This is a genomic window from Butyricicoccus faecihominis (assembly GCF_024462775.1).
GTDB lineage: Bacteria > Bacillota > Clostridia > Oscillospirales > Butyricicoccaceae > Agathobaculum > Agathobaculum faecihominis_A.
In genome coordinates, this window is the sequence record NZ_JANGCE010000018.1 from 1 (window position 1) to 57671 (window position 57671).

The window sequence follows — 57671 nt, forward strand, 5'->3', positions numbered from 1 at the left end:
CCCCCCCCCCCCCCCCCCCCCCCCCCCCCGCACCGCTTACTGATTGGACGATCAAAACGGAAGGAGAAGTCACGCATGCCATTATTGACAGCAACGGGAATCAAAAAGCTGTTCGGCGGTGTTGTCGCGCTGTCAAACGGCAACCTGACCTGCGAAAAGGGCAGGATCACGGGACTGCTCGGCACCAACGGTTCGGGCAAAAGCACCATTTCCAAGATCATCACCGGCGTTTATGGAAAGGACAGCGGAACCATTGTTTACGAGGGCCGCGAGATCGCTTACAAAAACCCGAATGATGCCAAAATGGACGGCATTTCCATGGTGTTCCAAAACCTTAGCTTGATACCGGATCTGACCGTTTGGCAGAATATCGTGCTGGGAATCGAGAAGAAAAAGGGGTTGTTTTTAAACGACCGGCAGGCCATGGAGCTGGCGCGCGGCATTATCGAGGATCTCAAGCCCGGCATGGACGTGACCCGCCGCGTGGGCGAGCTGAACCCGGGCGAACAGCAGATCACGGAAATCGCCAAGGCGATCTCGGTCCGTCCCAAGCTTCTCATTTTCGACGAACCGACGGCGGCGCTCGAGCAGGAAGAAGTGAAAAGCCTGTTCCGCTATATGCGTAAGCTGGCTGACGAAGGCGTCGCCATGATCTTCACGTCCCACCGGCTGGGCGAGGTCATGGAGATCTGTGACGACATCGTCGTCTTCCGCAACGGAGAAAATGTCGGCTCAATGGACTTTGCAAAGGACGGCCGCGACCCGGAGGCGATCGTTCGGATGATCACAGGCGAAACCGAGGGGATCGAGGTCACCAAGGAGTACCGCGACATTCCGGATGAGACCGTGTTCTCCGTTGAAAACCTAAACTACGGCAAATTCCTTAGAGACGTCGGCTTCCGGCTGCGCCGCGGCGAGGTGCTCGGCATCGGCGGCCTTGCGGGGCAGGGCCAAACCGAGCTGATGCTCGCCCTCGCGGGCAACTACCGGCAGGCTCGTTCCAGCGCCACGGTGGACGGGAAGGCGGTGGCGCTCAACAAGCCGTCAAACGCGGTGCAAAACGGCGTGCTGCTTGTGCCGGGCGACCGGCAAAAGGAAGGCTCTTTCCAGCTTGGTTCAATCTATTACAACATGATCTATCCCAAGCTCGGCCTAAAAAAGCAGCCGCTTTTCACACCAAAAAAGAAATACCGCGCCGAAGCCGAGGAGATCTGCAAAGCGCTGTCGGTACGGGCCCGCGATATCGATGTGGATATGTACACCCTGTCGGGCGGCAACCAGCAAAAGGTGGTCGTCGGCAAGTGGCTGCCGTTCGATATCAAGGTGCTGCTTTTGGCCGATCCGGCCAAGGGCGTCGATGTGCGCGCCAAAAAGGATTTGTATGATTTTATCATGAATCTGGTGCGCGAGAAAAATATGTCGGTCATTCTGTATGCGTCGGACAGCGACGAGCTGATCAGCTACTGCGACCGGCTGCTCATCATGTACGAGGGCGAGATCGTGTCCGAACTCACAGGGCCCGAGATCACCGAGGATAACATTGTGGCCCAGTCCATGCGTGTTGGCTGACCGGGGGGTGGCGACGAGTGAAAGAAAAGAAAAAACGAAACTGGAAAACGCTCGCGGGACGGCCCGAGTTTTCCACACTGCTCATGCTGGCCGTCATGTTGGTGGCGATCGCGTGCCTGCAAAAGAATTTCTTTACGGCGCGCACGCTTTTAAGCTACATCAACGCCTTCACACCGCTGATTCTATTGGCGATGGGGCAGGCGGTCGTGATCATTGCGGGCGGGCTCGATATGTCCTGCGGCACCTCGATGGCGCTCATGCTGTGCGTCATGACCCGCGTGATGAATCCGGATTCGCCGGTCACCGGCGTTACCGCGCTTGCAGCTGGTCTGGCGGTCGCGGTCGGAATCGGCCTTGTCAACGGCATCGCGGTCGGCTATCTGCGGCTGCCCGCCGTCATCGCGACCTTTGCGACCTCGTATGCGTGGCTCGGCATCGCCTTGTTTGTCACGCCCACACCGGGCGGCAAGCAGGTGAAATGGTTCAAGGCCTTTTATGATATGAAGCAGGTGCCCGCGCTCGCCGGGATCGGCCGGTTCGTGCCGACGGCGCTGCTATGGATTGTGCTCGCGTGCGTCATTTGGTACTTGATCAGCCGCACGCGTACCGGGCGTTATCTGTACGCGGTTGGCAGCCACAATGAAAACGCTTATGCAAGCGGCATCAACACCGCAAAAATACAGACCGTCGCCTACATCATCAACGCGGTGTTCCTGTATTTCGCGGCGGTTTACTACGCCGGACAAAACGGCGCGGGCTCGGCTCATTTCGGCGATACGCTCACCTTGCAGGCGATCGCCGCCGCCGTGGTCGGCGGCGTGGCGATGTCGGGCGGCAAGGGCAACGTGTTCCTCGCCATCGCGGGCGCGCTGATCATGAGCTTTGTCAGCAAGATCATTTTCTTCGCCAACATTCCGAACGCTTATCAGACGCTGGTCAGCGGGCTGATCATCATAGCGGCGATCGGCGTGTCGGCCGCCTATGCGGCTTCGCAGAAGAAAGCCGCGCTGAAGGGAGGGAAATGAGCATGGACAACCGTCCCGTACAGCTGGAAAAGCATCCGCTGGCAGATTTCTACAACGGCAACAAAAAGGTCATCAACACGCTTTTGATGGTCATTCTGGTTTTTGTCGGCGGCGAGCTCGTGCTTACGTTCTTGAAGGGCGCGGCGCCGGGCACGTTTCTTTCCACGCAGCAGGTCTTTCTCACCATGCGGCTGGCTACCTTTGTCGCGTTGTTCGGCCTGTGCCAGATGCTGGTCATCTGCGTGGGCGGCGGCGGGCTCGATCTGTCGGTCGGCTACATAGCGACGCTTTCGGGCATTCTCGGCGCGAGCATCATGGACGGCGGCAACGGCGGGCTTGTGCCCGCGATTCTGGTCGCCATCGCGGTCGGCGCGGTGTTCGGCCTTGGCAACGGCGTATTGACGGCTTACGCCGGTCTGCCGCCGCTGGTCGTCACCATGGCGATGGCCAATATCGTGCAGGGCATTGTCAACGCTTACGTCGCGGCCACGCCGATCAAGGGGCAATCCGCGCCGCTGCTGCAAGCGCTGGCCGCTAAATTCACCGGCGTGTTTCCGAACATCCTGCTCGTCGTGCTGGTCGCGCTCGTGATATCGGGCGTGCTGATCGGCAAAACGAAGATTGGCGTCAAGATCCTCGGCGTGGGCGCGAATGAAACCACGGCGTATCTCAGCGGCGTCAATGTGCGCCGGGTGCGCTGCATCGCGTTTGTCGTGTCCGGCATACTGGCCGCGCTGATCGGCCTGCTGCTGGTCGGCTATCTCGGTCAGGCGGCCAAGGACATGGGTTCCAATTATGTGATGCCGTCCGTCGTGGCGGTCGTGGTCGGCGGCTGTTCGATCAACGGCGGCGAAGCAAATTACTTAAGCGTTGTGCTCGGCGCGATCGTGCTGCAAAGCCTGACCAACCTGTTCGTCGCGCTCGGCTGGGGCGACGCGGGCAAATGGCTCGGCTACGGCATTATTCTTCTCGTCATGCTGGCCGCGTATGTGCGCGGCAAGCGCAGACGGTAAACCGGATTTTAACAAGGAGGCAATCAGATGGACACCTTAATCGGCAAGGGCGAAAAACGGATCGACGCATATGATAAGGTCACCGGCAAGGGCCTGTACGCCAGTGATTTTGATAACCAGTTTCCGAATATGGCGCATATCAAGGCCAAGCGCAGCCCGTACGCGCACGCGGGCATCAAGCGGCTGGACACGACGAAGGCAAAAGCGCTGGAGGGCGTACTGTACATCCTGACCGGGAATGAGCCCGGCATCGATTGGGATCAGTATCCCAAGGCATCCGTACTCGCGACGGACCGCGCGCTTTGGGCGGGACAGACCATCGCGCTGGTCGCGGCCGAAACAGAGGAGATCGCCGAGCAGGCGGTCGAGCTGATCGAGGTCGACTACGAGGTGCTGCCGCACGTACTCAACTATGAAGAAGCGATGAAGCCTGATCCCGTCGCCGTGATCGACCCCGAATACGAGACCCGCGATCAGGGCTTTATGGACCGCCCGGCGGACCGCGCGACAAACCGCGTTTCCCCCAATGTCGTCGGCGCGTTTTATATGAACGCGGGCGATGTGGAACAAAAGCTGCAGGAAGCCGATATCACGGAAGAGGGCGAATTCTGGGTCGGCAAAAAAACCGCAAGTCCGCTCGAATGCGCCAACGCCATCTGTCGCTATGATAACGACGGCGGCATTACCATGTGGTCCAACGGCGCGGGCGTGCACGGCGTGATCAAGCAGGGCATCTGCCGTATCCTCGGCATGCCGGAATCGCGCGTGCGCGTGATCCAGCCGTATATGGGCGGCTCGTTCGGCTCGCGCCTGAACCCCTACATCGAAATACTGACCGCGCTGATGTGCCTGAAGGCCAAACGCACCGTGCGTTTCCGCTTTTCCCGCAAGGAGGTGTTCTGCTCGGCGCCCTCCAACTGGCCGTGCCAGACCAAGGTAAAGCTCGGCGCGAAAAAGGACGGCACGATCATCGCCAACGATTACTATCTCTGCGAAGAGATCGGCGCGGCGCTGAACAACACGTTTTTCTCGGGCCGCCTGTCCTCCTCCGGCGCGGCGCCCGTGTACCGCTGGGCGGAAAAGGGCCAGCCCTCGAACATCCGCATGGATACTTACGCGGTCGCCACCAACACCGTGCCCGCCGCCGAATACCGCGGCCTCGGCTGCCCCGAAGCGGAGTTCGGCATCGAGTGTCTGGTCAACAAGCTGGCGGACGACCTCGGCATGAGCCCGGTCGAGATCCGCATGAAGAACATCATCGACGCGGGCGAGCGCGACTGCTACGGCGAGCTGATCACCTCCTCCGGCCTTAAAAAGTGCCTGCAGGCGGTCGCGGACGCGGTCCGCGTGGAGGAAAAGCCCGAGCAGGATATGGGCGTTTGGAAAAAGGGCCGCGGCGTCGCGGTGGGCGGCAAACAGAATACGCCGCTTGGCCGTTCGGAAGCCGAGGTTTGGTACAATTCGGACGGCACGATCGAGCTGTTCATTTCGTGCGATGAAAACGGTATGGGCGTAACGACCGCCATGACCCAGATCGTCGCGAATGAATTCGGCGTGCCGATCACCGACGTCAAGACGACCAAGGGCGATACCGCCATCACGCCGTATGACAACTACTCCGCTTCCTCGCGCACGACCTATAACACCGGCAACGCGGTGCTCGCCGCCTGCCATGACTGCATCGATAAGCTGAAGGAAGAGATCGCGCGGCACTTTGGGCTGCATGTTTCCAAGGTGGAGATCGAGGGCAAAAAGGCGTATCTCAAGGGTTCGTATGTGCAGGAGGTCGATATCCCGTCGCTGTTCGTGCCGGTCGGCATGTTCACACAGGGCAACTGGGGGCTGCAAAAGGGCTCGCCGGTCAAGGGACACGGCCTGTATTGCCCGGCGCCGATCCACCAGTGGGACAAGAACGGCCTGTCCGACCGCGTTTGGAACTGGTTCCAATACTCGGCGGCCGCGGTCGAGGTGGCGGTCAACGAGGAGACCGGACAGGTCAAGGTACTGAAGGTCGCCTCCTCCGCCGATACGGGCAATCCGATCAACCCCAAGCTGGTCGAAGGCCAGATCGAGGGCGGCGTGCACATGGCGATCGGCTTCTCAACGATGGAAGAACACCTTTACAATGAACGCGGCGAGATCGCCAACTGCAATTTCAGCGATTACCGCCTGCCCGGCGTGCTCGACATGCCGAAGAACGATGATGTTTACGCCTTTATCAATCCCGACCCGCTGCCCGATGGACCGTTCGGCGCCAAGGGCATGGCGGAATCGATCACGATCCCGGTCGGCCCCGCGATCGCGGAAGCGATCTATCAGGCGGTCGGCGTGCGCGTCACCGGTTATCCGATGACGGCCGAGCGCATCCTCGCGCTGATACAGGAGAAGAAAGCCAAGGAGGCGAACCAGTGATGTACGAAGAGAAAATGCGGTTTGAACTTTCCGTCAACAAGAAAAAACGCGTGGTTTACGTTCATCCGTCGCTGACCCTGCTGGAAACGCTGCGCGACGAGCTGAACCTGACCGGCACCAAGCGCGGCTGCGACGATTCCAACTGCGGCGTGTGCACCGTGCTGATGGACGGCAAGGCGGTAAAAAGCTGTACGATGTTTATCCCGCAGGCCGCGGGCCATGAGATCACGACCATTGAGGGGCTGGAGGGCGAAGACGGCCTGCACCCGCTGCAGCAGGCTTTCATCGACCATTTTGCCGTGCAGTGCGGCTACTGCACGCCCGGCATGATCCTGACGGCCAAGGCCATCCTCGATGAAAACCCGAACGCCACAGAGGACGATATCCGCGAGGGCCTGCACGGCAACCTGTGCCGCTGCACGGGCTATAAAAAGATCGTGGAAGCGATTGAAGCCGTGCGCGACGGCGACTACGGCGATTACGCGGCGGAATGGAGGGAGACGAGATGAGCATGCGGTTTGAAAAATACTTTCAGCCGAAGAGCGTAGAGGAATGCTGCGCGCTGCTGGGGGAATACGGCAAGAACGCGCGGCTGCTCGCGGGCGGCACCGATGTGGTGCCGCGCATCAAAATGAAGCTGTGGCAGCCGTCGGCGGTCATCGGCCTGATGGATATCCCGGAGTTGGACGCGATTGCCGTTTCCGAAACCGGGCTGACGCTGGGCGCCCGCGCGAACCTGCGCGAACTATCGCTTTCGCCCGCGCTGGCGGAGGATTATCAGGTGGTGCGCGAGGCGTGCGGTCACGTATCCTCCATGCAGGTGCGCAATATTGCGACCATTGGCGGCAACGCGTGCAACGCGTCGCCCTCGGCGGATGCGATACACGGCCTGCTGCTGCATGACGCGGCCGTGGTCATCGCGGGCGCGGATGGCGCGCGTGAAATGCCGCTGTGCGATTTCTTCAAGGGCCCGGGCAAGACCGATCTTGGCGAAACGGAAATGGTTGTGCGGTTTCAGATCAAAAAGCCCGCGGCGCATACCGGCGCGGCCTACAAAAAATACGCGATCCGCGGCGATTCGGATATTTCGATCGTCGGCGCGGGCGCGCGGCTGACGCTCGCGGAGGACGGCACGATCGCCGATGCGCGCGTAACGCTAGCATCGGTCGCGCCAACGCCGCTTCGCTGCCGCGAGGCGGAAGCGCTGCTTACCGGGCGACAGCCGGATGAGGCGCTGTTTGCCAAGGCGGCGGAGGAATGCGCCGCCCATATCGCTCCGATCACGGATCAGCGCGCCACGCGCGAGTACCGCGTCCAAATGGTGCGCGTTTGGGTCCGCCACGCGCTGCAAGAAGCGTGCGAGCGCGCAAAAGCTCGCTGAAAACTGATTTCCGATTCGGGAGGGGCGGCAAGTAAAAACTTCCTTCCTCTCCACACTCTTTTTCTTCTTTTCTTCTTTTTTACCGCCTCTCTCGAAAGGAAATACCACTCCCTATTTGGAAATGAGGAACTGTCTATGGAAATGTTGACGCCCAATGTCTATACCGAAACCAAAATCCGCGGCTGTAACCCGTCGATCGTTTTCACGAGCGAAGGCTCGGTGTTCATCGATACGGCGCAGTGGCTGTCCACGCTGCTGGAAATGCGCGAGTTTGCCAAAAAACGCGGCCCGATCAAGTACTTAATCAATACCGAGGGCCATATCGACCACATCTTCGGCAACCACTGGTTCGCGGGAGAAAGCCTTGTGATCGGCCATGAAAAGCTAAATGAGATCTTTTGGACGGTCGCGGGCGATATCAGCGATTGCTACGATTACAGCGTCGACGTGCTGGAACGGCAGGACAAGGCGGCGCTGCCGCTCATGCCGAAGCGCGAGGAATTTATCGTCAACCGGCCGCAGATCACCTTCCGCGAGCATATGACGCTGCACCTTGGCGATACCGTGTTTGAGCTTTACCATACGCCCGGCCATTCGACCAGCCAGCTTTGCGTGCACGTACCCAAGGAGCGCGTCGCCTTTGTGGGCGACACCCTGTTTTCCGGCTGCCAGACTTGGCTGCATTCGGCAGACATCGGCGCGCTCCTTCAGACGCTTGATTTTCTGGAAACGCTCGATGTGGATTATTTCGTGCCCGGTCACGGTCCTGTCGTGGATCGCTCCTACATCGCCGAGCAGCGCGCGTTCGTTTACGAATGGCTTTCTGCTGTCGGCAGCGGGATCGCGCGCGGCTGGGATATGGATACCTGCGTGAAAAACATCAGCTTCGCAGACCGTTACCCGGTCGATATCGGACAGGAAGAAATGATGGAATACATCCAGCGCACCAACGTGATCCGCTGCTACAAATATCTGACGAATACCAAGTAAGTACGTTGGGCTGCTTCCCGCCGCGTGATGCGGCGGGAAGCAGCCGCCGGGGGGAGGCCGGGAACCAATGCTGGAAGCGCTATCTTTTGAGGGAACAACGAAGGTTTTGAACAAAGGGGTCGATGTGGCGCTCGTGATCGAGCCGCCGGACGCGGAACAGGCGCTGCGCGCGGCAAAGATCTGCGGCGTGTGCGGCGTCTCCACGGCGGTGCTCAGCGTCACGAAAACAGACCCGGTGGACAGGCGAACGATCGCGCATTTCTGCCGGACGGCGGGGCGGCTGGTCTTTGCGGACCGCGCGCTGTACGATGCGGCGGCATGCGCGCTGACAGAGCATACAAAGGTGCTGATCGCGCCCGACAAAAGCGAGAAGGCCTTTTCAGATACCGTATTTGCCGTGAAACGGCAGGGGTGAGCATATGAAACGAATCAAACAGGCGGTGCGCGAAATGTGCGCGAAAGGAGAACCCTTCGCGCTGGTCTCAATCCGCGAGGGCTCGGGTTCGATGCCGCGCCATCAGGGCGCGACCATGCTGGTGCGGGAGGACGGCGGCATCGAAGGCTCGGTGGGCGGCGGCGTGTTGGAAGCGCGGGCGATCGAGCGCGCCCGGCAGCTTATCGCCGAGGGCAAAAGCGGCGAAATGCCCTTTGACCTGTCCTCCGCCGACGCGGCGAACTCGGATATGATCTGCGGCGGTTCGGGCGTGCTGTCCATCCGGTTTTACGACGGGACGGAGCAACCGGCGCTGCAACGCGAACTGGCGGAGATAGACGACGGCAAACTGGTGATCTTCGGCGGCGGGCATATTGCAAGGCAGCTTGCCCGTATCGCGGATGTTTTGGAAATCCCTATCGTAGTCGTGGAAGATCGAAGCGAGTTCTGCTCGCCCGAACGGTTTCCGAGCGCGAAGCGCGTCATTGTCGAAACCTATGACAACATCCCGGAGGCGGCGCTGGGGGAAAAGGATATGGCGGTGATCGTCACGCGCGGCCATCTGGGCGACCGGGAGGCGCTCGTCTGGGCGCTGCGGACACGGGCGGGCTATATCGGGATGATCGGCTCCAAACGCAAGCGCGACCTGATGTATGAGAAGATGCGGGCGGATGGGATTGCCGAAAGCGCCCTTGCGCGGGTGCATTCCCCGATCGGCCTGCCGATCGGCGCGCAAACGCCGGAAGAGATCGCGGTGTCCATCGCGGCCGAGCTCGTCGCGTTTCGGAACGGTCGCGCATGACGGGGGCGGTCATACTCGCGGCGGGGCTGTCCCGCCGCATGGGGGCGTTCAAGCCCTTGCTGCCGCTGGGCGGCGGCACGCTGATCGAAAGCGCGGCGCGCCGTTTGCGAGAAGGCGGCGCCGCGCGTATCGTGGTCGTGACCGGCAGCCGGGCAAGGGATGTCGAGCGGGCGCTCGCGGGGATGGACCTGCGCTTTGCGCACAACCCCGCGTTCCGTGAAACACAGATGCTGGATTCCGCCAAGATCGGCCTGCGCGCGCTGGGGGAGTGCGACGAGGTGTTTTTGCTTCCGGCGGACATCCCCCTGTTTTGCCCCAGCCTTCTGCAAACGCTCCGGCAGGCGCGGGCGCAAACCGGGGCGGACGCGGCGCATCCCCGCATGGAAGGCAGGAACGGACACCCGCTGCTGCTTGGGCCGCGCGCGGCGCGGGCGGTGCTCGCGCACGACGGGCGGGATGGCGTCAAGGGCGCGCTTGCGCCCCTTGCCGTCGAAGCCTGCCCGGTCGGCGATCCCGGCTGTCTGCTCGATGCGGATACCAAGGCGGATTACGAGCGCCTGCTGGCGTTTCGCGCCGAAAGTGTTCCGGCGGCGTATGAGATCGAAGCGCTGCACGACCGCTTCGGTTCGACCGAGGCGATCCGGCGGCATTGCCGCGCGGTCGAACGCCGGGCGCTTGCGCTGGCCGAAAGTCCGGCGTGCGCGCACCTTAATAAACGGCTGTTGGCGGCCGCGGCGCGCGTACACGACGCGGCAAGGACAAAGCCGCAGCACGCCGCGCGGCTGGCGCAGGCCCTGTTGGATTTGGGCTATGTCCGCGCCGCCGAATGCGTGTCCGTGCATATGGAGCTGCCGCCCGCTATGTGGGGTACGGTATCCGAAGCCACGGTGCTGTATCTGGCGGATAAGCTGGTCATGGAGGACCGGGCGGCGACGCTGGACGAACGGTTTGCCCGGGCGGCGCGGCGATGCGCCGGAAACGAACAAGCGCTCTTGGCGGCGGCCTCGCGTCAGCGGGCCGCGGAGAGCATATGGAACCTGATAAGCGAGGTGCAACAATGAAAACCGTTTTGGTGGAAAACGCGGTCGGCACGGTGCTCGCGCACGACCTGACCCAAATCATCCCGGGCGAGTTCAAGGGGAGCCGCTTTCAAAAGGGCCATGTGGTAGAGGAATCGGATATTCCGGTGCTGCTCTCCATGGGCAAGAAGCACTTGTTCGTGCTCGAACTCGGCGCGGACGACGTGCACGAGGACGACGCGGCAAGGCGCATTGCGGCAGCCACGGCCGGGGCTAATATCGACCTTCTGCCAAAGGGCGAGGGCAAGGTGGAGCTGCGCGCGGCGTGCGACGGGCTGCTGAAAATCGACGTGGACAAGCTGGAAGCCCTGATCGAGGACGACGAAGTGATGTTCGCGGCCATTCACGAAAACGTCATGGTGCGAAAGGGCGAGCAGCTCGCGGGCACGCGCGTGATCCCGCTGTTTGTCAAGGAAGCGGTCGTGCGGCGGGCGGAATCGGTCGGCCCGTTCGTCGAGGTGAAACCGTTGCGACCGCTCAAGGTCGGTCTGGTGACGACCGGCAGCGAGATTTACCACCACCTGATCGAGGACAAATTCGGCGACATTTTGCGCCGCAAATTCGAGGCCCTCGGCAGCACGGTGTTTGAGCAGCTGTTCGCAGACGATGACGATCAGATGATCGCGGACTGCATCGGCAGTTTGCAAGCGCGGGGCGCGGATTTAATCGCGGTAACGGGCGGCATGTCGGTCGACCCGGACGACCGCACGCCGGCGGGCATCCGCCGCGCGGGGGTGCAAATCGAGACCTACGGCGCGCCCATCCTGCCCGGCGCCATGTTCCTGCTCGGTTATCTGGGGGAAATTCCGGTGGTCGGTCTGCCGGGCTGCGTGATGTACCACAAGGTGAGCGTGTTCGATTTGATCGTGCCCCGTCTGCTCGCGGGCGAACGGGTAACGCGGAAAGCGGTAAAAAAACTGGGCCACGGCGGCCTGTGCCGGAACTGCCAAACCTGCACGTATCCAAACTGCGGCTTTGGCAAGGGCTGAGAAAAGGAGGAAACGCGATGCTTGACCGGTTTGGGCGCGAGATCAATTATCTGCGTCTGTCGGTGACCGAGCGGTGCAATCTGCGCTGTATCTATTGCCGCGAGGGGAACGATTGCTTCACGGCGGAAAACGAGCTGACGGCGGGGGAGCTTTCCCGCATCGTTTCGCAGATGGCGGCGCTTGGCGTGCAAAAGGTGCGCGTGACGGGCGGCGAGCCGTTGGTGCGGCAGGATCTGGAACAGATCATCGCGGATATCGCGCGGCATCCCACGGTGCGCGACCTGTGTATGACCACGAACGCGCAGGGGCTGGAGGGCCGGATACGCGGCCTGCACCGCGCGGGGCTCATGCGCCTCAACATCAGTCTGGATTCACTGTGCAAGGAGCGGTACAGCAAAATGACGCGCGGCGGCCATTTGAGCGATGTGCTGGGCGGCATCGACGCGGCGCTCGCGTGCGGCATGAACCTGATCAAGGTGAACACCGTGCTGGTGCGCGGCGAGAACGACGGCGAGATCGATGATTTCATTCGGCTGGCAAAGGAATACCCGATCGATGTGCGGTTCATCGAGCTGATGCCAATCGGCAGGTTGGGCGAGGACGGCACGCGCCGCATCCCGAACGCCGAGGTGCTGGCCGCGTATCCCGCGCTGAAAAGGCTCGCGCCGCGCTGCCCCTGTCAGCCGAGCGAGGACTACGCGGGCGAGGGCTTTCGCGGGCGCGTCGGGTTTATCAGCCCGGTGTCGCATAAATTTTGCGCGGTGTGCAACCGCGTCCGCCTGACGAGCGACGGCCATCTGCGCATGTGTCTGGGCGACAACACCGAGACCGACCTGCGCCCGGCGCTGGATGGAACGGACCAAACACTGGGCGATACCATACGCGCGGCAATATGGAACAAACCGCGCGGGCACCATTTTGAAACGCTGTTTCATTCGCAGCGGGCGATGAATCGGATAGGAGGATGAGCGCTATGGCAACCGTTACGGCGGTCAATATCAGCAAGCAGAAGGGCACGGTCAAGCACCCGGTGGCAGAAGGACTGTTGAAGATCGATCACGGTATTGTGGGCGATTCGCACGCAGGCAACTGGCACCGGCAGATCAGCCTGCTCGCGCAGGAGAGCATCGATAAAATGACGGCGCTCGGCGTACCGGGGCTGACGCCGGGCAAATTCGCGGAAAACCTGACCACGGAGGGGATCGTGCTGCATACGCTGCCGGTCGGCACGCTGCTGCTGATCGGTCCTTGCCTGACCGAGGTGACGCAGATCGGCAAGCAGTGCCATCAGCACTGCGAGATCTACCAAAAGATCGGCCGGTGCATCATGCCGACCGAAGGCATCTTCGTCAAGGTGCTTTCCGAAGGCGCGGTGCGCGCGGGGGATTCCATTCGCGTGGTCACGCGCGAGGAGGCGGGCTTATGAAAATACGAACCGCCGTGCTGACGGTCAGCGACAAGGGCAGTCAGGGCCTGCGCGAGGACAAAAGCGGTCCGGCGATCGTGGAGACGCTGGGCGAGCTGGCCGAGATCGTTTGGACCGGCGTCGTGCCCGATGAACGGGAGCGGATCGCGCAAACGCTGCGAGAGCTCGCGGACGCGGGCGGCGCGGATTTGATCCTGACCACCGGCGGCACCGGCCTTGCCCCGCGCGACGTCACACCCGAAGCGACCTGCGACGCGGGTCAGCGCATGGTGCCCGGCATCGCGGAAGCGATGCGCGCCGAAAGCCTGCGCATCACGCCGCGCGGCATGCTTTCTCGCGGGGTCGCGGTCACGCGCGGGCGCACGCTGATCGTCAACCTGCCGGGCAGCCCCAAGGCGGCGCGTGAATGCCTTGCGGTGCTGCTGCCCGCGCTGCCGCACGGGATCGAGATTTTGTGCGGCAAGGCCGGCGAGTGCGGCGCGCCGGCGTAAAGGGGGCGGGCATATGGAACACGGCGGCTTGCGGTATTCCTTAAAGATCCGGCTGCGGGCAAGCGAAACCTTTTTCGGCCCGGGTCTGGCCGAGCTGCTGCTCCTCGTTGGCGAGAGCCACTCGCTGAACGTGGCCGCGCACACGATGGGCATGGCGTACAGCAAGGCGTGGCGCATCGTCAAGGCCGCCGAGGCCGAGCTGCGGTATCCGTTACTCGAACGCAAGGTGGGCGGCGTGGACGGCGGCGGCAGCGAGGTAACGCCGCGCGGGCGTGATTTGATCACGCGGTATCAGGCGTTTGCAGCGGCGCTGGCAGAAGAGGCGGATCGGCTGTTCGACCGGTATTTCAGCGGCCTTGATCAAACAACAGAGGGGGAGACAGATGGAAACAGGAGCGAAACGGCTGCCCAAACGGCGGCTGCTGCATCAGGAGGTCAGCCAGTACATCCGGCAGGCGATCCTTAGAGGCGAGCTGAAGCCGGGCGACCGCATCGTAGAAACCAAAATGGCGCAGCTGCTTGGCGTTTCACAGGCCCCCGTGCGGGAGGCGATACGGGAGCTGGAATTCAGCGGATTGGTGGAGCAAAAGCCTTATTTTGGAACCTATGTCAAGCAGATCACCATGCAGGATATGGAGAACTTTTACCGCGTGCGCGGCGCGCTGGAAAAGCTGGGCGCGCATCAGGCCTGCGAAAACATGACCGACGAGCAGCTTGCCGGCATCCAGCGCGCGATGACGGAAATGGAGCGCGCGGGCGCAAAGCAGGATAACGACCGCTATGTGCAAATGGACGCGCTGTTTCACGATCATATCATTGCCGCTTCGGGCAACAGCCTGCTGTGCAAACTGTGGGAGCAATGCAATATCAAATCCTGGCTGTTCGTCGGCACGGCGCTGACACAGCGGAATTTAAGCTATTTGGCGGCCCGGCATCGAAAGATTTTTGAACGCTTGCAGGCGCGCGACGCAAGCGGGCTGGAAGCGGCGGTGCAGGATCACTTGGAGCAGCTATTATCGATGATGCTGGAAAACGGGCAAAGCTGAAAGGGGAAACGAACATATGTTAAATACAAAACCGCAAAAGATCGCTGTGATTGGCACGGGTATGATGGGCATGAGCCTTACCGCGCTTTTCACAGGAAACGGATACGATACCACGGTGCTTGCCACCAAGGCCGCCTCCGCCGAACGCGGCAGGCGCAGCTATGATGAAATGTACGCCGTGCTGGAAGGGCGGGGGCTGGTAAGCCGGGCGCAGGCCGCGGCCTGCGCCGGCAATCTGCATTTTACCCTGTCCTATGTCGACCTACAGGATGTGGACGCTGTTTTTGAATGCGCGGTAGAGGACAAGGCGGTAAAATTTGCGATCTATCAGCAGATCGAGGCGCACTGCAAACGCTTTCGCTTCGTCGCCTCCACCACCTCCGCCATGGCGCCTGAAACGCTGTGCGAGGGGTTGCAAAGCTGCCCGGGCAAGCTGGTCGTCGCTCACCCGTTCAATCCGCCGCATCTGGTGCCTTTTGTCGAGCTGGTGAAATGCGCGTGCACCGAGGAGGCCGCTGCAAGCGCCGCGTATGAAATACTGGAAAGCTGCGGCCGCAAGGTATGTGTGATGAAAAAGAGCGCGCCCGGCTTTATCGCCAACCGCTTACAGCACGCGCTGCTGCGCGAGGCGATCTACATGGTCGAACAGGGGCTTGCCGATCCGCGCGATATTGATAAGGCGCTGATGTACAGCTTCATGCCGCGCTATACCTCGGTCGGCCTGTTCGAGCATCAGGACGCGGCGGGGCTGGATATGGTGCAAAGCATCGAAGACCATCTGCTGCGCGATCTGAGCGACGCCAAGGAAACGCCCGCTTTCGTGCGCGAGCGCGTGGCGCGCGGCGACCTTGGACAAAAGACCGGCAGGGGCACCTACGACTGGACCGACGCTTCGAGAGCCGATTTTAAAGCGCGCGCCGCCGCGCCGTACTGGCAGTATTTCAACTGGGATCTGCCGCAAGTATAATAAGCCGAAAATGGGCTTTGAAAAGCCCATTTTTGAGGCGTGCGTTATCCTTGATCGGCTACAACGATTGTGAGGAGAAAACAACATGAACGATAAAGGGAAACGAATGCTGTGCGTCATGGCCGCCGCCGGGCTGCTCGCGGGCGGGCTTGCAGGCTGTGGGAACGGCGGACCGGCTGAAACGAAAAAGGAAGCGCCCCACGCAAATGAAACGGTAGAGCTGACCGTATTCGCCGCCGCTTCCATGACGGAAACGCTGACCGAGCTGGCGGAAAGCTACAAGGCCGTCGCGCCCAACGTGAAGCTGACGTTCAATTTCGATTCGTCCGGCACGCTGAAAACCCAGATTGAGGAGGGGGCCGACTGCGACCTGTTCATCTCGGCGGCGCAAAAGCAGATGAACCAGCTCGACGCGTCCAAGGACGCGGCGGGCAATCCGGACGGCCTTGGTTTGATTGACGCCGCGACGCGCGTCGATCTGCTGGAAAACAAGGTCGCGCTGGTCGTGCCCGAAGGCAACCCGGCGGGCATACGGTCGTTTCAGGATATCGGCGGCAAATGCGATTTGATCGCGCTCGGCAACGACGACGTACCGGTCGGTCAGTATTCAGCGGAGATTCTGACGGGACTCGGCCTGCTGGATGCGCTCGAAAGCGAAAATAAGATCACCTACGGTTCCAATGTGAAGGAAGTCACCACGCAGGTGGCCGAGGGCTCGGTCGATTGCGGCATCGTCTATGCGACCGACGCGTTTTCCGCGGGGCTGACCGTGGTAGATCAGGCGACAAAGGATATGTGCAAGCAGGTGGTTTACCCCGCGGCTGTGCTCAAAGCCGCGCCGCACCCGGATGAGGCGCGGGCATTTTTAGATTACTTGCAGTCCGATGCCGCGATAAAAGTCTTTGAAGCGGTCGGCTTTGCCAAAGCAGGCTAAATGGAAAAGGAGGGACACGCGCCGTGGATTGGTATCCGCTTTTTAATTCGCTTCGCATTGCGCTGATCGCGACCGTGCTCGTGTTTTTTACGGGCATTTTTGCGGCGTGGTATATCGCAAAGCTGCCGCGGCTGGTCAAGGGCGCGCTCGATGTGGTGCTGACGCTGCCGCTCGTGCTGCCGCCTACCGTGGTCGGTTATTTCCTGCTGTGCCTGTTCGGCGCGAAGCGGCCCGTCGGCCTATGGCTGATGGATACGTTCGGCATCAAGGTGCCGATGACGTGGTACAGCGGAATCTTCGCGGCGGCGGTCGTCGCGTTTCCGCTCATGTACCGCACGGCGCGCGGCGCGTTTGAAGGCTTCGACGACACGCTTCGCTACGCGGCGCAGACACTGGGCCTTTCCGGCAGCTATATTTTTTGGCGCGTGACCATGCCTGCGTGCCGTCAGGGCATTTTGGCGGGCGCGGTGCTTTCGTTTGCGCGGGCGCTGGGCGAATACGGCGCGACCAGCATGATCGCGGGCTACACCCCGGGCAAGACCGCGACCATTTCCACCACGGTCTATCAGCTATGGCGCACGGATCAGGAAGCGTTGGCATTTCGGTGGGTGCTGGTCAATTTAGCGATCTCGGCCGTTGTTTTGCTGACGGTAAACCTGCTGGAACGGCGGGAAAACCCAAAACGGCGGGCGGGAGCAGAGGGGTGAAAAGCAATGCTCATGGTGGATATTCAGAAAGCCTTTGGCTCGTTCCGGTTGGACGTGTCGTTCACGGCGGAAAAGGAAACGATCGGCCTGCTGGGCGCTTCTGGCTGCGGCAAAAGTATGACGCTGCGGTGCATCGCGGGCATCGTCACGCCGGACAGCGGCAAGATCGTGTTGGACGGGCAAACGCTGTTTGATTCCGAGCGGGGCATCGATCTGCCGCCGCAGAAGCGGCGCGTCGGCCTGCTGTTCCAGAATTACGCGCTGTTCCCCAATATGACGGTGGAGCAAAACATCCTGACAGGGCTGCGGCGGAGCGGTCTGGCGCAGCACGCAAAGCGCGTTCGCGTCGCGGAGGCAGTGGAACGGTTACAGCTCGGCGGCTTAGAGCGCCGCCGCCCGCACCAGCTTTCGGGCGGGCAGCAGCAGCGCGCCGCGCTGGCGCGCATTCTGGTATCCGAGCCGCGTATCCTGATGCTGGACGAGCCGTTTTCCGCCTTGGATAGCTTTCTCCGCTGGCAAACCGAGCGCGAGGTCCTGCGTGTGCTCGAACAGTTTAACGGCCCGGCGCTGTTCGTTTCCCACAACCGCGATGAGATCTACCGGCTTTGCGATAAGGTAGCGGTGTACGATCGCGGCCGCATCGATGCGTACTGTGAAAAGTGGGCGCTGTTCCAAAGCCCGCATACGCGCGCGGCGGCACTTTTGACCGGCTGCAAAAACATTGCGGACGCATACCCGTCCGGTGAGAACGCGGTGACGGTACCCGCGTGGAATTTGACCCTGCGGGCGGCGGCGCCCATGGCGGGCGATGTTTCCGCGGTGGGAATCCGCGCCCACTTCTTTCGGCCCGGCGGGACGGAAAACGCGTTTGCCTGCCGCGTGGAGCAGGTGATCGAAAGCCCGTTTGAGGTGCGCGTGCTGGTCAGGCCAAAAGGCGCTTCGCAGTCCCTCTGCTGGATTCTGAACAAAGCGGAATACGCCGCGCTGCCAAACCGGGAAAGCCTTACGCTGTCCGTTTCACCAAGCGACATTTTGCCACTGCGATAAAAAGGCCCCTCGCGCCGCAGCGCGAGGGGCCTTTCAGCGTGTCAAAGAACCTTTCGCGCCGCAGCGCGCATTAAATAGGATTTTGCCGTTTGCGGCAAAATTCATAAAAAGCCGCGACATGTGCGTGGTTTTTTATACAAACCGACTTCAAGTGTGCCTGTAAGGCGCGCGCAGAAGCCGGAATACTCGATCGAAATGGGGCTTTGTTTCGATCGACAGGATGTCAAAACTTGTTTTTTGACATCCTGAAAAGCCCCTCGCGCCGCAGCGCGAGGGGCCTTTTTGAATGAAAATTTACACAATGCCCTGCGCAAGCATCGCGTCGGCGATCTTGACAAAGCCGCCGATGTTCGCGCCCATGACAAGGTTGTCCTTGTGGCCGTACTTCTGCGCGGATTCCACGCAGGTCTTGAAGATGTTGACCATGATGCCGTGCAGGCGCTCGTCGACCTCTTCAAAGGACCAAGAAAGGCGCAGCGAGTTCTGGCTCATCTCCAAGCCGGAGGTGGCCACGCCGCCCGCGTTCGCCGCCTTGGCCGGGCCGAAGAACACGCCGTTCTCATGGAACACGGCGACGGCTTCCGGGGTGGAAGGCATGTTCGCGCCCTCGGCGACGAACTTGCAGCCGTTTGCGACCAGCGTCTTCGCGTCGTCGCCGTTCAGCTCGTTCTGAGTCGCGCAGGGCAGGGCGATATCGCACGGGACGCTCCACGGGCGCTCGCCCTCGGTGTAGGTGCTGCCGTTCACGCGCTCGGCATATTCCATGATGCGGCCGCGCTTGACTTCCTTGATATCCTTTACGATATCGAGCTTGATGCCGTTGGGATCGTAGATAAAGCCGTTGGAATCCGACATGGTGACGACCTTGGCGCCCAGCTGGGTGGCCTTCTGGCAGGCATAGATCGCCACGTTGCCGCTGCCGGAGATCGCCACGGTCTTGCCTTCAAACGAAGTGCCCTTGTATGCGAGCATTTCGCTCATATAGTAGCACAGGCCGTAGCCGGTCGCTTCGGTGCGGGCCAGCGAACCGCCGAAGGAAAGTCCCTTGCCGGTCAGAACGCCGGTGAACTCGTTTTGCAGGCGCTTGTACTGGCCGTACATATAGCCGATCTCGCGGCCGCCCACGCCGATATCACCGGCGGGCACATCGGTGAACTGGCCGATGTGGCGGCACAGCTCGGTCATGAAGGACTGGCAGAAACGCATGATCTCCGCGTCGGACTTGCCCTTGGGGTTAAAGTCCGAACCGCCCTTGCCGCCGCCCATGGGCAGGCCGGTCAGGCTGTTTTTAAAGCACTGCTCAAAACCGAGGAACTTGATAACGGAAGCGTTTACCGACGGATGGAACCGCAGGCCGCCCTTGTACGGACCAATGGCGGAATTGAACTGTACACGGAAGCCGCGGTTGACCTGCGTCTTGCCGCTGTCGTCTACCCACGGCACGCGGAACATGATCATGCGCTCCGGCTCGACTAAACGCTCGACAACGCCGCAAGCCTCAAGCTCGGGGCGCTGCTCTACGACAGGCTCGAAGCTTTCGAGCACTTCGAGTACGGCCTGCAGGAATTCAGGCTCGCTCGGGTTGCGCTTTTCTACGGTTTCATATACGCTATTGAGATAGCTGTTTGTAAGTGCCATTGATTCATTGTCCTCCTTACGTTTCCGCGTCCGTTTCTTACCAAATATAAGAAAAAGTGCGGATTTCCCTACATACTTGCTAAAGGTGCGTTACTATTATAGAACATTTTGTTCAGGTATGCAACAATTTAACACGTAAAAATAGACATTTTTTTCATGCTGAAAGGGCGTGGAAATCGGCATATTGCCATGATATAATAGAAATAACGCAGAAGGGCGGCGAAGGAATGGAAAATACATACCAAAAGATCTATGCCGTGGTACGGCGCATCCCGCGCGGCCGCGTCGCTTCCTATGGGCAGGTCGCGGCGCTCGCGGGCAACCCGCGCTGGGCGCGCGTGGTCGGCTATGCGCTGCATGTCAACCCGGACCCGGCGGGCGTTCCGTGCTACCGCGTCGTCACACAGGATGGGCGCACATCCGCGGCTTTCGCTTTCGGCGGGGGCGATGTGCAGCGCGCCATGCTGGAAGCCGACGGCGTCCGGTTTACGGCGGACGGCCGGGTGGATATGGCGGCGTTCCGGTGGCAGCCGGAGGACAACTAAAAAAGCTCCGAAGAAAGGACTTTGCGCCTTTCTTCGGAGCTTTCAGACTGTCAAAAAACTATTTTGACAGTCTGTCGATCGAAACAAAGCCCCATTTCGATCGAGTATTCCGGCTTCTGCGCGCGCCTTACAGGCACACTTGAAGTCGGTTTGTATAAAATCCGAGATACATGCTCCCGGATTTTATGGATTTTGCTCTTGCAGCAAAATCCTATTTTATGCGCGCTGCGGCGCGTGGAGGTTCTTTTACACGCAGCGGGGACCGGCGGCCTCGATCAGGCGGCGCTTTGCGCCGGCCGGATCGGTAAAACAGGGGTTCTTTTCTCCGCACAGGTACTGGACCGCTTCCGTCCACTCGGCAAGCGGGTAGCGTTCAGGCGGCGTTTCTTTTACCGCGGAGCGGAAGGCTTCGCTGCCCACGATCTCAGGCAGGTTGGAGAGATACGGGCAGTTTGTTTTTTCCGTGAGCCAGTCGAGTAACGAGGGTGTATCAGCTGCCATCCTTGTCGGTCCTTTCGTCATGGTCTGCGGTCGGGGGAGCTATGGTGAAGCCGTCCCGGCCGCGTTTCTTGGTTTGGTACAGCGCGTGCTCCGCGCGTTTATACAGATCGTCGAAACCGGCGGTATCGGCGTTTGCAAGCGCCACGCCGATGCTGGCCGAGACCGCCCACGCGCGGTCCTCCTCGCCGTAGAGAAAACGCAGCGCGCCGCTTAAGGCATTTGCTTTTTCCGTGGCCCACTCGGCGCCGTGACCGGCCGGAATGGGAACGAGCGCGGCGAATTCGTCGCCGCCAAGGCGGCCTAAAATATTATCCTGCTGGAACTGGCCCTGCATGGTATGGGCAAAGGCGCGTATGACCGAATCGCCATAATCGTGGCCGAATTTATCGTTGGCCTGTTTGAAGTTGTCAATGTCGCACAGGAAAAACGCGTATATCGCAGCGCTCTTTTCGCTCAGCAGCTGCTCGCCGAGCCGCTGGATCGCGGACCGGGTCAGCAGGCCGGTGGTCTCGTCCGCTTGCGCCAGCTCGCGCAGGCGGCGCTCCTGCCGTTTTTCCGCGTCGATGTTCTGGCGGTAGGTCAGCATATGGATCGCGCCGTCGCTTTCGCAGCGCACGATGCGCGCGGTGATGCGCATCCAATAGTAATCCTGTCCGCCGCTCGAGATCATTAAATCATACCGCAGGGTATCCTGCCCGCTGGCGTAAGCGCGCAGTACGTTTTCCGGGGAAAACGTGGCGATGTAGCCCTGACGGAACTCTTCCTTTACCTGCTTTGCCGCGATGATATGCAGCGCGCTGTCGAACGGTGTGCCGGCAGGCGCGCCCAGACTGGTAAAATAGGCTTCCGTCGCGCTGTTGGCGGGGCGGTTGTGCGTGATGTCGAGCTCGTAAATATTTTCATACAGCTCTTCGGTGGCTTTTTCAAACAGCGCGTATTTTTCATAGGCGAACGTGCGGGCCAGCGTTACGATCTGGCGGTTAAAATTGCGCACCGTGTAGGAAACAATAAATAGAATGACTACAATAATTGCGAGGATGATGAGCACGGTCTGCGCCATGTGCAGGTTCAGCTCCTGCATCAGCGCGCCCGTGTCGCGTTCGACCACCAGATGCCAATCGGGATCGGGCAGATAGCGAACGATGACATAGTTGCTTTGGGGCGCGCCCGTCTCGTCCGGCACCCAAAAGCTGCGGGCGGAGCCGGTCTCGTTCCAGTCGAGGATGCGCCGCTGCACCTCTTCGCTGTAGCGGTCTATTTCAAACAGGCTCAGCGCGTCGTGGCCGGAATGGTCGTCCGATACCTGAATGGTGCCGTTGCCGTCGATCAGGTAAGCGTTTACCCCGAACTCGTCTTTGTAATCGCTCAGCATGGTTTGCAGGCCGTCTATGCGCAGCCCCACGCCGATCAGGCCCTGTATCTCGCCCTCGTCGTCCAAGATCTTGCAGTTTACAAAGATCGTCAGCTGCTGCCCGGCGCCCGCGACCTCATCGTTGTCCACATTTAAGGCGAATTCGCGTGGATCGTCTAGCAGGTTGTAGCACCAGCTGTTTTCCGGGTCGTCCGGCGCGAGGTAGCGGTCGAAGCCGTTGAAATGATAGTACCGTCCGGTCGCCGTGGAAACGAGAAAGACCGAATCGTAGCCGTATTTCAAGCGGTAAGCGTTTAAATACTGCTTGAGCGGTTCCAGAAAGGCCTCGTCATCGGGGCCTTCTCGCTCTTTGGAAAGCAATGTTTTGAGCAGGCTGTCGTTGGCCATGGTCATCGATATATTGACCGGCTTTGTGAAAATAGAATTGATTTGGGTGTAGATACCCTCCGAGGTCAGGGTGGAAACCTGCTCGATATTTTCAATGGCGGCGCTGTAATTGGCCCGGTAGCTGAGAAGCGCGGTCAGCAGGAAGCCGATCAGGAGTATTGCGCAGATCAATAGATTGGTCCGCAACAAAATGCGGTTTTTCAAGCTGCGACCCTCCTTGCTGTGCCGCTCGTGAAAAGGCCATGGACACAGTCAATTTATTCTATATCATTATAGCAACCAGAGGGAGCGCTTGTAAACAGATTTCTTCATGCCGTGACGAAGACGCACAGCAAAGGCATTTGTTTGAACATTAAATAAGCCAGCCGAAGCGGTCGCTTCGGCTGGCTTAGCGTGTCAAAGAACCCCTCGCGCCGCAGCGCGCAATAAAATTGAAAATTGAAGCTTAGCTTCAATTTGACCAAAAACCGGGAGCATGTATCTCGGTTTTTGAACAAACCGGCGGCGAAGTGTGCCCAAAGGGCGCGCGCCAGAGCCGGAAATCTCGATCGAAATGGGGCTTTGTTTCGATCGACAGACTGTCAAAACTTGTTTTTTGACAGTCTGAGCCAGCCGAAGCGGTCGCTTCGGCTGGCTTTGAAGAAATTATGGCAATAACGGACTAAAACACATACTGCACCAGCAGCATATAAAAGATGGTGCCGCCCGCGATGGAGATGAGCATTTGCCGTTTCCATAAGTGCAGCGCTACGACAAGCGCGATGGCAAGCAGCTCGGGCAGTCCGTGGCTGCCGGTAAACAGACTGATGTTTTTCAGGCAATAAACGACCAGCATGCCGAAAACGGCGGCGGGCAGCGCGCGGCCTAGATACTGGATATAGCGAGGCGTCGGCTTTTGCGGGGAAAAGACCAAGAAGGGCAGAAACCGCGTCGCCATCGTGCCGAGCACACACATGGCGATGGTGATCATCTGCTGTGGCAACGACATCATGCGGGCTCACCTGCTTTCTCAAGAGGACGGCGCAGCACGGTCAGCACGAGCAGGATACAGAGCATGGTCGGGATCAAAAATGAATCCGCGCCAAAGCCCAGCCTGCACAAAATGGATGCGCCAATGCCGAGCAGCGCCGAGTAAGGACGTTTTTCCTTGAAACACTGCTCCAAAAAAATAACGACGAACATGGCGGTCATGGCAAATTCCAGCCCCTCGGTGTTGATGCTAATCATCGAGCCGAGCACGCCGCCCAGCGTCGCGCCGAATACCCAGTAAATTTGGTTGAGCAGGGTGACGAAAAACATGAACCAGCCCCGGTCGACCGTTTCCGGGATATCGGCCGTATAATTGATGGAAAAGCTTTCGTCGCACATGCCGAAGATCAAATAAGGCTTTTTCCAGCCGGTGCCCTTGAACTTGTCCAGCATGGAGATGCCGTAAAACAGGTGGCGCGCTTGGATCATCAGCGTCATGATTAGGGTCTGCATGGGCGCAAACGTGCCGAGCAGCATTGTCACGGCCACAAATTCCAGCGAACCGCCGAAAATGGTCAGGCTCATCAGCATGGGATACCAAAAGGAAAAGCCGGATATGTTCATATAAATACCGTAGGTAAGTCCCAAAAACCAAAAGCCCGCAAAGATCGGTATCGTATAGGGAAATGCGGTTTTGAGTGCGTTTTTAACTAAATTCGAGCGTGACAATGTTAAAACCTCCTTTTACTGATTAAAGTGTAACATTGCAATCCATACAATGCAATGCTATAATTGTATGGATTACAATTTCGTATGGAGGCGCCTATGCCATTCAATTCGTTTGCGGATTACCCCATGTCTTGGAAGCCCAACCGGGCCGGGCTCAAGCGCCCGATCTACCTGTCGCTCGCGCAGCGGCTGGAAACGGATATCGGCGCGGGCCTGCTGGCGCCCGGCGTAAAGCTGCCGCCCCAGCGGGAGCTGGCGGATTTTCTGGATATTAATTTTACAACGGTCACCCGCGCTTATAAGCTGTGCGAACTCAAGGGGCTGGTGGTCGCCGAAACGGGGCGCGGCACGTTTGTATCGCCCCGCGCGGCGCGGCCGATCACCATATCGGCCGATCATATGGTGCGCGAATGCATCGATCTGGCCTTTGGGGCTTCCTTTGAACAGTGCAACAGTATGATTGCGGACGCCATGCGCCGCGTAATGGCAAAACCGTATTTCGACCGCCTGCTCGATTATACCGACCCCTCCGGCATGCCGCACCACAAGCAGGCGGCGCTGAACTGGATGCGCGGCATGGGGCTGGAAGCGCGGCCCGAACAGACGGCGATCGTATCGGGCGCGCAGAACGGGCTTGTCATTGCGCTGATGGCGCTTTTCCAGCCGGGCGACCGCATCGCGGTGGATACGTATACCTTTTCCAACCTGATCGAGTTTGCGAGATTGCATCATCTGCACTTAGTACCCGTGCGCGGCGACCGTCAGGGTATGCTGCCGGAGGAGCTGGAAGCGCAGTGCAAGCTCAACGAGGTGCGCGGCGTTTTCCTCATGCCGTCCTGCTCGAATCCCACCACGGTTGTCCTGCCGGAAGAGCGCAAGCGGATGCTGATCCGGGTCATCCGGCAATACGGCCTGCTTTTGGTGGAGGATGATACCCACGCGTTTTTGACCGCGGGCGTGGTGCCGGATTACGAGGGACCCATGTACCGGCTGCTGCCGGAGCAAACGGTTTATATTTGCAGTACCTCGAAGGCGATCTGCTCGGGCCTGCGGGTGGCGTATCTGGTGTTTGGGGAAGCGCTTCGCGAGCGGATTTTACATACCATTTATAATGTGAACGTCAAGACCTCCTCGCTCAACGCGGAGATCGTCACCGAGCTGCTGCTCACCGGCCGCGCGGGCGAGATCATGGCGGAAAAGAAACGGCTGGCCGAACAGGCGAACGCGTTGTTTAACGCCTGCTTTCCGGCCGAAGCGCAAAACGGGCATCCGCTCGCGTTCCTCCGCTGGCTGCCGGTATCCTCCGCGCTGCCCGGCGAACAGCTGGAAAAGCAGCTTGAAACGCGCGGCATCCGGGTCTTTCATTCCGACCGGTTCTTGAGCGGTCCGGTGCAGCCTCAAAAATATTTGCGTATCGCGCTGTCCACCGCGGATTCGATGGAGCGGCTGCGGGCGGGGCTGTATATTTTGCGCGAAGCCCTCTTGACTTAGAGTGCACTCTAGGGTTTATACTGTCACTATCAGGAGGTAAATGCCATGACGATTGCAGAAGTGAGTAAAAAATACGATATCTCGGCGGACACGCTGCGGTACTATGAGCGTATCGGGCTGATCCCGCCCGTGCCCCGCACCAAAAGCGGTATCCGGGATTATGACGAGACGTCCTGCGGCTGGGTTGAGCTGATGAAATGCATGCGCGCCGCCGGTGTGCAGATCGAAGCGCTGATCGAATATGTCGCCTTGTTCCAGCAGGGGGATCAGACCATCGATGCGCGCAAGTGCATCCTGATCGAGCAGCGCGACCAGCTGATCGCCCGCATGGCGGACATGCAACAGTCACTTGACCGGCTGAATTTCAAGATCGACCGCTACGAGCAGGGGCTGATGACCAAGGAACAGCTGCTTCGGCGCGCGCAGGCGGAAAAGGAATAAGCACAAAATATCCGTTGCTTTTCCGTAACCCGACCGTTTATAATAAACAGAGCTGGAATAGAATTAAACGATAGGGACGATGAAAGAGCAATGAAAAAAGCGGCTATTTTTGATATGGACGGCGTACTATTCGATACCGAGCGACTGTACCGGGAAAGCTGGGTGGAGACCGCGGCGCAGTTTGGGCAAGCGTTTCTGCCGGCCTTTCCGGCCGCGGTATGCGGTACGAGCGGGGCCAAGCTGCAAGCTGTGGTGCGCGAGTATTATCCGGCGGTCGACGCGGCGGCGTTCGTCGAGTGCTGCATGGAGCGCGTTCGCAAGGTGCTGCGGGAGCAGCCGGTGCCGGAAAAGCCCGGCTTGCATGAGATCCTGACGTTTTTTCGCGGCAATGGCGTTAAGATTGCGGTTGCCAGCAGCAGCGAACCCTCCATGATCGAAAGCAATTTGCGCCGCACGGGTGTGATCGATCACTTTGACGCGATCGTCAGCGGCGTGCAAATGCCGCGCAGCAAGCCCGCGCCCGATATTTTTTTGGAAGCCGCCCGCCGGTTGGGGTGCGCCCCCGCGGACTGCTATGTGTTCGAGGACGGGCTGAGCGGCCTGCGCGCGGGTCTGGCCGCCGGCTGCGTCACGGTCATGATCCCCGATCTGACGCCGCCGACCGATGAATTGCGCGCCGCCTGCGCGGCGATCTGCGATAGCCTGCATGCCGTGATCGACGCGATCCGCGTGGGAACGATCTGACCGCACCGGATAAACGGTCCACATAAGCACAAAAAAGAGAAGGGCGCGCCCTTCTCTTTTTTGTGCTTATGTGGAGGACATCACGCCTCTTGTGGCCCATTGGTAGGTGTTATACGCGGTGAGCAGATCGATCTTTGCATTGTCGATCGTTTCCTGCGCCTCCGTGAACTCGTCCTGTGCGTCGTCAAACTCGTTTTTGGAGATCATGCCGCAGGTATACTTGGTTTGCTGTATGTTAAACTGCTTTTGGGCCTGCGTCCAATCGGCCTGCGCCGCCGTCAGCAGGGACTGCGCTTCCTCCAGCGATTTATACAGCTTGCGAAACGAGGCGGTCACGCTTTCTTTTTCCGCGTCCAACTCGATCTGAGCGGCCTTGAAGGTGTACAGGTTGTCGGTCACGTTGTTTTCGTAGTCGTCCGAAGCCTGACGGACAGCATCCTCCTTTTCAAAGATCGAATAGCTGTTTTTCAGCGCTTCCGTAAGATCGCTGTCATAGTCGATGGCGGCAAGCTGTTCCTCGGTCACTTCGGGCAGCGCGTCGGTCGTAAACGCGGTGCCCACGGAATAGCCGCACTGCATGGCCAGCGTGTTTTTCAGGTTTTCATACTGGGTCTCAATGGTATTCAGATCGGCTTTCAAGCTCTCCCGTTCGCTTTGCTGTTTTTGCAAATCGTTTTGGCTTGCCATGCCGCGCGACACGCGGGTCTCGGTCACCGCGATATCACGATCGAGCTGGGCGATGCTACGCTCCTTTTGGCTGCGGGAGTAGGCAAGAGATTGCAGAGAAATATAGGTGCTTTCCGCGCTCATGCAGATCTGATCGGCCAAGTTTTCGGTTTGCCGTTTGGTGCTGTTGATGGAGCTTTGGTGGCTGTCCTCATCATCGTCCTCCTGATCCTCTAGATCGTCGTAGGAGGCGATCGCCGCGTTCAGGCTGCTCTGTAAAGAAGCCCGCTGCGATTGGAGTGTTTTTCGCAGCGCGGTCTCGTCCGCGTCAAGCTCGTTGATCGTCTGGTCCAGTTCTTTGATCTGGCGCTGGTATTCGCTGATCTCGTCCTCCACGTTGGCGTAGCTGATGATATAGCTGTCTCCGGGGTCGGTCGCTTCGACGCTTTTGAGGCTGTTGCCATACGCCTTAATCGATACGTTGTTTTCGCGAACCGTCTGTTCGAGCGACGCGAACGATAGGGCGATGGGCTGTGCTGCGGCCTCGTCGTCCGCGGCATAGGCGGGCGCGCAGACGCTGCACAGGGTCAGCGCCGCAAGGCCGGCGGCCATATAGCGTTTCATCATGTTTTCTCCTTTCATCGAACCATTTAGATACTGCCGCTAGACAGGCCCTTCTTGGCCCATCCGTATTGGTTGTAGGCGGTTATCAGACTGAGCTGTGCCGTTTCCACGTCCGCTTTGGCGCTGTCCAGCGTGTCCTGCGCGTCCAAATAGTTCTGCTTAGAAGCCATGCCGCGTTGGTATTTGGTTTCGCTCACGGCAAACTCCCGTTCCGCCTGTGTCAGAGCGGTCTGCGCGGCCTGTACGGCGCTCTGGCTATCCTGCACCGAGCGGTAGGTGGTGGCAAACGCGCTTTGTACGGATTCCTTTTCCGCCGCGAGCGCGTCCTTCGCGGAAGCGACCGCCTCGGCGGTGCCTGAGATGTTTTCATCGTAGGCATTTTGCGCGGCGCGCAGGTCGCACTGCTTCTGCCAAATAGAGAAACTGTTTTGCAGCGCTTCGCTTAGATCGTCCTCATAACGCATTTTGCCAAGTTCGGCGCTGCCGGGTTCCGCAAGGGCCGATGGCATCACAAGCGTTGCCGCGTCGTAACCGCACATGAGCGCAAGGCTGCTCGCCAGATCCTCGCATTGGTTCCGCAGGGTGGTGAGCGACAGGGCAAGGCTTTCCCGCTGGTGCTGTGCCGTATGGAGATCAAAAGCGCTCACCATGCCGCGCGCATACTTGGTTTCCAATACGCTGATCCGCCGGTCGAGCGCGGCGATCTGCCGCTCAAGGGCTTCTTCCGAGTATTGCAGGGTTTTGATTGAGATAAGCAGGTCTTGCGCGCCCATGGCAAGCTGATCGGCCACGTTGACCGCCTGTTTTTGGATATCGTAGACCGCGTCGTCGATCTGCGCGGTGGTGGATTCCTTCTCGGTGGGCAGGCCGTTCAGGCTTTGCTGCAAGCGGTCCAAATTACCTTGCAGCACCTTCTTTTGCGCTTCATAGGTTTTGTACAGTGCGCTACTCTGATCCAGACTCTGCATCGCTGCGTCCAGACCGTCGATCAGCGACTGATAAGAGGTGATCTGCGCCTCCATGCTGCCGCCCTGCGCGGTGTAGCTTGTGGCAATGCTGGACGAACTATCTGCGGCATAGGCTGTGTTTTGCAGGGAACGCACGGTCGCGTTGCCTTCGCGCACCGCGCGTTCGACGGCGGAAAGCCCCATTTGTTTGACGGTCTGCCCGTCCGCCGCGCCGGCGGCCGGGACAAAGCCCAGCGCCAGCGCGGCGCACAGCATGCCGCCGATCAGACGGCGTTTCACTTGCGACCATCCTTTCGGTTTTGAATCCTGCGGACAAATTCCGCGCCCTTCTGCTTCAGCTTTTCGAGCTGCTCTTGCGCCGCGATACCGCGCGGTGTGCGCTGCCCGTGCTTGCAGTGCTTTCCGCGGCGCGCGCTGATTCCGTCGGACAGGCTGGCCAGCAGCGAATAGTACACCGGCGTGAACAGCAGGGTAACCACGGTGGAAATGATCATGCCCGCAAACATGACGATCGCCATGGGGCGCATCATTTCCGAGCCTTCGCCCACGCCGAACACCATGGGCATCAGGCCGAGCAGGGTGGTGGTGGTGGTCATCAGCACCGGCCGCACGCGGCGCGGGCAGGCGTTTAAGATAGCGGTGTTTTTATCTTCGCCGTTCTTCCGGCGCTGCTCAATATAATCGACCAGCACGATGGCCGAGTTAACGACCGTACCGGCCAGTACGACCACGCCGACGATGGAGTACATCGAGATCGGGTTGCCGGTCAGCGGCAGGCCACTCAGCGAACCGATCAGGCTGATCGGCATGATCATCATGATCATGATAGGCAGCAGGAACGATTCGTACTGCGCGGCGAGCACGAAGTACACCAGACCGAGCGCAACCAGCAGCGAGGAGCCGAGCGAACCGAACGATTCGCCCATTTCAGCCATTTGGCCGCCGGAACCGATCGTGATGCCTTCGGGCACCGTCAGCGTCGCCAGCACCTGATTGACTTCCTGATTGAGCTTGGAGGTATTGCCGGACTGGGAATCACCCGAGATCGTGACCGTGCGGGATTGATCCTCGCGCGAAATGCTCTGGGGGATCTGCTCAATCGCCACGTCGGCCACAAGGCTGAGCGGCACCGTGCCGCCAGAGGATACGCTGATTGGGATGTTTTTGATCGAATCCAAATTGTTATAAATGCTGCTGTCGCCGCTGACGGCCACCGTGATCTCATCGCCGCTCAGGCTCAGTTCGGTCGCGGTGGAACCGGTCAGTTGGCTGTGTACCGCGCTGCCGATGTCGGTCGCCGTCAGCCCAAATTCAGCGGCCGCCAGCCGCTTGGGCCGGACGGTGACGCTCGATTCGCGTTCCGAGGCCGAGGAAACGACTTCTACCGCGTCCGGCACCTGATCGGTGATTGCCTTGACCACCTGTTCGCCGAAATCCATCAGCGCGTCGTAATCATCGCCCCGCATTTCGAGGGAGAGCGCGTCGCCTGTCATCGAGCCCATGGAACTGGTGGCCTCCATGGATATCTTGGCGCCCGCGATATTGTTCGTTGCTTCGCGCAGGGCGGTCACGACTTCGTCTGTCGTGCGGTCGCGTTCGCCCTTGTCCTTGAGCTGTATCGTGATGCTGGCCTGATCGCCGCTTGAATTCATGCCGGAGCTTCCGCCGCCGGAATAATAGATGGTATCGATCTCGGGCGCGGTGCTCATCGCGATCTCGACCACGCGGTCCGCGATCTCCTCGGTCTTTTCCAGCTCCGAGCCAAGCGGCATTTCCACCGTGATGGAAATTTGGCTTTCATCCATGTCGCTCATCAGTGTCACGCCGAAGATCATGACGTCCGCGATGATCAGCACGATGAATACGCCCATCATCGCGGTGGAGATCAGCATGGAGAGCTTCCGCCGCGTGATCAGGAATTTCAGCGTCTTGCGATAAACGCGCATCATCGGCTTATCCTCGAGCAGCTTGGTATCGCCGCCAAAGGATTGGATGCGGCGGTCGCCGCTGTCGTCCAGCACCAGATAGCAGAGCAGCGGTACCAGCAGTAACGCCACGAGGAGCGAGGACGCGATCAAGGACGCGATGGTGAGCGCAAAGTCCTTGAACATCATGCCCACCATGCCGCCGGATAGGCCGATCGGCACGAATACGGCAAGCGTCGTCATGGTCGAAGCGATGATGGACATCGACACCTCGCCCGTGCCCTTGACACAGGAATCCAAGCGGCTGTGTCCCTCCGTGCGGAAGCGGAACACGTTTTCCAGCACGACGATCGAGTTATCCACGATCATACCGACGCCAAGCGCCAAACCGCTCAGCGACATGATGTTCATGGTAATGCCCATGACCCGCATCAGAATAAAAACGGAGACGATGCAGATCGGCATGGACACCACGATCACCGCCGTCGCTTTCAGGCGCTTGAGGAAGAACAGCAGCACGATCGCGGCGAGGCCCACGCCCAAAATGATGTTTTCGATAGCGGAGTCGACCGACTGATTGATAAAGATCGAGTCGTCGCTGAGGATTTCCCAATGCAAACCCGGATAATCCGCCGTGACCGCCTCGATCGCTTGTTTGATGCGGCTGGCCACCTGCACGGTGTTGGAGCCGGACTGCTTTGTCACGGAAAGCGTGATGCCGGGCTCGCCGTTGATCTTGGCGATTTCGTCCTGATCCTGCGCGGCAAGCGCCACATCCGCGATTTCATTGAGGCGCACCGTGCCGCCCGCGGGCAAGGGAATGACGGTGTTCGCTATCTCTTCCACGGAGAGATATTCGCCGTCCGTGCGAACGTTCAGCTTTTGGCTGCCGCTCTCGATATCGCCGCCGGCGATGGTGCTGTTTTCCTTGGCCAGAATACCGGCGATGTAATCGACCGTCAGGCCGTATCCGTCCAGTCGGTCGGTAAAGGTGTTGATCTCCACCTCGTTTTCGTAGCCGCCCGCGATATCGACCGAGGCGACGCCCGCCAGCCGTTCGATGTACGGACCGATATCATCCTCGGCGGTCGATTGCAGCTCGGCTAGATCCTGCCCCAGCAGGCCGACCGTGACGACCGGCATGGAATCCGGGTCCATTTTCATGATGGACGGGCTGTCGGCGCCGTCCGGCAGCCGGGCTTCAATGCGCGAAACCTTGTCGCGCAGGTCGGTCACCGCGTCGTCCAGATCGGTATCGTCCGTAAACTGTACCATGACCATCGAATTGCCTTCGGACGAGGTCGAGGTCAGGCTGTCCAGTCCGGACACGCTGGCGCATGCGGATTCCACAATGCGCGTGACGAGGTTTTCCACCTCTTCCGGTCCCGCGCCGCTGTAGCTGGTCACTACAACGGCCATTTTGATCTCCATGCTGGGCATCAGCGCGAGCGGCAGCGCGTTGTAGCTCATATAGCCGAACAGCACGATTAGAATGGCCGCGAGCGTGGTCGCTACCTTATGCTTGATACTGAACTGCGCGAATTTCATTCCGGAACCTCCATCTCTGCGGGTTCGGCTTCGGCGGGTGCGTCTTCCGGTTCAGCGGGCTGCTCGGTCAGATCCACGCCGTCCCGTTTGACCACGCGCACCTCCGCGCCTTCGGTCAGATAGCTTTGTCCGGCTACCACCAAATCCTCGCCGCCGGTCAGCCCGTTTGTGACCTGCGTCACGCCGTCGCCCACCAGACCGCTTTCGATATCGATCCGGGTGACCGTATCGTCATACTCGACGATGAATATGTACTGCGAGGTGCTGTCGGTCTGGATCGCGTCGGTCGGGATGACCACCACGTCTTCGCGCACGTCCGTATAGATCGTGACAGTCGCAAACATGCCGTAGGCGGCGCCGGTATCCTTAGGCAAGTCAAGCAGCACGTCGTACAGGTGAGTCTGCTCGTTTACCGCGGGCGCGACCGAGGCGATCGTCGCCGTGATCGGCTGGCCGCCTAGGGCGGAAATCTCTACCGTGACCACGTCGCCGATCTCCAGCCACGGCTGGATTGTTTCGGAAACTGAAAGGGAGACCTGCGGCGTTTCATCGGTCGCGATGACGACGGCGGCGGTCTGCGTATTCGCTTTGCCGCCCTTTACGACGTTCACCTCGGTCACCGTGCCTGAGACCGTGGATTTGACCGACATATCGCCCTTGCTGTCGCGCAACTCGGCAAGCGATTTGTCGTAGGTGGCGAGTTGGTTCGCCTTTTCGGTCTGCAGCTTGGTAACGGACAGCTCGGCGGCGTAGATGGTGTCCTCCGCGCTGAGCTTTACCTCGTTATACTTGGCCTCGGCCTGTTCCAGCTCGATCTGCGAAGCCGCTTCCTGTTCAAACAGCGCCTGCGTGTTTTCCCAGCTTTGCTTGGCCTGCCGCACCTGTTCATTTTGCAGGGTGCGCGTGGTCTCGAGCTGCTGCTGCGCCTGCGAGATCTGCTGATCGTAAAGGGAAGCCGTGCGGCTGCGTTCGCCCTCGACCTGCTGGATATCGCGCTGGATGGATACCGCGTCCAGCGTGAAGAGCGTTTTGCCGATCGTCACTCGGTCGCCCACCGCTACATCGACTGTCAGCACGTCGCTTTGCTGCGGGGCGAAAAGCGAGACCGCGTTCTGCGGCACGACCTTGCCGGAAAGCTGGTTGCGGGTGGAGATACTCGAAACGCTGACCGTTTCGGTCTCCACCGGCGTGCTGGATTTTACGGTTTCGGGCATGCTGGGCCCGCAGCCCGCCAGCGTGCCGATCAGCGCCATGGATACCGCTCCCGCGAGCAAGCGTTTTGCCTGTTGTCCTATCATTTAGATAAGCTCCTTTACCATTTGATTGTGTAAACGGATTTGATGGGTATGGACGCAGGTTTCGGACGCATTGCGCGGTCCTGCTTTTCGTGGTATGATTACCCTGTAAATCCTTTGCATGTAATCGCGTCTATCAGTTTAGCCCCTCTACTTAAAACCAAGTTAAAGCCGCGGGTAAAAAAGGTGGAACGGTTTTTAAGCTTGTTTGAGGTTTGACTGCTATACTGACTATAAAAGCGCGGATACCGTCAAAGGAGGACGTTTCATGCGAAATTTATATCCCATATCAGGACCGGAGGAACAGGCGTTTTACGGCGAGGCGCTGATCCTGTTGGAAGGCGCGGCGGCGGAATTCCTGTCCTTACTGGAAATGATCTGCCGTTATCAGGTCAGCCGGGGGCGTCACGATCCGGTTTGTTCCTATGCCGCGCGCATCAAAAGCGCGGCCAGCATGCGCGCCAAGCTGGAGCGCCTCGGCTTGCCGGTGACGCTGGATCATGCGCTGCATCAGGTGTTTGACGCGGCCGGGGTGCGCGTGATCTGTCCTTTTATCGATGATATTTACACCACGGTAGCGCTGATCCGGACGATCCCGGGCATTACGATCGACCGCGAGCGGGACTATGTACGGCATGCCAAGCCCAACGGCTACCGCAGTTACCACCTGACCGTGTCGCTGCCGCCGCGCTATGTGTGCGGAGAACCGGCGGAGCAGGTCTGGCTGGAGGTGCAGCTCCGCACGATCGCCATGGATTGCTGGGCAAGCATCGAACATGAACTGAAATACAAACACGCTTTGCCGCATCAACAGCTGATCGCGGGGGAGCTCAAGCGGTGCGCGGATGAGATCACCGCCACCGATCTTTCGCTGCAAACCATCCGGGAGTTCGTTGCCGAGCTGCCGAAAAAGGAGGAGTGACCATGCGTATATTAATTGCCGATGACGAGACCGACCTGACCGACGCCTTGCAGGATATTTTGGCCCGCGAGCACTATTCGGTCGATGTGGTGGACAACGGCAACGATGCGCTCGATTATGGCCTTGCCGAAAACTACGATTGCATCGTGCTCGATATCATGATGCCGGGGCGGGACGGACTGTCCGTTTTGGCCGCCCTGCGCGAGCAGGGCGTGTCGACGCCCATTCTGCTGCTCACGGCAAAGAGCGAGATCGGCGACCGGATCCAAGGGCTGGACGCCGGGGCGGACGATTATCTGCCCAAGCCTTTCAACATAGGCGAGTTTTTGGCGCGGGTGCGCGCCATGACGCGCCGCGCGGGTTCGTTCACCCCCAATCTGCTGTCCATCGGCAATATCACGCTCGACCGTACCACCTTTGTGCTGCAATGCGGCGAAAACACCATTCGGCTGGCCAATAAAGAATTTCAAATGCTCGAACTGCTTTTGCGGCAGCAGGGGCGCTTTATTTCGACCGAGCAGTTCATGGAGCGCATCTGGGGCTATGAAAGCGAAGCCGAGCAAAACGTGGTTTGGGCGTACGTTTCGTATTTGAGAAAGAAACTGGGCGCGATCGGCGCCAATGTGTGTATCGCCGCCAGCCGGGGGCGGGGCTACCTTTTGGAGGTTGCGCCATGATCCGTTCGCTGCGCCGCCGGTTCATCTTGATCGCCGTGGTTTCGCTTATCATTACGCTGACTCTACTCTGCGCGTTCACACAGATCACGAGTTACCATACGATGAGCCGCCGGTTTGACGAGGGCATACGCGTGCTGTATGAAAACGGCGGAGAGCTCCCGGAAATAAAGGAAGAGGATATGCCTGCGATTGATGGCGCATTTCAAATGACGGTGGAGACCCCGTATGAATTGCGCTACTTTACCGTCCGGTTTGATAACGCACGGGATTCGGTGGAGATCGATACCGACCATATTGCCGCGTTCAGCAAGGAGCAGGCCGCGCAAATGGCGAAAAGTATTTACGACAAGGGAAAGAAGTCGGGCTATTTGGATTATTACCGATACGGCGTATTCGCGGAGGAAAACGGCGTAACTGTCATCGTAATGGACGGCTTTCAGGCGATCCAGCTATTTCATAAGGGGTTAACCATGTCTCTGCTGATCTCTGTTGCCTTCATGCTGGCTGTGCTGCTATTGGTAATGATACTGTCCAAACGCGCCATCCGGCCGTTTATCGAAAATATGGAACGACAGCGGCAGTTCGTCACGGACGCTTCGCACGAATTGAAAACGCCGCTTACCATCATTGCCGCAAACAACAACCTGATCGAGACTATTTTGCCGGATAACAAATGGGTGAAAAGTACGGAGAAGCAAATAAGCCGTATGAATCTTTTGATTCGCAACTTGATCGAGCTGGCGCACACTGAGGAATCGGCCGGCAGTACGGAATGGGCGGAGTTTTCGCTCAGTGATGTGGCGGCCTCGCAGGGCGAAGCCTTTGCGCCGCCTGTGGAAGCGCACGGCTGTAGGCTGGAAACGCAGGTGCAGCCCGGAATACAGTACCGCGGCGCGCAGGATAATCTGTTCCGGCTATTTTCCTTGCTGCTGGACAATGCGGTAAAATACTGCACGCCCGGCGGCACGATCAAGCTGGCGCTTTGCCGCAAGGGCCGTTTGGTGGTTTTCACGCTGTCCAACCCCTGCCGAAACCTGAAGCCCGCCGATATTCCCAAACTGTTTGACCGGTTCTATCGCGCCGACGCGTCTCGCGCGCGGGCGACCGGCGGCTACGGGATCGGCCTGTCGACCGCCAAGGCGATCGTCGAACAGCACCACGGCAAAATATCGGCAAAGTATGAAAATGGACAAATTACGTTTACCGTATCGCTGCCCGCTATAGCGAGCAAAAAAGTAACGGAAAAATAAAAAAGATAGGCAGGAGAAACAACTCCTGCCTATCTTTTTTATTTAGTCGTCTGCGAAATCGAAGAAATTATCGTACTGCTCGCCCATATACCAGATGTGGTTTTTTACCTTTAAGTATTCGAGCAGCCCTTCCACGCCGTCCTCGCGGCCGAGGCCGCTGTTGCGATTGCCGCCGAAGGGGGTCTCAATGTTGGATTTGGTGGCGCAATTCATCCAGACGGTGCCCGCGTCTACCTTTTCGGCGGCCCAGTACATCTTGCGGATGTTTTCGGTAAAGATGGCAGCGCCCAGAGCAAAGCGGGTCGCGTTGGCGAGCTCGATCGCTTCGTCCAGCGTTTGATAGCGGGTCACCGCCAGCACGGGGCCGAAAACCTCTTCCTGAAACAGCTCCATATCCGGCGTTATATTTTCTAGGATCGTCGGCGGATAATAGCTGCCCTTCTCATAGGGGGCTTGGGTCAGCGGCGCGCCGCCGCAGCGCAGCTTGCCGCCCGCCGCCACCGCGCGCTCCACAAAGCCGTGCACGGTCTGAAGGTGCTCGGGGCTGATGAGCGAGCCCATTTGCGTATCATCGTTCAGGCAGTCGCCGATGCGGATGCGCCGCACGCGGTCTACCAGCTTTTCCATAAACTCGTCGTAGATCGCGTCCGCAAGCAGCAGGCGGGAGGTGGATACGCATACCTCGCCCTGATTCATGCAGAAGCCCAGAATGACGGAGTTGAGCGCGCCGTTCATGTCGCAGTCCGGCTCAACGATGATCGGGCTTTTGCCGCCAAGCTCGAGCGAGAGAGGCTTGATGTGTTTGGCTTCGGACGAAGCCGCCATCAGCCTGCGGCCGACCGCCTCCGAGCCGGTCAGCGCGACCATGGCCACCTTGTCGCTGGCGAGCAGCTCCTCGCCGACCACGCCGCCCGGGCCGGAAACGATGTTGTACACGCCGGCCGGCACGCCGGCTTGGGTGAATACCTCGCCCAGCAACTGGCTGGTGATCGGGGTGAGTGTCGCGGCCTTGCACACGACGGTGTTACCCGCGGCGAGCGTCGCGCCGATCGAGCGGGTGAGCAGATGCAGCGGGAAATTCCACGGGGCTATGCTGCCGACCACGCCGTATGGTTCGTAGCTGGTGTAATCAAACAGGGGCTGGCCCGGCACCGGAATGACCTTGCCGTTTAGCGCCTTCATATTATCCGCGTGGAAATGAAACGCGCGCACCGCGAGCGGGATGTCGATCGAGCGGGTCTCGCGGATGGGCTTGCCGGTATCCATGGCTTCCCAGCGCGCGAACTCCTCCATGCGCGCTTCCAGCAGATCGGCGACACGGTGCAGATATTGGGCGCGGGTCTCTGTGTCGAGCGCGGCCCACTGGGGGAAAGCCGCCTTAGCCGCGTCGATCGCCTTTCTGGTATCGGCGTCGGACGCGTAGGCAAGCTCGGCGATCGCCTCGCCCGTGCAGGGATTCTTGGAAACAAAGGTTTTTCCGCCTTCCGCGTCGACCCACTCGTTTCCTATAAACAACTGAAATTTCTTCATCATGAAGCCTCCATTTTTCCTCAGTTTTTTGCAGCGTCCCAGCCGCCGATGTTGACGTCGAACCCGTAATTCTGCGCGAGTACCGCGTGCTCCTGCGCGTAGTCCACGCTGCATTCCGGCACGCCGGCCATGTCGTAGCCGACATCCGACAGAACGTACTTGGATGCGCCGACCTGATGGAACGGCAGCAGGTGCAGCTTTCTAAGGCCCTGCATTCGCAGAAGGTATTGCAGCATCCGCTCAAATTCATCCCCGTCGTTGACGCCGGGGATGAGCGGCACGCGGATGATGATCTGTTTGCCCATCTCATGCAATAGCGAGAGGTTCTCTTTGATCTGCTCGTTGCTTTGCCCGGTCCACTTGCGGTGTACTTCGTCCGATAACGCTTTGAAATCGTATAAAAACAGGTCGGTGTGCCGGGCGATACGCAGCATCGCCCGCGAAGAGCAAAACCCGCAGGTTTCGAGCGCGGTGTGGATACCGGCTTCTTGCAGGCGGCGGAACAGCTCGGTGGCAAACGCTTCGTGCAGCGTCGGTTCGCCGCCGCTCAGGGTTACGCCGCCGCCGCTGTCGCGGTAAAAGACTTGATCCCGCATGACCGCCTGATAGGTTTCGTCCACCGACATGCGGCGGCCGCACAGCGTCTTTGCGTCAATATAACAGTGCTCGGCGCAAACGCCGCAGCCCGTGCAAGCCTCGCGGTCGAAGCGCAGGCCGTCCGCCGTGAGCGTGCAGCAGCCGTGCGGGCAATAGGGCAGACACCGACCGCAACGGGCGCACTTTTCCGTGTCGAACAGCACGATCGGCTTTGTCGCGAGATTTTCCGGGTTTTGGCACCACTTGCATCGAAGCGGGCAGCCCATGAGGAATACCACGGTGCGCAGGCCCGGGCCGTCGTGCACGCAGCACTTTTGAATATTGGATACCAGCGCGGTCGTCATGTTTTCAACCCCTTGTTACTTGATGACAGCGCCCTTGGCAAAGCGCTGGATGATATTTTGCTGCTGCATGGCGCTCATTGCGATAAAATAAGCCGACAGGCCGCCCATGCGGACTTTCAGGTCCTTGTGCTTTTCCGGATGCACGACCGCGTCCTGCAATTCCTCGATGCTGGTCGCCGTGATGGTCGCGATCTGGCCGCCCAGATCGCAGAAGGAGCGGATGATGCCCTCCATACGGGTGACGCCCACTTCGCCTAGGTACTCGTTGGCATTGAGCGAAATGTCCAGCGGGCAGCCGCAGAAGTAACGCATCAGTTCGGGGCGCGTCGCGCTTTTAATCACGGCGGTCGGGCCGTTTACGTCCACGCCCGGCGTGGGGGAGTAATTCGGCGCAAGGGCTTCGCCCGCGCCGCGTCCATCCGGGCTGGCGCTCAGGTTGCGGCCTAGTGCGGCGTAGTTTTCAAACGTGCCGATACCGGCGGGGATCTTGATCTTATCCTGTTTGGCGCGCCAAGCGACGCATGAGTTTTCAAAATCCTTCATCACGCGCGCGAGCATGTCGTCCGCGTAATCATTGTCGTTGCCGTACTTGGGCACGCGGTTCAAGGCGATCAGACGCAGCTCCTCGCAGCCCTCCCAGTTGTTTTCAATCGCTTTTTTAAAATCCGCGAGCGTCGCCACGCGGTCCTCGTAAACCAGCTTCTTGACCGCGCACAGCGAATCGACGACGTTGGAAAGTCCGGTGATCAGCAGCAGGTGGAAGGTATAGGGCAGGATGCCAGCGCCGGTCATATCGCGGCCCTTTTCGATGCAGCCCTCCATGATCGTCGACATGAGCGGATCGGGCGCGATCATTTCGCTCATGCCGAGGTTTTCCAACCGGCGGTTGACCTGCAACTCGATCTGGCTGTCCACCTGCTTGCAGTAGGCGGCGTAGAAGGTTTCAAAATCAGTCAGGCTGTCCAGCGCGCCGGTGTCCACGCCTTCGGTTTCGCCGGTCATTATGGTCACGCCGCGGGTGAACACCCATTCCAAACAACGCAGGTTCATGATGTGCGCATAGCTGAAATAGCTCTTGCCGGGAATGAGCGTTTCCCAGCAGCCGTCGTTCGTATAGTCGCGCGCCTCCTCGAGCGGAATGCCGATATCGACAAAACCGGGGATGATTGCGTCGTCGTTATAAATGGCGGGCTCGCCCTCGCAGTGGCGCAGGCAAAGCGCCAATTCGCGCCACAGCCGGTCGGGCGCTTTGCTTGATACGCGCACCGACAGCGTCGGCATGAGCAGCTGCATTTCAAAGCGCAGACGGAGCAGCTTAAACGTGATCTCGTTGGTGCCGTCCTCGCCGTCCGGACGCACGCCGCCGATGATCATGTTCATCAGCCAGTCGTTGCCGGACTGACCGAAGTTGAAGTTCGCGTCACTGTCGATGCTCTCATTCTCCTGATATTGCAGCGCGCGGATGTCGTAGCCGCCGGATTCGTGGCCGCCCGATTCCTCGGTGCCGGTCGAGTAGGAAAGCGGCACGCCTTGCGAGAACAGGCCGAAGTCGTAATGATTTTCCCAGTTTTTCGTATCCGTGCAAATGCGCTCGTTGCACTTGGCGAGGAAGGAACCGACCAGATCGTCGGCGCGCTCGTCGTCGATCAGCCCGTTTTCCAGATCGCGCCGGTAGTACGGATACAGGTGCTGATCGACACGGCCCAGCGGCACATATTCGCCGCCGGAATTGACCATGGCGTAAGTAAACCAGTAGGCCTGCACGGCCTCGTGCAGGGTCTCGGCGGGCAAATAAGGCACCCGGCTGCACACGCGGTGTATTTCGATCAGCTCGCGGCGGCGCTTGGGGTCGGTCTCCTGCGCCGCGTCCGCGAGGGCCTGCTGGGCGTGGCGTTCGGCAAAGTGCACCACGCCTTCGATCGCGTACAGCATGGCGCGGTATTCGGCAACCGATTTTTCATCGGGCGTTTGCTTGGAACATTCAGCGAGCAGCATGCGCTGAATCTCGTCCGTAATGCCGCGGAAACCGATATGCAGCACCTTTTCCCAGTGCGGCGGATGGTGGCCCCATACGGAATTGGCGTTAAGCTTATACTGCTTCGCCTCCTCCAGCTCCTCCTCGGTCGCGTATACGGGCAGGACCGTGCCAAAGCCCACGCTGTTCATATTTGGGTTGCCGACGATCAGCTCATCCGGCCGGATATAGGCCGGCAGGTGCTCGCCCATGTGGCGGGTGGCCAAGCCCTTGCGGACGACCAGCGGTTCGTGCCTGTTTTCATCCGTTACAATGCAGGTGTCCTTGAAATACCAAGTGCCGGGATCGTGGTATTCCTGTTCAAACAGCCGCGTTCTGATTTTTTCCAGTCTGGGTGTCATATGCTTTCCTCCTTAGCCACGGGGCGGGCACGGAACGTCTGCCAGCGCCATCTCGTTTTCCTGTGTTTCGTCGTCGTCATAGACCTGCTTGTCAAAGCGGCGCATGACCTTTTTGAAGAGGTAGCCCGCAAGGAAGGTCGCCGCGACGCCTACGACCATCCAAACGCCGGTCATCACGTCCGCGCCGCCGTCCTTGGCAAAGCCGATGGGGGACAGGGCGATATAAGTAAGCACCGCGCCCGCCATAATGAGCGTGCCGAATTCATAGCGGTGTTTCCACGGCTTGATAGAGACCACGTTGTTGCGCTTTGCTTCCATGATTTTATCGGTGGGCCGTACCTTACCCATGATGAACATGAAGATGCAGCAGATCACAAACATGATGGCGGAAATGTGCAGGTAGAAGATCGGCAGATCCATGAAGAACTGCGTCACGCCGTATACGCCAATGAACGCGATCAGGGAGATCTTGGCTGCGATCGCCGGGGTCTTCTTATTTAAGTAGCCCATTATCATAATAGTAAAGATCGGCACATTAAACAAGCCGTTAATTTTTTGAAACTGCGTATACAGGCCGTCCGGCGCGTACATGATCAGCGGCGCGACGATCATGGAACCGACGCCCACGACCAGACCGCAGATTTTACCGACCTTGACGATCTTGGCTTCGGAGACCGGCTTGCCGTTTTCGGTTTTGCCCTTATAAAGGTTCATGGCGAACAGGGTGCAAACGCTGTTGAGCGTGCCGTTGAACGTGCTGAGGATCGCGCCGAACATCGCGGCGATGAACAGGCCGATCAGCGGCTTAGGCAGCACGCCGTTTACCAGCGTCGCATAGGCTAGATCGCTGTTTTCGATCGCGCCCGCGCCGTACAGATGGAAGCAGATAATGCCGGGGAACATCAAAAGAATGGGGGTGAGCAGCTTGAGGAAGCCCGCGAACATGATGCCTTTCTGGCCTTCCTCCAAATTCTTCGCGGCCAGCGCGCGCTGCATGATCGCCTGATCCATGCCCCAATAATAGATCAAAACGGGCATCAGGCCGGTGAACAGGGTGGAGAACGGCAGCAGATCGTGCTCGGTGCCGATCGCGTTGAGCTTTTCCGGCGCGTTGCTGAGAATGGTGTGCATGGCATCGCCGATATTGCCGTTGCCCAGCATCAGCAGGCCGAAGATCGGGACCATGAGGCCGCCGATGACCAGCAGCACGCCGTTGAGCGTATCCGCCGTCGCGACCATCTTGAGGCCGCCGAACAGGGCGTAAATAATGCCGATCAGGCCGATGAGCAGCACCATGGCCCAAACGCCCTGCGTATAGGTCAGTCCGAACAGGCCGGGAATATCAAAAATGGTGTTTACCGTGATCGCGCCCGCGTACAGGCAGATCGGAAGCGTGTTGCAAACATAGCAGATGATGAACAATAGCGAGACCCACTTTTTCACCGTCGCGTCGTACCGCTCTTCCAGAAAGTCCGGTATGGTGGCGAAGCCGCGGCGCAGGTATCGAGGCAGCAGGATGATGCCGACGACCACCAGTGCAATCGCACAGGGCGTTTCCCAGCCGATGGTGGACATATTGATGCGGTAAACGTCGCCGGTCATGCCGACAAAGTTGGTCGCGCTGAGGTTGCAAAGCAGCAGGGAAGCGCCGATAACGCCGCCGGTCAGGCTTCTGCCGCCCAGAAAATAGCCGTCGCTCGTGTTTTGCGCCACTTTGCGCGATTGATAGAATGAAATTGCCATAACGATGATGGTAATGCCCAAAAAACTGCCTAAAATGATTCCCATAAATTTACCCTCGTTCCTTTGTATTGTTACGTTTCAGGTTCCTCTTTTCGTGGTCGACTGATTTTGATATTGTATACAATTAATTTGTTATACTCATAATAATGCTTTTATGATTTAATTGCAACTGTAAGTGTTCACAAAGGTCAAGACAGAGTTCTATGCAGATTGCCCTTCTGCTTTAACCCGCCCATTTTTGGTGAAACCGCTGCTCGTAGGCGCGCAGCAGCATGGGGCGAAAATCGGGATGCGCGACTTGAATCAGCGCTTCCGCGCGCTCCCGCAGCGTCTTGCCCTTCAGGTCGGCTACTCCGTATTCCGTGACGATGTATTCCACGTCCATCCGGTTGGTTGTCACCGCCGCGCCCTCGTCCAGCACGGGGACGATTTTGGAAACCCGCCCGCCCGCGGCGGTGGAGGACACCGCAATGATCGACCGGCCGCCTTTGCTCAGCGCCGCGCCCCGGATAAAATCGACCTGCCCGCCCACGGCGCTGATCTGTCGCAGACCGACCGATTCCGAGCAGACCTGTCCGGACAGATCGATCTGTACGCAGGAATTGATCGATACCAGATCATTGTTTTGGCCGATGATCAGCGGATCGTTCACATAGTCCACCGGGGCCATGTACACGCTCGGGTTGTCGTCAACAAAGTCGTAAAGCCGTCTGGTGCCCATCAGAAAGGTCGCCACATGCTTGCCGGGGTGCAGGTTTTTCCGCCGCCCGTTGATGTTGCCCGCGCGGATCAGGTCAATCGCGCCGTCGGAAAACATTTCCGTGTGCAGCCCCAAATCGTTTTTGTCGCCAAGGCAGTTCAGCACCGCGTCCGGCAGCGCGCCGATGCCGAGCTGTAGGCAGTCGCCGTCGCGGATGAGCGACGCGCAATACCGGCCGATGGCCTGCTCGGTCTCGCCGATCTGGGCAGGCTGCAACTCGATCAGCGGCTGATCCTGTTCGACGATGGCGGTCAGATCGGTCACATGCAGAAAGCAGTCGCCGTGGCAGCGCGGCATATGCCGGTTCACCTGTGCGATCACCGTGCCCGCCGCCAGCGCGCCCGCCAGTGTGTAATCGACCGAAACGCCCAGCGAGCAATTTCCTTCCTCATCCGGCGGGCTGACCATGATCATGGCCACATCCGGTTTAAGCGTGGAGCGCAGCAGTTCGGGCACGCAGTGAAAATAGCAGGGCGTAAAGTCCGCGCGCCCCAGCTCCACGGCCTTGCGCGCCGCGCCGCCGACAAACAGCGAGTTGTGTCGGAAATGCCCGGCCATTCGTTCGGACAGATATTCTCCCTTGCCCATCAGCACCATGTGCAGCAGCTCGACGTTGTTCAGGCGGTCCGCGTCCGCGACCAGCGCGTCGACCAGCGCGGTCGGTTCGCCAACCGCGTGGCCAATGGAAACGATCTGTCCGGACTGTATCAGCTTAACGGCCTGCGCGGCCGGCATTTTATGCTTTTCATAATACGGTTTCCAGCTCATGTGCTCTCCCTCATTCGATCCGCGCAATGGCTCTTGCCAGCTGCTTTTTCATTTCGAGGTTGGACTGTCTTGCGATCATGATGCGCTGGGCCTGCGGCGAGCCCGCGCCGTGCATGGATTCGGGCAGATAGCCGACGGCGGCCGTGCCCATGGTCATGTTTTCGATCAGGCGCAGCACACGCATGCGGTCCTCGGTCGGCACGCTCGCCACGCCCTTTAAGTACTTTTCGATGTAATCATGTGTCGCGGGGTTGCGGTAGTCCGCCTCGGAGGGCTGGGTCACCATGACGCCGCCCGCGAGGTCCTGCGCAAGGCGCGCAATCTCGTACGGGAAACGGGTCACGTTCTGCTTGCACACGTTGGCCAGCAGCAGGTCGATCAGGTAGTTGCCCGCCTTGGTCTTGGCGCCCTGCGACGAGCACGCAATCCCGCAGCAGTACAGCGTTTCGTTCAGATGCGTCATCTCAATCAGCTTATCCTTGACGTGGCTGGCCTTGGCGGAACCCGCCATGTCGCCCGCGAGCGCGGTCGCCCCGATCAGCACGTCGCCCACGCCGACCTTGCAGCCGCCATAGCTTTGGCGGTGGTAGCCCGCGAAGCGCTCCACCATCATGCCCGCGAAGTCCACCTCGCCGTTCAGGAAAATCATGTCGTTCGGGATGAACACGCGGTCGAAAATGACCAGCACCTCGTGGCCGCCGTACACCTTGTTGCCAACGTCGATATCGTTATACTCCTCAGTCTTGCGCGTGTCGCAGGACTGACGGCCAAGGATGAGCGTGATGCCGTCCGCGTCGGTCGGGCAGGCGAAGGAGATTGCGTAGTCCTCGTCGCCCTCGCGCATGGCGATGGTCGGCATGACGAGCACGTAGTGCGAATTTAAGTAGCCGGTCTGGTGCGCCTTGGCGCCCGTGACGTATACGCCGTCCGCCGTGCGTTCGACCACGTGCAGGAACAGATCAGGATCGGCCTGTTTGGAAGGCGAAAGCGAGCGGTCGCCCTTCACGTCGGTCATCGCGCCGTCCACGCCCCAGTCGTTTCCCTGCACCTCGGTCCAAAACTGTTTGAAGTTTTCGTGATAGCTTGTGCCGTGGGCCTCGTCGGTTTCAAAGGTGGTGGAGAACACGGCGTTGGCTGCGTCCAGACCGACGCAGCGCTGGAAGCAGGCCGCCGTCTTTTGCCCCAAAAGGCGCTGCATCTTGACCTTTTTGATCAGGTCGTCGGCGGACTGGTGCAGATGGGTAAACCGGTTGATCTTTTTGCCGGTTAAGCTGGAAACGGCGGTCATCAGGTCCTCGTACTGCGGGTCCTCGGCCAGCTCGTAGGTCGCGGCAAAAGAATTGAGCGAGGGCCGTACGACCTCGTCGTCCACCACGTTTTCCACCCTTTCGCCAAAGCGGTACAGGTTCAGGTGCAGCCCCCGCAGGGATTCGACGTATTGCTCTTTTGTCATCATGTTGCGTAGCTCCTCCTTTTTATTTATTGCATTTCTACCAGAACTTTAAAATAATCGCCGGGCACATCCGCAAAGGCAAACGCCTCCTCCACCTGATCGAGCGGATATACCTTGCTGATCAGCGAAGCAAACGCCTCGTTCAGCTCGCCGCTTTTCAGCAGTTCCACCGCGCCGATAAAATTGTATTGCGCGTGAATACGCACACCCTGCATGCGCAGCTCCTTGGAGAACATGGCGGACAGATCGACAGGGTAGGGCTCCTTCGTCATGCCGACCACCATGATCATGCCGCCGATCGTCGTATGCTCCACGGCGGCGGCAATGCCCGGCCTGCTGCCGGAGACCTCAAAGCTCACGTCAAAGCCCTTGCCCTCGGTCAAAGCGCCGATCTGCGCGGCAAAGTCCGCGTCCAACGGGTTCAGGGTATCAAAGCCGTGACGCTCGGCGAAGCCGCGGCGGAAGGCGTTGATCTCGGATATCACGACCCGCCGCGCGCCCGAAGCCCGCGCGACCATGGCGATCAGCATGCCGATCGGCCCGCCGCCGATGATCAGCGCGGTTTGTCCCACTTGCAGCCCGCTGCGCCGTACATCGTGCACCGCAACGGCGACCGGTTCGGCCAGCGCGGCCAAACGAAGATCGAGCTCCTTCGGGATCTTGTACATTTTGCGCGTCAGCACCTTGACGTACTCGGCAAACGCGCCGTCGCAGTGCGCGCCCATAAAGTGAAGATCGCGGCATACGTTGTCATGCCCTTGCGCGCACGGTTCGCAGTTGCCGCAGGAAAAAAAGGGCTGCGCTACCACCATATCACCCGGCGCAAACTGTTCCGCGCCCATGCCCCGGGCTTCGATCAGCTCGCCGACGAATTCGTGTCCCGGCACGACCGGAAATCTGGCCGTTGGATGCTGCCCATGCAGTACGTGCAGATCGCTGCCGCAAATACCGCAATAGCGAAGGCGAATGAGCGCTTCGCCGTCGCCGATCTCGGGGATAGGCGCCTGCTGCAAATGGATGCTGTCCTTGGCGGAGATGACCGCTGCTTTCATAGTATCAACCCTTTCTTGCAATCGCGCGTTTCGCGGCTTCCGCGATATCCTCCGCCGTAAGGTGCAGCGTTTTCTTTAGGTAAGCCACGTCGCCGACCTCGCCGAAACGATCCTGCACGCCCACGCGTTCCAGCGGACAGCAATGGTGACCGGTTAATACCTCGGACACCGCCGAACCCAGACCGTTTATCACGTTGTGGTTTTCGGCCGTAACGATCGCGCCGGAGAACTTTGCCGCCTCGATGACCGCCTGCTCATCGATCGGCTTGATCGTGAACATATTGGAAACGCCCGCGCTGATCTTTTCCTTGGCCAGCAGGTCGGAAGCGCGCAGCGCGTCCGCTACCGCGATGCCGGTGGCAAAGAGCATCACATCGTTGCCGTCGCGCAGCTTTACCGCTTTGCCGATCTCGAACGTTGACCCGTCCCCATAGATCTTTTCCGCCTTCTTGCGGGACAGCCGTATGTAAAACACGCCGTATCGGTCCTTGGTTTGGCGCATCAGATCGGCCAGCATCACGGAATCGGTCGGTTCTAGGATCGTGACGCCCGGGATGCAGCGCATCATGCCCATATCCTCGAACGGCATGTGCGTGCCGCCGTTGAGCGCGGCGGTCACGCCGGGGTCCGAACCGATGATGCGCACGTTCAGCTTGGCGTACGCCGCCGAGAGAAACACCTGATCCATCACGCGGCGCGTGGCGAAGGTGCCGAAGGTATGCGTGAATGGGATCAGCCCCGTGGCCGACATGCCCGCCGCCATACCGATCATGTTGGCTTCCTGTATACCGCAGTTGACCGTGCGATCGGGGTGTGCCTTCCAAAAATCCGTCATACCGATGCTGTTGATGATATCCGCGTCCAGATAGACGACGCGCTTGTCCTTTTGGGACAGTTCCTCCATTACTTCGGCAAAGACCGCGCGCATTTCGCGCGCCTCCTCCTGAAGCGCCGCTTCTAATTTGACCATGTTTACACCTCCGCTTGGCCAAGCGCCTTGATCTGCTGCTCCAGCGCCTCGATGGCCTGCTGATACTGCGCCTGCGTAAATTTTATGTGATGGTTGTAGAGAACGCCCTCCGCGAAGGTGCAGCCCTTGCCCTTTTCCGTTTGCAGCACGATCATGTGCGGCTTGCCGGAAACCTGCTTGGCGCGTTCGATCGCCGCCGTGATCGCGGCGTGGTCGTGGCCGTCCACCGTCTGCGCGTCCCAGCCGAAGGCTTCAAATTTTCCCCTAAGGTCGCCCAGATCGCATACATCCTTTGTGTAACCGTCCAGCTGCTTTTGGTTACAGTCGACAAAGGCGATCAAATGGTCCAGCTTTTGCTGGTGGGCGTTCAGCGCGCCTTCCCAGATCTGGCCTTCCTCGCATTCGCCGTCGCCCAACACCAGATAGGTGTAGCTGCCCAGCCCTTGATAGCGGTTGCCCCACGCCACGCCCAGCGCCGTACTCATGCCCTGTCCAAGAGAGCCGGTGGACATATCGACGCCGGGGGTCAGGTTGCGGTCGCAGTGGCTGGGCAGCCGCGTGCCCGGTTGGTTGATCGTTTCGATCTCGTCCTCCGGGAAGTAGCCGCGCAGCGCGAGCGTCGCGTAAACCGCGGGCCCGCAGTGCCCTTTGGAAACCACCAGCCAGTCGCGGTCCTCCCAGTTTGGTTCTTGCGGATCGACACGCATGACGCCGCTGTACAGCACGGCCATCAGGTCGGCCATCGACATTGCTCCGCCGATATGGCCCGCGCCGATCTTGCGCAGACCGCGCAACGTCGTCATGCGGATTTTCGCCGCGAAAATTTGTTGCGTTACCGTTTCATTCATCGTTTATCCTCCTTTTGCCGCGCTCAGCAGCAGGCGTTATAGATCGCGATCATGTCCTCGCGCGTCAGCACGGTGTAGTTATTGCGCAGCAAACGCTGCTGGCCCTCGATCACGCTGTCGGCAAACTGCGGGAACTCCTCGGGCGTCATGCCGTATTCCCGCAGCGGCTTGCGCGGCAGAATGGTATCCATCAGTTCGTACAGCCGGTCCAGCGCCTCCTCGGGTTTCACGCCCAGCTCGCGGCCGAACAGCGTTTCCAACTGCGTTAGCTTGCCGGCGGGGTGTTTTACGCGGTAAGCGCGCATGACCTCGGCGAACATCAGTTGGTTGGCTTCGCCATGGGGGATATGGTACTTGCCGCCGAGCGGATAGCTCAGCGCGTGCACGGCCGCGCAGCCCGCGTAGCCAAACGCAATTCCGGCAAAGTTGGAGGCGGTGAGAAAATCCTCCGCCTTATCCTTCCAAGACTCGCCGCCGTTTCGCGCGATATAGCGGTAGCCGGCAATGATCTTTTCAATCGCTTTTTCGGAAAACGCTTCGCTGTGCGCGATGGCTTTTGGCGAAAGGTAGGATTCCACCGCGTGGATCAGCGCGTCGATCGAGCTGGTCGCGAAAAAGCGGTAGGGCAGCGTGCGCACCATCTCCGGGATCAGCACCGCCTCGTCCGCGTACATCGTATCGAGCGCAAGGCCTTTTTTGGTGGAAAGGTTCTTCAGTTCGCAGATCGTCACGTTGGTGACCTCGCTGCCGGTGCCGCAGGTGGTGGGGATGACCGTCAGGCGGCGCGCTTTCTGCGGGATCACGCGGCCCATAAAGATTTCCTCCGTCGTCCAATCGCCGGTAAAGGTGAGCACCTTGGCAATATCGATAACGGTGCCGCCGCCAATCGCGATGATGCGCTTCGTATCCGCGGGAATGTCCGCGCGGATTGCGTCAATCATCTGATCGTTCGGCTCGCCCGCGCCGTATCTCTCTTGAAACAACGCTTTGCAGGGTACGTTGCAGGGCTTGACGAACGGATCGAAAATAAATTCATTGGTAATGATCAGATCGTTTTTTTCAAGCTGCTCGGTCGCTGCAAAGGCGGCAAACGTGTCATAACCCTTTATACAGGGCGGTAATGAAAACGTGTACATGGCTTTTGTTCCTCTCCTTTTGTTAGCTTGAGTCAAGCATAACACTGCGTTGTCGACCTGTCAACATAATTGTATACAATAATTATAATAAAATTTATAAAGAATAATTGTTGACAATGCATATTTGCGATGTTATATTTTAGTGGAAGTGTACTCTGTTTCAGCGGAAAGAAAGGGGTACACGCCCCTCCCTCATCATCCACTTTTCTTCTCTCACATTCCAAAGGGCGGCCTGACGTATGGACAGGCCGCCCTTTGGATAACCATCACAAAAAAGGAGCGTGTAGTTCATGCCGAAAACGAATACTTGTCTGAGCGGGCCTGTATATGATTACCTGCTGGAGCAGATCATGTCGGGACAGTACAAACCGGGGGAGCGTATCCCGGAAACCAAAGTGGCCGCGGTGTTCGGCATCAGCCGCACGCCCGTGCGGGATGCCATGCGACGCCTTGCGAGCGACGGCCTGATCGATCTGCAGCCGCACCGCTTTGCACAGGTCGCCAAGTATACCTCGGACACCATACGCGACATCGGCATGCTGCGCATTTCGCTCGACAGCATGGCAATCAAACTGGCGATGCTTTACGGCAACCAGTCCGAATTTATGGAGCTGCGCGGGATCGCGGAGACCTGTGAACAGGGAATGCTGACAAACAACGACGCTCTGCGCCGCACTGCGGATTGCGATTTTCATTTGGCGCTCGCGCGGATCAGCGGCAATCGGCTGTTGCTGCAATTCCAGACCGAGCTTTATTTGCGGGTGAATTTTGTTTTATTGCAGCAGCCCAACATCGTCGTCAATAAGCAGCGGCACATTCGCCAGCATTTCCAAATTGTGGACGCACTGGCGGCGCACGATGAGGAAGGCGCTCTTCGGATCATCACCGAGCATCTCTTTTCGTTTTATGACCTTTCCGCCAAGGTGCCGGAGCGCTTTTTTCATTTGGGCGCCCAATTCCCGCACCCATAAAGACAGCGAAAAGCCGCCGCTCCAAAACGGAGCGGCGGCTCAGCGTGTCAAAGAACTCCCTCGCGCCGCAGCGCGCATAAAATAGAATTTTGCCGTTTGCGGCAAAATTCATAAAAACCGGGAGCATGTATCTCGGTTTTTATACAAACCGACTTCAAGTGTGCCTAAAAGGCGCGCGCAGAAGCCGGAATTCTCGATCGAAATGGGGCTTTGTTTCGATCGACAGACTGTCAAAACTTGTTTTTTGACAGTCTGAGCCGCCGCTCCAAAACGGAGCGGCGGCTCAGACTGTCGAATTGTTTAGAGCACCATGTGAAAAAAGCCTTCCGGGAATTTATCTTTTAAGCCATAGAAGGAGGATAGGTGAGAAATAATCAGCTCCACGGCGCGGGTCTCGTCGTGTTCCATGAGAGCCTCCGCCAGTTCATGATGCTGGCGCAGGTGGCTGCATTCATCCTCCACCGTGATAGGGTAGTGCAGCATGATGAATTCCACCTTCATGCAGAGCTCGCGCTGAAATTTCAGCAGCAGCGCATTGCCCGCGATCTCTGCCAGTTTGACATGGAAGTCGCAATCCAGCTTGCGGCGTGATTCGCCGTCACCCGCTTCATAGGCGGCGGAGCAGGCTTCCGCCAATTCGTTCAGCTGCAAAAAATCCGCGCGGCTGCCGAACAGCCCGGCCAGCTTGACCGCCATTACGTCAAGCGAAACGCGGAGTGTGCCGATCTCGGTGATCTCATCCTTGGAAAATTCTTTGACCTGCGCAAAGCGATTGGGAAAGATCTCTACGAGGCCGTCATTGCTGAGCTGACGGATCGCGTCGCGTACCGGGGTACGGCTGATATGAAATTCCTGTGCGATCTTCGTTTCGGGAATTTTCTCCCCTGGCATGAGCTGCTTGGTCATAATTTGATGCAGAATGCTTTTATACGCCGGTTCGCTCAATCCAACACTGCTTTTTGACACGAACACATCTCCTGACTCTTATAATTTTGAAAAGATATTCTGTCGATGCAATCAGTATAACACAAAAGCAGAACAAAAGAAAGTATACAATTTTTATTTATGTATTTAAAAGCGTTATTGTGTAAATAAAAAAATATTTAAATAACGAATTGAAAACGGTTTTTGTATAGCCTGTATTGTATAATTGTACAATTTCATGGACAAGAATTTGTAAATAGATACAGTCTTTTCACGAATCAAACGATTATGATTGACTGTTATGATTTAATGGTGATAAATTGTATACATAAAATAAATTCGGAGTTATATTATTTCGGGTGAATACCTTGAGGAGGCGTCGTAAATGGATTTGAAACTGAAAGGAAAACTGGCACTGGTCACCGGTTCTACGGCAGGCATAGGAAAAGGCGTGGCAAAGCTGCTGCTGCAAGAAGGGGCGATCGTCGTTATTAACGGCAGGCGGCTCGAACCTTTGCAAGAGGCGGCGGGGGAGCTGTCCGCGTACGGCGTATGCCATATGGCGTGCGGCGATCTATCGACTCCGGAGGGCGCGCAAGCGGTAATCGACGCTGTAGACGCGCTGGGCGAGCTGGACGTTTTCGTGGGCAATATGGGCGCATATAAGGGCACGCCGTTCGCGGAGATCAGCGACAGCGAGTGGGAATGGATGATGAACACCAACCTGTATTCGCAGATCCGCATGTGTCGTCACTTCCTGCCGCAAATGCTGCGGCGCAACTGTGGCCGCATGGTTCTGATAGCCAGTGAATGCGGTGTAAAGCCGCTTACCGATATGGTTCATTACAGTGTTTCCAAAACCGCCGTGATCGGTCTGGCCCGCGCCTTGGCCGAGCTGACGAAGGGAACAAAGGTCGCGGTCAATTCGCTGCTGCCCGGCTTTACTTGGACGGAAAACACCGCGGCCTATCAAACCGACCGCGCTAGGCGCGAAGGCAAGGCGCTCGATCAGGTCATACGGGAGTATTTTGTCAATTACGAACCCACACAGCTTTTACAGCGCATCACAACAGTGGAGGAAGTCGCCTCCACCATCGTTTACTACTGTTCGGAGGTAGCCGCCGCGACGAACGGCGCCACGATCCGCGCGGAAGGCGGCCTGATCCGCAGCATCTAAGCGGAATTTCCCCCAATAACATAACAGGAGCGAGGCTGGCGGCCTCGCTCCTGTTATGTTATTGGGGGAAAGCGGTATCAAGCATCAACTCTGTTTGGTTAGGTGGGAAAATGAATTACTTGACTACCTTTTCGACAATTTTACGCACATCGGCAAGTACTGCGCCGGTGCCGTCCTGATGCTGGAACAGATGCTGCTTCGGGGATACGTTGCGGAAGCCGATCGTTTTCCGGCGGGTAAACTCCTCGCACGAATATCCCGCGCCCTCGTTGCCAATGCCGGTGCCCTTGCAGCCGCCGAACGGCTGATCGTTGTGGCGCAGCGCGCTCGAACCGTTGACCCACACGGCGGAGGATTCAATGGCTTCCGCATAATAAAATGCCTTGTGCATATCCTGCGTGATGACGCAGGAGCTTAAGCCATACTTGCTCTGGTTGGCAATCGCGACTGCCTCTTCATCGGTCTCAAAGGTGATGATCGGAACGACCGGGCCAAACACCTCCATGTCCTTTGCAATGTCCATATCCTTGGTGACGTTGTCCAAAATGGTCACATCCATCGCCGCGCCGTCGTGCGTGCCGCCGTACAGCAGCGTTGCGCCCTGATCGATGGTGTGCTGGATCTGCGCCGCCACACGCTCGGCCGCGGTAGAGGATACGAGACGGGTGAGCTGCGCTTCGGGGTCGGTCGCGTGACCGCGCTTAAGGCTTTTGACAAAGGTCAGCAGGCATTCCACGAAAGCGTCATGCGCTTTTTTATGTACCAGCGTGCGCTTGGGCGAGGCGCATACCTGACCGTTATTTTCCAAAATGCGGCCCCAGCCCAAACACTCAATCGCCTTGAGCATCTGCTCGGAATCCCCCGCGACGTCCTCGCGGATAATCAGCGGATCATTGCCGCCCAATTCAAGCACGACCTTTTTGATAGTGGGGGCGGCGTCGTGCATGATTTCCGTGCCGGCGTCGTTGCTGCCGGTGAGCGCCAAGCAGGCGACTTTTTTGTTGGTCAGCAGATTTTTGGTGCAGTCCTCACGGCTCGCGGTCACGTAGTGCAGTACATCCTTAGGAACGCCGACTTCATGCGCCAAATCAATCAGCTTCTTGACGCTGCACGGGGCGGTGGTAGACGCTTTTACAATGACGGCGTTGCCCATCAGCAGTGCGGGAACAATCTTCTGGATCGTCAGTTCGACCGGATAGTTGAAAGGAATGACCGCGGCGATCACGCCCAACGCTTCGTGTCGCACCATGACAACATCGTTTTCGTGGCCCTCCGAGCTGTCGCACAATACCCGGCCGAACATGTGCTTGCCGTATTCGATATTATTCCGTCCGATCTCGGCGGCATAAGTGACCTCGGCGCGGGCCTGCATAATGGGCTTGCCCATTTCGCATGCCATGTAGTTGGCGATTTCATCAATGTTTTCATCGATCTTATCGCATAGCTTGTACAGGATCTGACCACGCTCAAAGAGGGGAGAGTTTTCCCAACGCGGCTGTGCGTCGAACGCGATGTCAACCATTTCTGCGATTTCCTCGCCAGTATAGCGTGGGACAGAGCCCACAAGCTTGCCGGTGGATTCGTCGATAACATTTTGCATCTTCATGTTTGTTCCTCCCATGTTTTGTGTTATTGAGGAAGGTGCGTTATATTGCCCGACCTCTTGCTTGTTAACTTATTATAACTCTTAATAGAAGATGTGTCAACAAGCGAATCTAAAATAAATCGAAGTTTTTTTGCGTCTCTATACAAATGCTGCGCGGCTTTTGGCCGCGCAGCATTTCAGCGTGTCAAAGAACCCTTCGCGCCGCAGCGCGTATAAAATAGGATTTTGTTTTAAGAAACAAAATCCATAAAAACCGGGAGCATGTATCTCGGTTTTTATACAAACCGACTTCAAGTGTGCCTAAAAGGCGCGCGCAGAAGCCGGAATCTCGATCGAAATGGGGCTTTGTTTCGATCGACAGACTGTCAAAAATAGTTTTTTGACAGTCTGAAATGCTGCGCGGCTTTTGGCCGCGCAGCATTTGCAGAGAGAAAGAAAAGAAGTGAGAGAAGCGAAAATTTACAGGCGCGCAAAGATATCGTCCATTTTATTGAGCGTTTCATCGATATCCTGCACGGTATGCGCGCTGGTGATACCGTAATGCGCGGGAGATACCTTGCCTGCCGTATCGTGGAACCAAAGGCCGCGCGGCAGACACTCGGTTACAAACTTTTTATACATCGCGCGATCCTGCGCGGCGGCTACCTTGCGGAAGTCGAAATCATCCTCTGGATCTTCCACGCCAAAGTAAATACCAAAACGCGCACCCACGCCACGGCAGTGGCCTTTCTTGCCGTGCTGCGCAAACAGGCTGCTGATGCCGCTGTACAACCGGTTTCCGATCATTTCGATCTGATCGTAGAAGCCGGGCTCCAACGCCATTTTCAGGCATTCGATCGAAGCGATAACGGGAATAAGCGCGCCGGTATAGGTGCCGCTCACAGTGGTGTTGCCGATTGGATTGAGCACGCTCATTATATCCGCGCGGCCGCCGAAGGCAGAGATGGGAAGACCGCCGCCGATCGCCTTGGCCATGCAGGTCATATCCGGCAAAACGCCATAATGGAGTTGCGCGCTGCCCGGCCGCATACGCAGGCCGCAGATCACCTCGTCAAAGATCAGAACGATGTTTTCACGCGTGCAAAGCGCGCGAAGCTGCTCTAGAAAGTTTTTACGCGATTCATAGCAGCCGCAATTATAGCACAAGGGTTCCAGAATGACCGCGGCGATCTCGCCTTTATACTTTTGGGCGATATGCTCCATCGCAGCGATATCGTTGAATACCACGGTAACGACGTTATCCTTGGCGTTTGACGGGAAACCGGCGGAATCAGGAACGGTCTCTACCTCGCCGTACGCATCGGCAGCGTGCACATCGTTATGGTTGAACCAGATATTTTCATACATTCCATGAAAATGTCCTTCAAAACGGACGACCTTTTCGCGGCCGGTAAAGCTGCGTGCAACGCGAAGGGCGGCCTGCGTAGCTTCTGATCCGGTATTGGCCAGCCGGATTTTTTCACAGCTGGGGAAAACCTGCTGCAGCAGCCTGCCAAGCTCCACATGATAGGCGGTATCAAAATTCATAAAAAAGCCTTTTTCCATCGCGTCGCCGATGGCTCTGCGAAGGCGCGGGTGGTTGTGGCCAAACAGCGAAGCCCCGGCACAGCAGTGGTAATCGATGTATTCCTTGCCGTTGACATCCCAGATGTGACTGCCATCCGCATGGTCGATATACAGCGGCTGCTTGAGTACCGCGTTATATCGCTGACCGGCTGAAGCGCCGCCAATATAGTATTGCTGTGCTTGCTGATAAATCTCTTGCATGCGATCCATAATTTTCGCTCCTTTAAAGTTTTCTAAAGCACCTTTGATGATTAATCTTATTATAAGACATACAATAACTTTCGTCAATAAAAAGTAAAGGTTGAAGTAAACAAGAAATAGGAGCGAATTTTGTGAAGATAATAGAATTTTCAAAAAAAATCAACAAAAACAAAGGGCGTGTTTTGCAACACGCCCTTTGTTTTTGTTGGCTAATGGATCGATGCGCCCAGCAGCCGCGCCTGCCGGGGATATGACGATGCCTCCGCGTCTTCGCGCGTGTTTAGGCCAAGCGCCAAGAGCCTGCCGGTATCCTGCCAGTGCAGATAGCGGCAAACGGTCTCATAGTGATGCTCCAGCGCGCCCATCGCCCAATCGTCGGAATCGCCGCCGGCAGCTAACAGCATGGCCTTGAGCGGTTTTGCGATCACTTCTTCGTTAACGGCATAAAACCGATCGAGGACAGCCTTGATCTGCGCCGAAAAGCCGAAATAATACAGCGGCGTCGATAACAAAACCAGATCGGTGGACAGAAGCGCGGGTAGGATCTGAGTCATCAGGTCATCAAACACGCACTTGCCCTCGTGTGAGCGGCAATGATCGCACCCGGTGCAGGGATGGACAGGGTGAAGCCCTGCATCGAACCGAA

The 57671-nt window shown here is 58.6% G+C and carries 52 protein-coding genes (1 of these 52 running past the window's edge); 29 read left to right on the plus strand and 23 right to left on the minus strand.

Features of this window, described 5'->3' with window-relative positions:
• Positions 1–75: 75 nt before the first annotated feature.
• The 20 genes from NE562_RS10235 to NE562_RS10330 all read left to right on the plus strand — a co-directional run bounded on the left by NE562_RS10235 (position 76) and on the right by NE562_RS10330 (position 18311).
• Positions 76–1569 (plus strand): sugar ABC transporter ATP-binding protein, encoded by a 1494-nt coding sequence (locus NE562_RS10235; protein WP_280962321.1) that lies wholly within the window; start codon positions 76–78, stop codon positions 1567–1569.
• Between the two features lie 17 nt (positions 1570–1586).
• Positions 1587–2594, plus strand: a complete 1008-nt coding sequence (locus NE562_RS10240; protein WP_280962322.1) for an ABC transporter permease — start codon at positions 1587–1589, stop codon at positions 2592–2594.
• A gap of 2 nt (positions 2595–2596) precedes the next feature.
• Entirely contained in the window at positions 2597–3607 is a 1011-nt protein-coding gene (locus NE562_RS10245) for an ABC transporter permease (protein ID WP_280962323.1), read from the plus strand.
• Between the two features lie 27 nt (positions 3608–3634).
• Entirely contained in the window at positions 3635–6019 is a 2385-nt protein-coding gene (locus tag NE562_RS10250) for a xanthine dehydrogenase family protein molybdopterin-binding subunit (RefSeq protein ID WP_280962324.1), read from the plus strand.
• Entirely contained in the window at positions 6019–6528 is a 510-nt protein-coding gene (locus NE562_RS10255; protein ID WP_419196004.1) for a (2Fe-2S)-binding protein, read from the plus strand. Before NE562_RS10250 ends, NE562_RS10255 begins: the two co-directional genes overlap by 1 nt.
• Positions 6525–7400, plus strand: a complete 876-nt coding sequence (locus NE562_RS10260; RefSeq protein WP_280962325.1) for an FAD binding domain-containing protein — start codon at positions 6525–6527, stop codon at positions 7398–7400. The genes NE562_RS10255 and NE562_RS10260 overlap by 4 nt, the downstream gene beginning before the upstream one ends.
• Positions 7401–7535: 135 nt before the next feature.
• Entirely contained in the window at positions 7536–8390 is an 855-nt protein-coding gene (locus NE562_RS10265) for an MBL fold metallo-hydrolase (protein ID WP_280962326.1), read from the plus strand.
• 67 nt (positions 8391–8457) lie between these two features.
• Complete coding sequence (locus tag NE562_RS10270) at positions 8458–8805, plus strand: hypothetical protein (RefSeq protein ID WP_280962327.1); 348 nt, start codon at positions 8458–8460, stop codon at positions 8803–8805.
• A 4-nt stretch (positions 8806–8809) separates the two neighbouring features.
• Positions 8810–9625 (plus strand): XdhC family protein, encoded by an 816-nt coding sequence (locus NE562_RS10275; RefSeq protein WP_280962328.1) that lies wholly within the window; start codon positions 8810–8812, stop codon positions 9623–9625.
• Positions 9622–10686, plus strand: a complete 1065-nt coding sequence (locus tag NE562_RS10280) for a nucleotidyltransferase family protein (RefSeq protein WP_280962329.1) — start codon at positions 9622–9624, stop codon at positions 10684–10686. The genes NE562_RS10275 and NE562_RS10280 overlap by 4 nt, the downstream gene beginning before the upstream one ends.
• A complete protein-coding gene (locus tag NE562_RS10285) occupies positions 10683–11693 on the plus strand; it encodes a molybdopterin-binding protein (RefSeq protein ID WP_280962330.1) in 1011 nt (336 codons plus the stop codon). Before NE562_RS10280 ends, NE562_RS10285 begins: the two co-directional genes overlap by 4 nt.
• Positions 11639–12661, plus strand: coding sequence for a GTP 3',8-cyclase MoaA (moaA, locus tag NE562_RS10290; RefSeq protein WP_280962331.1), 1023 nt, complete (start codon positions 11639–11641; stop codon positions 12659–12661). The genes NE562_RS10285 and moaA overlap by 55 nt, the downstream gene beginning before the upstream one ends.
• A 5-nt stretch (positions 12662–12666) precedes the next feature.
• A complete protein-coding gene (locus tag NE562_RS10295; RefSeq protein WP_280962332.1) occupies positions 12667–13119 on the plus strand; it encodes an MOSC domain-containing protein in 453 nt (150 codons plus the stop codon).
• Complete coding sequence (locus NE562_RS10300; protein WP_280962333.1) at positions 13116–13610, plus strand: MogA/MoaB family molybdenum cofactor biosynthesis protein; 495 nt, start codon at positions 13116–13118, stop codon at positions 13608–13610. Before NE562_RS10295 ends, NE562_RS10300 begins: the two co-directional genes overlap by 4 nt.
• Positions 13611–13623: 13 nt before the next feature.
• Positions 13624–14076, plus strand: a complete 453-nt coding sequence (locus NE562_RS10305) for a winged helix-turn-helix domain-containing protein (protein ID WP_280962334.1) — start codon at positions 13624–13626, stop codon at positions 14074–14076.
• A complete protein-coding gene (locus NE562_RS10310; protein ID WP_280962335.1) occupies positions 13994–14656 on the plus strand; it encodes a GntR family transcriptional regulator in 663 nt (220 codons plus the stop codon). The genes NE562_RS10305 and NE562_RS10310 overlap by 83 nt, the downstream gene beginning before the upstream one ends.
• A gap of 16 nt (positions 14657–14672) precedes the next feature.
• Positions 14673–15623 carry a 3-hydroxyacyl-CoA dehydrogenase family protein gene (locus NE562_RS10315; protein WP_280962336.1) on the plus strand — a complete coding sequence of 317 codons (951 nt, stop codon included), beginning with the start codon at positions 14673–14675 and terminating at the stop codon, positions 15621–15623.
• 85 nt (positions 15624–15708) lie between these two features.
• Positions 15709–16557 (plus strand): molybdate ABC transporter substrate-binding protein, encoded by an 849-nt coding sequence (gene modA / locus NE562_RS10320; RefSeq protein WP_280962337.1) that lies wholly within the window; start codon positions 15709–15711, stop codon positions 16555–16557.
• A gap of 23 nt (positions 16558–16580) precedes the next feature.
• Positions 16581–17264 (plus strand): molybdate ABC transporter permease subunit, encoded by a 684-nt coding sequence (modB, locus tag NE562_RS10325; RefSeq protein ID WP_280962338.1) that lies wholly within the window; start codon positions 16581–16583, stop codon positions 17262–17264.
• A 12-nt stretch (positions 17265–17276) separates the two neighbouring features.
• Entirely contained in the window at positions 17277–18311 is a 1035-nt protein-coding gene (locus NE562_RS10330; protein ID WP_280962339.1) for a sulfate/molybdate ABC transporter ATP-binding protein, read from the plus strand.
• 294 nt (positions 18312–18605) lie between these two features.
• Here NE562_RS10330 and gdhA read toward each other — a convergent pair whose 3' ends face one another.
• Positions 18606–19949, minus strand: a complete 1344-nt coding sequence (gene gdhA / locus NE562_RS10335; RefSeq protein ID WP_280962340.1) for an NADP-specific glutamate dehydrogenase — start codon at positions 19947–19949, stop codon at positions 18606–18608.
• Between the two features lie 227 nt (positions 19950–20176).
• On the opposite strand from gdhA, the gene NE562_RS10340 reads away from it, so the two are divergent.
• Positions 20177–20494, plus strand: a complete 318-nt coding sequence (locus NE562_RS10340; RefSeq protein WP_280962341.1) for an MGMT family protein — start codon at positions 20177–20179, stop codon at positions 20492–20494.
• Positions 20495–20740: 246 nt separating this feature from the next.
• Here the strand turns inward: NE562_RS10340 and NE562_RS10345 are convergent, their stop codons facing one another.
• From NE562_RS10345 to NE562_RS10360, 4 genes are all read right to left on the minus strand, one after another.
• The gene (locus tag NE562_RS10345; protein ID WP_280962342.1) at positions 20741–20995 is read right to left on the minus strand and encodes a hypothetical protein; all 255 of its coding nucleotides are present in this window, start codon (positions 20993–20995) and stop codon (positions 20741–20743) included.
• Positions 20985–22958 (minus strand): sensor domain-containing diguanylate cyclase, encoded by a 1974-nt coding sequence (locus tag NE562_RS10350; protein ID WP_280962343.1) that lies wholly within the window; start codon positions 22956–22958, stop codon positions 20985–20987. The genes NE562_RS10345 and NE562_RS10350 overlap by 11 nt, the downstream gene beginning before the upstream one ends.
• 457 nt (positions 22959–23415) lie before the next feature.
• Positions 23416–23742: a branched-chain amino acid transporter permease gene (locus tag NE562_RS10355; protein ID WP_280962382.1), complete on the minus strand. Its 327-nt coding sequence runs from the start codon at positions 23740–23742 to the stop codon at positions 23416–23418.
• Positions 23742–24452, minus strand: coding sequence for an AzlC family ABC transporter permease (locus NE562_RS10360; RefSeq protein WP_280962344.1), 711 nt, complete (start codon positions 24450–24452; stop codon positions 23742–23744). Before NE562_RS10360 ends, NE562_RS10355 begins: the two co-directional genes overlap by 1 nt.
• A 96-nt stretch (positions 24453–24548) precedes the next feature.
• Between NE562_RS10360 and NE562_RS10365 the strand changes: the two genes are divergently transcribed.
• From NE562_RS10365 to NE562_RS10375, 3 genes are all read left to right on the plus strand, one after another.
• Positions 24549–25943: a PLP-dependent aminotransferase family protein gene (locus NE562_RS10365; RefSeq protein WP_280962345.1), complete on the plus strand. Its 1395-nt coding sequence runs from the start codon at positions 24549–24551 to the stop codon at positions 25941–25943.
• A gap of 45 nt (positions 25944–25988) precedes the next feature.
• Positions 25989–26384 carry a MerR family transcriptional regulator gene (locus NE562_RS10370; RefSeq protein WP_280962346.1) on the plus strand — a complete coding sequence of 132 codons (396 nt, stop codon included), beginning with the start codon at positions 25989–25991 and terminating at the stop codon, positions 26382–26384.
• Between the two features lie 90 nt (positions 26385–26474).
• Positions 26475–27128 carry an HAD family hydrolase gene (locus NE562_RS10375; RefSeq protein WP_280962347.1) on the plus strand — a complete coding sequence of 218 codons (654 nt, stop codon included), beginning with the start codon at positions 26475–26477 and terminating at the stop codon, positions 27126–27128.
• A 66-nt stretch (positions 27129–27194) separates the two neighbouring features.
• Here the strand turns inward: NE562_RS10375 and NE562_RS10380 are convergent, their stop codons facing one another.
• From NE562_RS10380 to NE562_RS10395, 4 genes are read right to left on the minus strand one after another with little or no spacing between them, the layout of a single operon-like run.
• Positions 27195–28421 carry a TolC family protein gene (locus NE562_RS10380; protein WP_280962348.1) on the minus strand — a complete coding sequence of 409 codons (1227 nt, stop codon included), beginning with the start codon at positions 28419–28421 and terminating at the stop codon, positions 27195–27197.
• Between the two features lie 23 nt (positions 28422–28444).
• On the minus strand, positions 28445–29665 hold the full coding sequence (locus tag NE562_RS17825) for a TolC family protein (protein ID WP_280962349.1): 1221 nt from the start codon (positions 29663–29665) through the stop codon (positions 28445–28447).
• Entirely contained in the window at positions 29662–32859 is a 3198-nt protein-coding gene (locus NE562_RS10390) for an efflux RND transporter permease subunit (RefSeq protein ID WP_280962350.1), read from the minus strand. Before NE562_RS10390 ends, NE562_RS17825 begins: the two co-directional genes overlap by 4 nt.
• Entirely contained in the window at positions 32856–34157 is a 1302-nt protein-coding gene (locus tag NE562_RS10395) for an efflux RND transporter periplasmic adaptor subunit (RefSeq protein WP_280962351.1), read from the minus strand. The genes NE562_RS10390 and NE562_RS10395 overlap by 4 nt, the downstream gene beginning before the upstream one ends.
• Before the next feature lie 265 nt (positions 34158–34422).
• Between NE562_RS10395 and NE562_RS10400 the strand changes: the two genes are divergently transcribed.
• The 3 genes from NE562_RS10400 to NE562_RS10410 are packed head-to-tail and all read left to right on the plus strand — an operon-like array spanning position 34423 to position 37003.
• Positions 34423–35076 carry a GTP pyrophosphokinase gene (locus NE562_RS10400; protein WP_280962352.1) on the plus strand — a complete coding sequence of 218 codons (654 nt, stop codon included), beginning with the start codon at positions 34423–34425 and terminating at the stop codon, positions 35074–35076.
• Positions 35077–35078: 2 nt separating this feature from the next.
• A complete protein-coding gene (locus tag NE562_RS10405) occupies positions 35079–35753 on the plus strand; it encodes a response regulator transcription factor (RefSeq protein ID WP_280962353.1) in 675 nt (224 codons plus the stop codon).
• Positions 35750–37003, plus strand: a complete 1254-nt coding sequence (locus tag NE562_RS10410; protein WP_280962354.1) for a sensor histidine kinase — start codon at positions 35750–35752, stop codon at positions 37001–37003. The genes NE562_RS10405 and NE562_RS10410 overlap by 4 nt, the downstream gene beginning before the upstream one ends.
• A gap of 42 nt (positions 37004–37045) precedes the next feature.
• On the opposite strand, the gene NE562_RS10415 is transcribed toward NE562_RS10410, so the two are convergent.
• From NE562_RS10415 to NE562_RS10460, 10 genes are all read right to left on the minus strand, one after another.
• Positions 37046–38536, minus strand: coding sequence for an aldehyde dehydrogenase family protein (locus NE562_RS10415; RefSeq protein WP_280962355.1), 1491 nt, complete (start codon positions 38534–38536; stop codon positions 37046–37048).
• A gap of 17 nt (positions 38537–38553) precedes the next feature.
• Complete coding sequence (locus tag NE562_RS10420; protein ID WP_280962356.1) at positions 38554–39474, minus strand: glycyl-radical enzyme activating protein; 921 nt, start codon at positions 39472–39474, stop codon at positions 38554–38556.
• A gap of 15 nt (positions 39475–39489) precedes the next feature.
• Positions 39490–41850 carry a pyruvate formate lyase family protein gene (locus NE562_RS10425; protein ID WP_280962357.1) on the minus strand — a complete coding sequence of 787 codons (2361 nt, stop codon included), beginning with the start codon at positions 41848–41850 and terminating at the stop codon, positions 39490–39492.
• A 12-nt stretch (positions 41851–41862) separates the two neighbouring features.
• On the minus strand, positions 41863–43638 hold the full coding sequence (locus NE562_RS10430) for a solute:sodium symporter family transporter (RefSeq protein ID WP_280962358.1): 1776 nt from the start codon (positions 43636–43638) through the stop codon (positions 41863–41865).
• A 178-nt stretch (positions 43639–43816) separates the two neighbouring features.
• Positions 43817–45121, minus strand: coding sequence for an acetyl-CoA hydrolase/transferase family protein (locus tag NE562_RS10435; protein WP_280962359.1), 1305 nt, complete (start codon positions 45119–45121; stop codon positions 43817–43819).
• Between the two features lie 10 nt (positions 45122–45131).
• Positions 45132–46577: a 4-hydroxyphenylacetate 3-hydroxylase family protein gene (locus NE562_RS10440; RefSeq protein ID WP_280962360.1), complete on the minus strand. Its 1446-nt coding sequence runs from the start codon at positions 46575–46577 to the stop codon at positions 45132–45134.
• A 23-nt stretch (positions 46578–46600) separates the two neighbouring features.
• Positions 46601–47626: a zinc-dependent alcohol dehydrogenase gene (locus tag NE562_RS10445; RefSeq protein ID WP_280962361.1), complete on the minus strand. Its 1026-nt coding sequence runs from the start codon at positions 47624–47626 to the stop codon at positions 46601–46603.
• A 4-nt stretch (positions 47627–47630) separates the two neighbouring features.
• A complete protein-coding gene (locus tag NE562_RS10450; RefSeq protein WP_280962362.1) occupies positions 47631–48596 on the minus strand; it encodes a transketolase family protein in 966 nt (321 codons plus the stop codon).
• A 2-nt stretch (positions 48597–48598) separates the two neighbouring features.
• On the minus strand, positions 48599–49444 hold the full coding sequence (locus NE562_RS10455) for a transketolase (protein ID WP_280962363.1): 846 nt from the start codon (positions 49442–49444) through the stop codon (positions 48599–48601).
• Positions 49445–49467: 23 nt separating this feature from the next.
• Positions 49468–50580 carry a 4-hydroxybutyrate dehydrogenase gene (locus NE562_RS10460; protein ID WP_280962364.1) on the minus strand — a complete coding sequence of 371 codons (1113 nt, stop codon included), beginning with the start codon at positions 50578–50580 and terminating at the stop codon, positions 49468–49470.
• 290 nt (positions 50581–50870) lie between these two features.
• Between NE562_RS10460 and NE562_RS10465 the strand changes: the two genes are divergently transcribed.
• Positions 50871–51551: a GntR family transcriptional regulator gene (locus NE562_RS10465; protein ID WP_280962365.1), complete on the plus strand. Its 681-nt coding sequence runs from the start codon at positions 50871–50873 to the stop codon at positions 51549–51551.
• A 300-nt stretch (positions 51552–51851) separates the two neighbouring features.
• Here the strand turns inward: NE562_RS10465 and NE562_RS10470 are convergent, their stop codons facing one another.
• Positions 51852–52517, minus strand: a complete 666-nt coding sequence (locus NE562_RS10470; protein WP_280962366.1) for a GntR family transcriptional regulator — start codon at positions 52515–52517, stop codon at positions 51852–51854.
• 343 nt (positions 52518–52860) lie between these two features.
• On the opposite strand from NE562_RS10470, the gene NE562_RS10475 reads away from it, so the two are divergent.
• Complete coding sequence (locus tag NE562_RS10475) at positions 52861–53652, plus strand: SDR family NAD(P)-dependent oxidoreductase (protein ID WP_280962367.1); 792 nt, start codon at positions 52861–52863, stop codon at positions 53650–53652.
• Between the two features lie 115 nt (positions 53653–53767).
• Here NE562_RS10475 and NE562_RS10480 read toward each other — a convergent pair whose 3' ends face one another.
• The 3 genes from NE562_RS10480 to NE562_RS10490 all read right to left on the minus strand — a co-directional run.
• Positions 53768–55258, minus strand: a complete 1491-nt coding sequence (locus NE562_RS10480) for an aldehyde dehydrogenase family protein (RefSeq protein WP_280962368.1) — start codon at positions 55256–55258, stop codon at positions 53768–53770.
• A gap of 459 nt (positions 55259–55717) precedes the next feature.
• The gene (locus tag NE562_RS10485) at positions 55718–57034 is read right to left on the minus strand and encodes an aspartate aminotransferase family protein (RefSeq protein ID WP_280962369.1); all 1317 of its coding nucleotides are present in this window, start codon (positions 57032–57034) and stop codon (positions 55718–55720) included.
• A 200-nt stretch (positions 57035–57234) separates the two neighbouring features.
• Positions 57235–57671: the 3' portion of a flavodoxin family protein gene (locus tag NE562_RS10490; RefSeq protein ID WP_280962370.1), read on the minus strand. Its footprint extends 103 nt past the window's final position; only the last 437 of its 540 coding nucleotides appear in the window; its start codon lies beyond the right edge, outside the window; its stop codon occupies positions 57235–57237.

Coding starts and splice junctions, on each gene's coding strand:
- NE562_RS10235 (WP_280962321.1), top strand. CDS start 76: ATGCCATTATTGACAGCAACGGGAATCAAAAAGCTGTTCGGCGGTGTT.
- NE562_RS10245 (WP_280962323.1), top strand. CDS start 2,597: ATGGACAACCGTCCCGTACAGCTGGAAAAGCATCCGCTGGCAGATTTC.
- NE562_RS10250 (WP_280962324.1), top strand. CDS start 3,635: ATGGACACCTTAATCGGCAAGGGCGAAAAACGGATCGACGCATATGAT.
- NE562_RS10255 (WP_419196004.1), top strand. CDS start 6,019: ATGTACGAAGAGAAAATGCGGTTTGAACTTTCCGTCAACAAGAAAAAA.
- NE562_RS10260 (WP_280962325.1), top strand. CDS start 6,525: ATGAGCATGCGGTTTGAAAAATACTTTCAGCCGAAGAGCGTAGAGGAA.
- NE562_RS10265 (WP_280962326.1), top strand. CDS start 7,536: ATGGAAATGTTGACGCCCAATGTCTATACCGAAACCAAAATCCGCGGC.
- NE562_RS10270 (WP_280962327.1), top strand. CDS start 8,458: ATGCTGGAAGCGCTATCTTTTGAGGGAACAACGAAGGTTTTGAACAAA.
- NE562_RS10275 (WP_280962328.1), top strand. CDS start 8,810: ATGAAACGAATCAAACAGGCGGTGCGCGAAATGTGCGCGAAAGGAGAA.
- NE562_RS10280 (WP_280962329.1), top strand. CDS start 9,622: ATGACGGGGGCGGTCATACTCGCGGCGGGGCTGTCCCGCCGCATGGGG.
- NE562_RS10285 (WP_280962330.1), top strand. CDS start 10,683: ATGAAAACCGTTTTGGTGGAAAACGCGGTCGGCACGGTGCTCGCGCAC.
- NE562_RS10295 (WP_280962332.1), top strand. CDS start 12,667: ATGGCAACCGTTACGGCGGTCAATATCAGCAAGCAGAAGGGCACGGTC.
- NE562_RS10300 (WP_280962333.1), top strand. CDS start 13,116: ATGAAAATACGAACCGCCGTGCTGACGGTCAGCGACAAGGGCAGTCAG.
- NE562_RS10305 (WP_280962334.1), top strand. CDS start 13,624: ATGGAACACGGCGGCTTGCGGTATTCCTTAAAGATCCGGCTGCGGGCA.
- NE562_RS10310 (WP_280962335.1), top strand. CDS start 13,994: ATGGAAACAGGAGCGAAACGGCTGCCCAAACGGCGGCTGCTGCATCAG.
- NE562_RS10315 (WP_280962336.1), top strand. CDS start 14,673: ATGTTAAATACAAAACCGCAAAAGATCGCTGTGATTGGCACGGGTATG.
- modA (WP_280962337.1), top strand. CDS start 15,709: ATGAACGATAAAGGGAAACGAATGCTGTGCGTCATGGCCGCCGCCGGG.
- NE562_RS10330 (WP_280962339.1), top strand. CDS start 17,277: ATGGTGGATATTCAGAAAGCCTTTGGCTCGTTCCGGTTGGACGTGTCG.
- gdhA (WP_280962340.1), bottom strand. CDS start 19,949: ATGGCACTTACAAACAGCTATCTCAATAGCGTATATGAAACCGTAGAA.
- NE562_RS10340 (WP_280962341.1), top strand. CDS start 20,177: ATGGAAAATACATACCAAAAGATCTATGCCGTGGTACGGCGCATCCCG.
- NE562_RS10345 (WP_280962342.1), bottom strand. CDS start 20,995: ATGGCAGCTGATACACCCTCGTTACTCGACTGGCTCACGGAAAAAACA.
- NE562_RS10355 (WP_280962382.1), bottom strand. CDS start 23,742: ATGTCGTTGCCACAGCAGATGATCACCATCGCCATGTGTGTGCTCGGC.
- NE562_RS10365 (WP_280962345.1), top strand. CDS start 24,549: ATGCCATTCAATTCGTTTGCGGATTACCCCATGTCTTGGAAGCCCAAC.
- NE562_RS10370 (WP_280962346.1), top strand. CDS start 25,989: ATGACGATTGCAGAAGTGAGTAAAAAATACGATATCTCGGCGGACACG.
- NE562_RS10375 (WP_280962347.1), top strand. CDS start 26,475: ATGAAAAAAGCGGCTATTTTTGATATGGACGGCGTACTATTCGATACC.
- NE562_RS10380 (WP_280962348.1), bottom strand. CDS start 28,421: ATGATGAAACGCTATATGGCCGCCGGCCTTGCGGCGCTGACCCTGTGC.
- NE562_RS10390 (WP_280962350.1), bottom strand. CDS start 32,859: ATGAAATTCGCGCAGTTCAGTATCAAGCATAAGGTAGCGACCACGCTC.
- NE562_RS10395 (WP_280962351.1), bottom strand. CDS start 34,157: ATGATAGGACAACAGGCAAAACGCTTGCTCGCGGGAGCGGTATCCATG.
- NE562_RS10400 (WP_280962352.1), top strand. CDS start 34,423: ATGCGAAATTTATATCCCATATCAGGACCGGAGGAACAGGCGTTTTAC.
- NE562_RS10405 (WP_280962353.1), top strand. CDS start 35,079: ATGCGTATATTAATTGCCGATGACGAGACCGACCTGACCGACGCCTTG.
- NE562_RS10410 (WP_280962354.1), top strand. CDS start 35,750: ATGATCCGTTCGCTGCGCCGCCGGTTCATCTTGATCGCCGTGGTTTCG.
- NE562_RS10415 (WP_280962355.1), bottom strand. CDS start 38,536: ATGATGAAGAAATTTCAGTTGTTTATAGGAAACGAGTGGGTCGACGCG.
- NE562_RS10420 (WP_280962356.1), bottom strand. CDS start 39,474: ATGACGACCGCGCTGGTATCCAATATTCAAAAGTGCTGCGTGCACGAC.
- NE562_RS10425 (WP_280962357.1), bottom strand. CDS start 41,850: ATGACACCCAGACTGGAAAAAATCAGAACGCGGCTGTTTGAACAGGAA.
- NE562_RS10430 (WP_280962358.1), bottom strand. CDS start 43,638: ATGGGAATCATTTTAGGCAGTTTTTTGGGCATTACCATCATCGTTATG.
- NE562_RS10435 (WP_280962359.1), bottom strand. CDS start 45,121: ATGAGCTGGAAACCGTATTATGAAAAGCATAAAATGCCGGCCGCGCAG.
- NE562_RS10440 (WP_280962360.1), bottom strand. CDS start 46,577: ATGATGACAAAAGAGCAATACGTCGAATCCCTGCGGGGGCTGCACCTG.
- NE562_RS10445 (WP_280962361.1), bottom strand. CDS start 47,626: ATGAAAGCAGCGGTCATCTCCGCCAAGGACAGCATCCATTTGCAGCAG.
- NE562_RS10450 (WP_280962362.1), bottom strand. CDS start 48,596: ATGGTCAAATTAGAAGCGGCGCTTCAGGAGGAGGCGCGCGAAATGCGC.
- NE562_RS10455 (WP_280962363.1), bottom strand. CDS start 49,444: ATGAATGAAACGGTAACGCAACAAATTTTCGCGGCGAAAATCCGCATG.
- NE562_RS10460 (WP_280962364.1), bottom strand. CDS start 50,580: ATGTACACGTTTTCATTACCGCCCTGTATAAAGGGTTATGACACGTTT.
- NE562_RS10465 (WP_280962365.1), top strand. CDS start 50,871: ATGCCGAAAACGAATACTTGTCTGAGCGGGCCTGTATATGATTACCTG.
- NE562_RS10475 (WP_280962367.1), top strand. CDS start 52,861: ATGGATTTGAAACTGAAAGGAAAACTGGCACTGGTCACCGGTTCTACG.
- NE562_RS10480 (WP_280962368.1), bottom strand. CDS start 55,258: ATGAAGATGCAAAATGTTATCGACGAATCCACCGGCAAGCTTGTGGGC.
- NE562_RS10485 (WP_280962369.1), bottom strand. CDS start 57,034: ATGGATCGCATGCAAGAGATTTATCAGCAAGCACAGCAATACTATATT.